60 protein-coding genes and 1 other RNA gene (2 of these 61 running past the window's edge) are annotated in these 57,671 nt (G+C 52.8%); 53 read left to right on the top strand and 8 right to left on the bottom strand.

Annotated elements, in window-relative coordinates; all coding sequences use genetic code 11:
- Positions 1-552, bottom strand: the beginning of a protein-coding gene (locus SK3146_RS31395) for an FAD-dependent oxidoreductase (RefSeq protein WP_249862484.1). It extends 1,404 nt beyond the left edge of the window; 552 of the gene's 1,956 nt are visible here — the first part of the coding sequence; its start codon is at positions 550-552; the stop codon falls past the left edge of the window.
- A 311-nt stretch (positions 553-863) separates the two neighbouring features.
- Between SK3146_RS31395 and efeO the strand changes: the two genes are divergently transcribed.
- The 27 genes from efeO (at position 864) to rnpB (ending at position 26,205) form a co-directional block, all read left to right on the top strand.
- A complete protein-coding gene (gene efeO / locus SK3146_RS31400) occupies positions 864-1,748 on the top strand; it encodes an iron uptake system protein EfeO (protein WP_249862485.1) in 885 nt (294 codons plus the stop codon).
- Between the two features lie 21 nt (positions 1,749-1,769).
- Positions 1,770-3,068, top strand: a complete 1,299-nt coding sequence (efeB, locus tag SK3146_RS31405) for an iron uptake transporter deferrochelatase/peroxidase subunit (protein ID WP_249866500.1) — start codon at positions 1,770-1,772, stop codon at positions 3,066-3,068.
- Positions 3,069-3,114: 46 nt separating this feature from the next.
- Positions 3,115-4,911 carry an FTR1 family iron permease gene (locus SK3146_RS31410; protein WP_249862486.1) on the top strand — a complete coding sequence of 599 codons (1,797 nt, stop codon included), beginning with the start codon at positions 3,115-3,117 and terminating at the stop codon, positions 4,909-4,911.
- A gap of 130 nt (positions 4,912-5,041) precedes the next feature.
- Entirely contained in the window at positions 5,042-5,386 is a 345-nt protein-coding gene (locus SK3146_RS31415; RefSeq protein ID WP_249862487.1) for a histidine triad nucleotide-binding protein, read from the top strand.
- A 108-nt stretch (positions 5,387-5,494) separates the two neighbouring features.
- A complete protein-coding gene (gene rpsU, locus SK3146_RS31420; RefSeq protein ID WP_010491812.1) occupies positions 5,495-5,668 on the top strand; it encodes a 30S ribosomal protein S21 in 174 nt (57 codons plus the stop codon).
- Between the two features lie 12 nt (positions 5,669-5,680).
- Positions 5,681-6,124, top strand: coding sequence for a GatB/YqeY domain-containing protein (locus SK3146_RS31425; RefSeq protein ID WP_249862488.1), 444 nt, complete (start codon positions 5,681-5,683; stop codon positions 6,122-6,124).
- A 155-nt stretch (positions 6,125-6,279) separates the two neighbouring features.
- Positions 6,280-7,662: an NfeD family protein gene (locus SK3146_RS31430; protein ID WP_249862489.1), complete on the top strand. Its 1,383-nt coding sequence runs from the start codon at positions 6,280-6,282 to the stop codon at positions 7,660-7,662.
- A gap of 104 nt (positions 7,663-7,766) precedes the next feature.
- Positions 7,767-8,756 carry a flotillin-like protein FloA gene (floA, locus tag SK3146_RS31435; RefSeq protein ID WP_249862490.1) on the top strand — a complete coding sequence of 330 codons (990 nt, stop codon included), beginning with the start codon at positions 7,767-7,769 and terminating at the stop codon, positions 8,754-8,756.
- A 33-nt stretch (positions 8,757-8,789) separates the two neighbouring features.
- Complete coding sequence (locus SK3146_RS31440; RefSeq protein ID WP_249862491.1) at positions 8,790-9,287, top strand: hypothetical protein; 498 nt, start codon at positions 8,790-8,792, stop codon at positions 9,285-9,287.
- Positions 9,288-9,689: 402 nt separating this feature from the next.
- Complete coding sequence (gene yqfC, locus SK3146_RS31445) at positions 9,690-9,968, top strand: sporulation protein YqfC (protein WP_249862492.1); 279 nt, start codon at positions 9,690-9,692, stop codon at positions 9,966-9,968.
- A 14-nt stretch (positions 9,969-9,982) separates the two neighbouring features.
- Complete coding sequence (gene yqfD, locus SK3146_RS31450; RefSeq protein WP_249862493.1) at positions 9,983-11,164, top strand: sporulation protein YqfD; 1,182 nt, start codon at positions 9,983-9,985, stop codon at positions 11,162-11,164.
- Between the two features lie 28 nt (positions 11,165-11,192).
- Positions 11,193-12,158: a PhoH family protein gene (locus SK3146_RS31455; RefSeq protein ID WP_249862494.1), complete on the top strand. Its 966-nt coding sequence runs from the start codon at positions 11,193-11,195 to the stop codon at positions 12,156-12,158.
- Positions 12,159-12,229: 71 nt separating this feature from the next.
- Complete coding sequence (locus SK3146_RS31460) at positions 12,230-14,491, top strand: HD family phosphohydrolase (protein ID WP_249862495.1); 2,262 nt, start codon at positions 12,230-12,232, stop codon at positions 14,489-14,491.
- Positions 14,488-15,054 (top strand): rRNA maturation RNase YbeY, encoded by a 567-nt coding sequence (gene ybeY, locus SK3146_RS31465; protein WP_249862496.1) that lies wholly within the window; start codon positions 14,488-14,490, stop codon positions 15,052-15,054. Before SK3146_RS31460 ends, ybeY begins: the two co-directional genes overlap by 4 nt.
- 8 nt (positions 15,055-15,062) lie before the next feature.
- Complete coding sequence (locus tag SK3146_RS31470) at positions 15,063-15,752, top strand: diacylglycerol kinase family protein (RefSeq protein ID WP_249862497.1); 690 nt, start codon at positions 15,063-15,065, stop codon at positions 15,750-15,752.
- Between the two features lie 41 nt (positions 15,753-15,793).
- Positions 15,794-16,216 (top strand): cytidine deaminase, encoded by a 423-nt coding sequence (gene cdd, locus SK3146_RS31475; protein WP_249862498.1) that lies wholly within the window; start codon positions 15,794-15,796, stop codon positions 16,214-16,216.
- Between the two features lie 61 nt (positions 16,217-16,277).
- A complete protein-coding gene (gene era, locus SK3146_RS31480) occupies positions 16,278-17,189 on the top strand; it encodes a GTPase Era (protein ID WP_249862499.1) in 912 nt (303 codons plus the stop codon).
- 151 nt (positions 17,190-17,340) lie between these two features.
- Positions 17,341-17,487, top strand: coding sequence for a YqzL family protein (locus tag SK3146_RS31485; protein ID WP_249862500.1), 147 nt, complete (start codon positions 17,341-17,343; stop codon positions 17,485-17,487).
- Between the two features lie 34 nt (positions 17,488-17,521).
- A complete protein-coding gene (gene recO / locus SK3146_RS31490; protein WP_249866501.1) occupies positions 17,522-18,268 on the top strand; it encodes a DNA repair protein RecO in 747 nt (248 codons plus the stop codon).
- A gap of 204 nt (positions 18,269-18,472) precedes the next feature.
- Positions 18,473-19,285, top strand: a complete 813-nt coding sequence (locus tag SK3146_RS31495; RefSeq protein WP_249862501.1) for a pyruvate, water dikinase regulatory protein — start codon at positions 18,473-18,475, stop codon at positions 19,283-19,285.
- Positions 19,286-19,380: 95 nt separating this feature from the next.
- Positions 19,381-19,842 carry a YaiI/YqxD family protein gene (locus tag SK3146_RS31500; protein WP_249862502.1) on the top strand — a complete coding sequence of 154 codons (462 nt, stop codon included), beginning with the start codon at positions 19,381-19,383 and terminating at the stop codon, positions 19,840-19,842.
- A gap of 40 nt (positions 19,843-19,882) precedes the next feature.
- A complete protein-coding gene (gene dnaG, locus SK3146_RS31505) occupies positions 19,883-21,715 on the top strand; it encodes a DNA primase (protein WP_249862503.1) in 1,833 nt (610 codons plus the stop codon).
- Positions 21,716-21,763: 48 nt separating this feature from the next.
- Positions 21,764-22,882 carry an RNA polymerase sigma factor RpoD gene (gene rpoD / locus SK3146_RS31510; protein ID WP_249862504.1) on the top strand — a complete coding sequence of 373 codons (1,119 nt, stop codon included), beginning with the start codon at positions 21,764-21,766 and terminating at the stop codon, positions 22,880-22,882.
- A gap of 128 nt (positions 22,883-23,010) precedes the next feature.
- Complete coding sequence (locus SK3146_RS31515; protein ID WP_249862505.1) at positions 23,011-23,841, top strand: hypothetical protein; 831 nt, start codon at positions 23,011-23,013, stop codon at positions 23,839-23,841.
- A gap of 1 nt (position 23,842) precedes the next feature.
- Positions 23,843-24,622, top strand: a complete 780-nt coding sequence (locus tag SK3146_RS31520) for a tRNA (adenine(22)-N(1))-methyltransferase (protein ID WP_249862506.1) — start codon at positions 23,843-23,845, stop codon at positions 24,620-24,622.
- A complete protein-coding gene (locus SK3146_RS31525; protein WP_249862507.1) occupies positions 24,589-25,704 on the top strand; it encodes a Nif3-like dinuclear metal center hexameric protein in 1,116 nt (371 codons plus the stop codon). The genes SK3146_RS31520 and SK3146_RS31525 overlap by 34 nt, the downstream gene beginning before the upstream one ends.
- 91 nt (positions 25,705-25,795) lie before the next feature.
- Positions 25,796-26,205, top strand: an RNA gene (gene rnpB / locus SK3146_RS31530) — RNase P RNA component class A.
- A 290-nt stretch (positions 26,206-26,495) separates the two neighbouring features.
- On the opposite strand, the gene SK3146_RS31535 is transcribed toward rnpB, so the two are convergent.
- Entirely contained in the window at positions 26,496-28,400 is a 1,905-nt protein-coding gene (locus SK3146_RS31535) for a S8 family peptidase (RefSeq protein ID WP_249862508.1), read from the bottom strand.
- A gap of 194 nt (positions 28,401-28,594) precedes the next feature.
- Here SK3146_RS31535 and SK3146_RS31540 point away from each other — a divergent pair, with 194 nt between their 5' ends.
- The 13 genes from SK3146_RS31540 to SK3146_RS31600 all read left to right on the top strand — a co-directional run bounded on the left by SK3146_RS31540 (position 28,595) and on the right by SK3146_RS31600 (position 38,923).
- The gene (locus SK3146_RS31540) at positions 28,595-29,095 is read left to right on the top strand and encodes a YpuI family protein (RefSeq protein WP_249862509.1); all 501 of its coding nucleotides are present in this window, start codon (positions 28,595-28,597) and stop codon (positions 29,093-29,095) included.
- Between the two features lie 74 nt (positions 29,096-29,169).
- The gene (locus SK3146_RS31545; RefSeq protein WP_249862510.1) at positions 29,170-30,300 is read left to right on the top strand and encodes a glycoside hydrolase family 15 protein; all 1,131 of its coding nucleotides are present in this window, start codon (positions 29,170-29,172) and stop codon (positions 30,298-30,300) included.
- A 48-nt stretch (positions 30,301-30,348) separates the two neighbouring features.
- A complete protein-coding gene (locus SK3146_RS31550; protein ID WP_249862511.1) occupies positions 30,349-30,552 on the top strand; it encodes a DUF1540 domain-containing protein in 204 nt (67 codons plus the stop codon).
- Positions 30,553-30,585: 33 nt separating this feature from the next.
- Complete coding sequence (locus tag SK3146_RS31555) at positions 30,586-31,005, top strand: hypothetical protein (protein ID WP_249862512.1); 420 nt, start codon at positions 30,586-30,588, stop codon at positions 31,003-31,005.
- Positions 31,006-31,144: 139 nt separating this feature from the next.
- Entirely contained in the window at positions 31,145-31,840 is a 696-nt protein-coding gene (locus SK3146_RS31560) for a lytic transglycosylase domain-containing protein (RefSeq protein ID WP_249862513.1), read from the top strand.
- Positions 31,841-31,928: 88 nt separating this feature from the next.
- Positions 31,929-33,101: a cysteine desulfurase family protein gene (locus tag SK3146_RS31565; RefSeq protein WP_249862514.1), complete on the top strand. Its 1,173-nt coding sequence runs from the start codon at positions 31,929-31,931 to the stop codon at positions 33,099-33,101.
- Positions 33,098-34,300 (top strand): tRNA uracil 4-sulfurtransferase ThiI, encoded by a 1,203-nt coding sequence (thiI, locus tag SK3146_RS31570; protein ID WP_249862515.1) that lies wholly within the window; start codon positions 33,098-33,100, stop codon positions 34,298-34,300. Before SK3146_RS31565 ends, thiI begins: the two co-directional genes overlap by 4 nt.
- 116 nt (positions 34,301-34,416) lie before the next feature.
- Positions 34,417-35,085 (top strand): TerC family protein, encoded by a 669-nt coding sequence (locus SK3146_RS31575; RefSeq protein ID WP_249862516.1) that lies wholly within the window; start codon positions 34,417-34,419, stop codon positions 35,083-35,085.
- A gap of 201 nt (positions 35,086-35,286) precedes the next feature.
- Complete coding sequence (typA, locus tag SK3146_RS31580) at positions 35,287-37,134, top strand: translational GTPase TypA (protein ID WP_249862517.1); 1,848 nt, start codon at positions 35,287-35,289, stop codon at positions 37,132-37,134.
- Between the two features lie 73 nt (positions 37,135-37,207).
- Complete coding sequence (locus SK3146_RS31585) at positions 37,208-37,480, top strand: YlaH-like family protein (RefSeq protein WP_249862518.1); 273 nt, start codon at positions 37,208-37,210, stop codon at positions 37,478-37,480.
- Positions 37,481-37,525: 45 nt separating this feature from the next.
- The gene (locus SK3146_RS31590; protein WP_249862519.1) at positions 37,526-37,963 is read left to right on the top strand and encodes a hypothetical protein; all 438 of its coding nucleotides are present in this window, start codon (positions 37,526-37,528) and stop codon (positions 37,961-37,963) included.
- 47 nt (positions 37,964-38,010) lie between these two features.
- Entirely contained in the window at positions 38,011-38,283 is a 273-nt protein-coding gene (locus SK3146_RS31595) for a hypothetical protein (protein WP_249862520.1), read from the top strand.
- Between the two features lie 187 nt (positions 38,284-38,470).
- Positions 38,471-38,923 carry a pyridoxamine 5'-phosphate oxidase family protein gene (locus SK3146_RS31600; RefSeq protein WP_249862521.1) on the top strand — a complete coding sequence of 151 codons (453 nt, stop codon included), beginning with the start codon at positions 38,471-38,473 and terminating at the stop codon, positions 38,921-38,923.
- A gap of 36 nt (positions 38,924-38,959) precedes the next feature.
- Here SK3146_RS31600 and SK3146_RS31605 read toward each other — a convergent pair whose 3' ends face one another.
- A complete protein-coding gene (locus SK3146_RS31605) occupies positions 38,960-39,505 on the bottom strand; it encodes a YhcN/YlaJ family sporulation lipoprotein (RefSeq protein WP_249862522.1) in 546 nt (181 codons plus the stop codon).
- Between the two features lie 104 nt (positions 39,506-39,609).
- On the opposite strand from SK3146_RS31605, the gene SK3146_RS31610 reads away from it, so the two are divergent.
- Positions 39,610-40,941, top strand: coding sequence for a PhoH family protein (locus SK3146_RS31610; protein WP_249862523.1), 1,332 nt, complete (start codon positions 39,610-39,612; stop codon positions 40,939-40,941).
- A gap of 77 nt (positions 40,942-41,018) precedes the next feature.
- Here the strand turns inward: SK3146_RS31610 and SK3146_RS31615 are convergent, their stop codons facing one another.
- The 3 genes from SK3146_RS31615 to SK3146_RS31625 form a co-directional block, all read right to left on the bottom strand.
- A complete protein-coding gene (locus SK3146_RS31615) occupies positions 41,019-41,525 on the bottom strand; it encodes a hypothetical protein (protein WP_249862524.1) in 507 nt (168 codons plus the stop codon).
- A gap of 26 nt (positions 41,526-41,551) precedes the next feature.
- Entirely contained in the window at positions 41,552-42,658 is a 1,107-nt protein-coding gene (locus tag SK3146_RS31620; protein WP_249862525.1) for a hypothetical protein, read from the bottom strand.
- 121 nt (positions 42,659-42,779) lie between these two features.
- Positions 42,780-43,745 (bottom strand): hypothetical protein, encoded by a 966-nt coding sequence (locus SK3146_RS31625; protein ID WP_249862526.1) that lies wholly within the window; start codon positions 43,743-43,745, stop codon positions 42,780-42,782.
- A gap of 151 nt (positions 43,746-43,896) precedes the next feature.
- Here SK3146_RS31625 and SK3146_RS31630 point away from each other — a divergent pair, with 151 nt between their 5' ends.
- On the top strand, positions 43,897-45,006 hold the full coding sequence (locus SK3146_RS31630) for a class I SAM-dependent methyltransferase (RefSeq protein WP_249862527.1): 1,110 nt from the start codon (positions 43,897-43,899) through the stop codon (positions 45,004-45,006).
- A 70-nt stretch (positions 45,007-45,076) separates the two neighbouring features.
- Here the strand turns inward: SK3146_RS31630 and SK3146_RS31635 are convergent, their stop codons facing one another.
- Positions 45,077-45,307 carry a DUF2626 domain-containing protein gene (locus SK3146_RS31635; protein WP_249862528.1) on the bottom strand — a complete coding sequence of 77 codons (231 nt, stop codon included), beginning with the start codon at positions 45,305-45,307 and terminating at the stop codon, positions 45,077-45,079.
- Between the two features lie 413 nt (positions 45,308-45,720).
- Here SK3146_RS31635 and SK3146_RS31640 point away from each other — a divergent pair, with 413 nt between their 5' ends.
- From SK3146_RS31640 to SK3146_RS31650, 3 genes are all read left to right on the top strand, one after another.
- Positions 45,721-46,368: an RsfA family transcriptional regulator gene (locus SK3146_RS31640; RefSeq protein ID WP_249862529.1), complete on the top strand. Its 648-nt coding sequence runs from the start codon at positions 45,721-45,723 to the stop codon at positions 46,366-46,368.
- A 115-nt stretch (positions 46,369-46,483) separates the two neighbouring features.
- Positions 46,484-47,458, top strand: a complete 975-nt coding sequence (locus SK3146_RS31645) for a ketopantoate reductase family protein (RefSeq protein ID WP_249862530.1) — start codon at positions 46,484-46,486, stop codon at positions 47,456-47,458.
- Between the two features lie 18 nt (positions 47,459-47,476).
- Positions 47,477-47,872, top strand: a complete 396-nt coding sequence (locus tag SK3146_RS31650) for a DUF3397 domain-containing protein (RefSeq protein WP_249862531.1) — start codon at positions 47,477-47,479, stop codon at positions 47,870-47,872.
- A gap of 112 nt (positions 47,873-47,984) precedes the next feature.
- On the opposite strand, the gene SK3146_RS31655 is transcribed toward SK3146_RS31650, so the two are convergent.
- A complete protein-coding gene (locus SK3146_RS31655; RefSeq protein WP_249862532.1) occupies positions 47,985-48,341 on the bottom strand; it encodes a helix-turn-helix domain-containing protein in 357 nt (118 codons plus the stop codon).
- Positions 48,342-48,505: 164 nt separating this feature from the next.
- Here SK3146_RS31655 and SK3146_RS31660 point away from each other — a divergent pair, with 164 nt between their 5' ends.
- The 8 genes from SK3146_RS31660 to SK3146_RS31695 form a co-directional block, all read left to right on the top strand.
- Entirely contained in the window at positions 48,506-49,492 is a 987-nt protein-coding gene (locus SK3146_RS31660; protein WP_249862533.1) for an asparaginase, read from the top strand.
- 368 nt (positions 49,493-49,860) lie between these two features.
- Positions 49,861-51,516 (top strand): peptide ABC transporter substrate-binding protein, encoded by a 1,656-nt coding sequence (locus tag SK3146_RS31665; RefSeq protein WP_249862534.1) that lies wholly within the window; start codon positions 49,861-49,863, stop codon positions 51,514-51,516.
- Positions 51,517-51,749: 233 nt separating this feature from the next.
- A complete protein-coding gene (locus SK3146_RS31670) occupies positions 51,750-52,685 on the top strand; it encodes an ABC transporter permease (protein WP_249862535.1) in 936 nt (311 codons plus the stop codon).
- Complete coding sequence (locus SK3146_RS31675) at positions 52,685-53,599, top strand: ABC transporter permease (RefSeq protein WP_283942795.1); 915 nt, start codon at positions 52,685-52,687, stop codon at positions 53,597-53,599. Before SK3146_RS31670 ends, SK3146_RS31675 begins: the two co-directional genes overlap by 1 nt.
- A 19-nt stretch (positions 53,600-53,618) precedes the next feature.
- Positions 53,619-54,644, top strand: coding sequence for an ABC transporter ATP-binding protein (locus SK3146_RS31680; protein ID WP_249862537.1), 1,026 nt, complete (start codon positions 53,619-53,621; stop codon positions 54,642-54,644).
- Entirely contained in the window at positions 54,641-55,597 is a 957-nt protein-coding gene (locus SK3146_RS31685) for an ABC transporter ATP-binding protein (protein WP_249862538.1), read from the top strand. Before SK3146_RS31680 ends, SK3146_RS31685 begins: the two co-directional genes overlap by 4 nt.
- 159 nt (positions 55,598-55,756) lie before the next feature.
- On the top strand, positions 55,757-57,400 hold the full coding sequence (gene bshC / locus SK3146_RS31690; RefSeq protein ID WP_249862539.1) for a bacillithiol biosynthesis cysteine-adding enzyme BshC: 1,644 nt from the start codon (positions 55,757-55,759) through the stop codon (positions 57,398-57,400).
- 222 nt (positions 57,401-57,622) lie between these two features.
- On the top strand, positions 57,623-57,671 hold the 5' end (the start) of the coding sequence (locus SK3146_RS31695; protein ID WP_249862540.1) for an adenosylhomocysteinase. The gene runs 1,214 nt beyond the window's last position; the window shows 49 of its 1,263 coding nt (coding positions 1-49); its start codon is at positions 57,623-57,625; the stop codon falls past the right edge of the window.

A 57,671-nucleotide genomic window follows, 5' to 3' on the forward strand; every position in this document is an offset into this window, starting at 1 on the left:
TTCCGAACGTAGACCTGACCAAACCCATGCCAGGTTGCTGCGCATCATTCCGTGCAAATCTGTCTGCTCTTGCGAGCACCACATCCATAGTGTTCCTCTATAAGCGGCGATGAGCAGATTGACCTTATTCGCATCGGGAAGCCAGCGAAGCAGCCGGTCGAACAATAGCCGGTATTGTTCTTCCTCAATGCTTTTCACCGCCTCGTTCTGCATGGAAAGAGCGATCAAACTGCGTACCAGCCGCGGGTATGACTCAATATTGGACGTCAGGTCTAAAAACAGCTTGTTGACATGTCCCTCCAAGGATTGAACCTGAGACGGGGTTCTGACCGCCCAATCGTTGATCGTGCCCATTTGCTTGCGGAAAATTTCCCGTAATATTTCGTCTTTTCCTGCGAAATAATGGTAAAAGGTACCTTTTGACGTATTCGTAGCGGCGATGATGTCGTCAACGGACACTTGTTCATATCCGCGCTCAATAAACAACCGCAGAGCGACCTCGATCATGAACTCCCGTTTTTTTCTCGTTGCGGCCCGCATTAATCGGCTCATCCCGACTCACCTCACAACTCGTTTCGGCTCCTATTATACATAATATTAGACTGACAGTCTAGAAGTGCAGTCGGTTTAAATTCGGCGCCGAAGCCGCATTGGAAAACCGTTTCTTTTTTCGGGCTTTACCGTTCTTGCTGCGATAAGCCTGAGATCGTTGCCCGTACTGCCGGATTATGTATTTTGCGCAGGAAAGCCTTTGCATTATGTGTGTGAAAAAAACGATTGAAAATAATTCTCAATTATGCTAATTTATCTTGAGAATAATTATCATTACTAGTTAAATATCCGAAGGAGATGCAAATGTATTTATGAAAACCCGCTATTTTGTTTCTGCGCTAGTGCTCGGCTCTTCCCTTATTTTTTCAGGCTGCGGCGATAACAAGGCCAACGTTCAATCGGCGACCGCCCCGTCGCCGTCGCCGGCCGTGAAGGAAGATGCGGCGAAGCCGGCTGCAGCCGCTTCGGACGATTCGTTCAAAAAGGCGACGGAAGATTATCGTAAGTTCGTCATCGAGCAATGCGATTTATTCGTTAAGCAAACCGGCGATTTCGTCGCCGCGGTAAAGGCGGGAGATCTTAATAAAAGCCAGGAGCTGTACGCTCCGGCACGGATGTATTACGAACGGATCGAACCGATTGCCGAAGCGCTGGGCGATCTCGACCCGGATATCGACGGGCGCGAAGACGATATCGATCCGAAGGATTTGAAAGGCTTCCACCGGCTCGAGAAATCGCTCTGGCAGGATAAGACGACGAAGGGGCAGGAAGCGATCGCCGACGAGCTGCTGGCCAACAGCAAGCTGCTGCGCGCCAAAGTGGAGACGGTGGACATCGACGTCAATATGCTCGTTACCGGAGCGGTAGAACTGCTCAACGAGGTTTCCTCCTCCAAAGTCACCGGCGAGGAAGAGCGGTATTCGCATACCGATTTGTACGACTTTGCAGCTAACGTCGAAGGCGCCGCCAAAATCTTCGATATTTTGAAGCCGGAGCTTCAGAAGAAAGACCCCGCTTTGACGCAAACGATCGAAACCCGCTTCAAAGAACTGAATGACGGGCTGGCTCCATACAAAAAAGGCAGCGGCTACGTGCTCTATACGGAGCTTAAACCCGAACAAACGAAAAAATTAAGCCAACAAATCGATGCTTTGGCCGAACCTTTGTCCAATATGGGTAAATTGCTGGGGGCGTAAACGATGGCCGACGATATTCGAATGAAACAAGGCGGGAACGACGAGACGAATACGGGCGATTCCGGGGCCGGACGCGCCATTAGCAGACGAGATATACTCAAGCTTGCGGGAGCGGGAGGCCTAGGCCTTCTGCTCGGCTCCGCCGGAGTCGGAGGCATGCTGGCCGTAACCGGCAAAACCGCGAAGAGCGCCGCAGTTCCGGCCGATCTGAGCAATGTAAGCATCCCGTTCTACGGAACGAATCAGGCGGGCATATTGACGCCGCCGCAAAATTTTATCTGCTTCGCCGCTTTTGATCTAACGACGACACGCGTCGAGGAAGTATCGAAGCTTTTTCGCGTTTGGACCGAAGCATCCGCCAATATGGCCGAAGGCCGGATGGTCGGCCCGGACAACGACAAACCGAATCTTCCTCCGGAGGATACGGGGGAAGCGGCAGGGCTGAATCCGAACCAATTGACGATTACGTTCGGAGCGGGACCTACTTTATTCGACGAGCGATTCGGGCTGTCCGCTAAGCGGCCGGAAGCGTTCGTCGATTTCCCGCGGTTTGCGGGCGAGAAGCTGCGCCCGGAATGGTGCGGCGGAGATATCGGAGTGCAAGTATGCGCCGACGATATGCAGGTGGCCTTTCACGCTGTGCGCAATTTGGCTCGGATCGCCCGCGGCACGGCGGTGCTCAAATGGACGCAGGAAGGGTTCCAGCGGACGGCGACCGCCTCCAACAGCGGCGAGACGCCGCGCAACCTGCTCGGCTTCAAGGACGGCACCGGCAATCCGGATACGAATGACGCCAAGCTCATGAACGATCTTATCTGGGTGCAGCCGTCCGACGGGCCGGATTGGATGCGGAATGGAACTTATATGGCGGTCCGGCGCATTCGGATGCGTATTGAAGTATGGGACCGCTCGACGCTGAAGGATCAGGAATCGACCTTCGGGCGGTACAGAAAGAGCGGAGCGCCTTTGGGGGAACAGAACGAGTTCGACCCGATGAGGCTCGATGCGCAGGGACCCGACGGCAGCCCTCTTATTCCGGCCAACGCCCATATTCGTCTGGCGCACGGCGAAGGGCAGGAGAAAATATTGCGCCGCTCTTATTCTTATTCGAACGGCATCGATCTGCAAACCGGCCAGCTGGATGCAGGCTTGTTTTTTATTTGCTATAATCGCGATCCGCGCAAGCAGTTCATTCCTATTCAGCAGCGCTTAGCTAAAAACGACGCCTTGAACGAATATATTTTTCATATGGGAAGCGCGGCATTCGCCTGTTTTCCCGGAGTGCGGCAGGGCGGCTATCTGGGAGAAGGATTACTGTGAGATACTGTGAGAGAGAAAACTATGTGCGACAAAGGGTGGAAGCGCCATGATAAGTAAAACACAACGGCCGCGCTTCGTCGCGGCGGTCGGCGTCATACTGCTGCTTCTTGCCCTGCTCGCTCCGTCAGTCCGGGCCGCGGCCGAAAATTCCGAGCTGGAGAAGCTGCTGCCAATCGTGGGAGGGGCTTTGGTGGAAGCCGGCGACCGTCATTGGGACGAAGCGTCCAAAGAGCTGGAGCAATTCGAAGCCCAATGGAGCCTGCTGAAGGCTCCATCGTCGGCGCTTGCCGATCAGGTGAGCGCGGCGGCCGCCGAAGCGAAGAAGGCGCTCGGCAATGCGCAGCAGCAGCCGGATGAAGCCTACCAGGCGGTCTCCAGGCTGGCTAAGGCGGCGGGCAGTTATGTGTCGGAGCAGGAACAGGGTGCGGAGAAGGAGGACGGCAAGCAGGCCGCCCGGTCGCTGCTGCCTGTTCTTCAGCAATGTCTGGATGCGATCCGGCAGAACAATTGGAGCAAGGCGCAAACCGCGTTCAAGCAGTTTGTCAAGGAATGGGGAAGGAAAGAAAACGCGATCCGTGCGGATAATACGCAAGTCTACGGACAGATCGAGACGCTCTCGGCGATGGCCCGAGTCTCCGTGCAGGCCGATCCGCCGAAAGCCGATTCGGCGGCCGACGGCGTTACGACGCTGATCAAGACGATAGAGGATTATGCGAACGGAACCTTGCAGGAGCAGGCTTCCGCTGCCGGCGGGCAGACGATCGGAGACGCGCTGGCGCTTCTGCGCCAAGCGGACGGCAGCTTAAGCTCGGGCCATACGGCCGAAGCGGTTCAGCAGCTGCAGAGCTTCATCGCCTTGTGGCCGTCCGTCGAAGGAGCGGTCAGTACCCGCGCTCCGGACGTGTATACGAACGTAGAGAACGAAATGACGGAGGCCTTGAGCCGGCTGCTCTCGACCCCGCCTCGTACGGAGGAAGCGGCCGCAATCGTCAATTCGATGCAGACGGAGCTTGAGCCTTTCGCTTCGCAAACGAGCTATACCGCCTGGGACGCCGGGCTGATTTTGCTGCGGGAAGGCATGGAAGCACTGCTCGTGCTTGCCGCTCTCGTCGCTTTCTTGCATCGCACGGGCAACGCCGCCAAGCAGGGCTGGGTCTGGTTCGGCGCGCTTACGGGACTTCTGCTTAGCGGCGCTCTCGCGCTTCTGCTCAACTATATGATCGCCAACGTAGCCGCGGGCAGCACACGCGAAATGCTGGAAGGCGTAACGGGGCTTGTCTCCGTCGTGCTGATGCTGACGGTGGGCGCCTGGCTGCACAAAAAATCGCAGATCAGCGCATGGAACAAATATATCGAGAAGCAGGTCGGCGTCGCGCTGATGACCGGCAATTTATGGTCGCTGTTTGTCGTGGCCTGCCTGGCCATTTTGCGGGAAGGGGCGGAGACGACGATCTTTTATATCGGCATGGCTCCTGCCATCGAAGGCGGGCAGCTGGCTGCGGGGATCGGCGCCGCGCTGCTCTTGCTGGCGGTGATCGGGTTTGTCATCGTCAAAGGCAGCATCCGGCTGCCGATCCGGGTGTTCTTCCTCGGAGCTACGGCGCTGATCTATTATCTGGTGATCAAGTTTCTCGGCGAAAGCGTCCATTCGCTCCAGGTTGCGGGCAAGCTCTCCTCGCATGTTCCGGGATTCATTCCGTCCTGGGGCTGGCTCGGCGTGTACCCGACTTGGGAGACGTTCGTTCCGCAGCTTGTCGTCGCGGCGTTTATTATTTTCCAAGTGCTGCGTTATGAGCGCAGAAAAAAGTCGGATACGGATCGCTTGAAGTCGAATCTTGTCTGAATTCAAAACGAGAAAAGAAACTTCGTATTTTTCTTTCGCGCGGAGTTTCTTTTTTTCTCAAAATTAGGTATAGTATTATAAGTAAAAAAGAAGCCGTCAAAGTTTAGGTAGCTGGGAGGACAAACCCGTCATGGATTGTATTTTTTGTAAAATTGTTGAGGGATCGATTCCTTCCAAAAAGGTGTATGAAAATGAGCACGTACTGGCGTTTCACGATATTCAGCCGGCCGCTCCCGTACATATTTTGATCATTCCGAAGAAACACATAGCAACCATGAACGACGTTGAGCCCGGCGACTGGGGCTTGATCGGTGAAATTCATCGCGCCGCCCAACATATTGCCAGACAGGAAGGTGTAGCGGATAGCGGATATCGGCTCATCAACAACTGCGGCAAGGACGGGGGACAAGTAGTTTATCATATTCATTATCACCTGCTTGCGGGTGAAAAACTGGGTTCGCTCGTTGGGAAGTAAAGAATCTTTTTCCCTAGGTTGACACCTAGTTTGTGTATACCCTATAATGAGGTTTGATGAACTGCTTTTTTTCGTCTTGGACGGTCTGTTCGGAGGGAGGGAAAACTGGTGTCAGAAACTCGAGTTCGCAAAAATGAAACTATAGATGCTGCACTTCGTCGCTTTAAGCGCTCCATCGCAAAAGATGGCGTACTAGCGGAGGTTAAAAAACGCAAGCATTATGAGAAGCCAAGCGTAAAACGTAAGAAGAAGTCAGAGGCTGCTCGTAAGAGAAAGTTCTAGGAGGCTTAATCGATGAGCTTAAGCGAGAAACTAAACGAAGATATGAAGCTTGCGATGAAGAGCCAGGACAAGTTTAAACTCACCGTAATCCGTATGGTTCGTGCAGCTATCAAGAATATTGAGATAGATCAGCGTAAAACCTTAGATGACCAGGAAGTACTTGATGTTCTGAGTCGCGAGATCAAACAGCGCAAAGATTCCCTCCAAGAATTTGAAAAGGCCGGACGTGATGACTTGGCCAAAACCGTTAAGGCAGAGATTGAAATTCTGATGGAGTACTTGCCGCAACAGTTATCTGAGGAAGAAGTAAAAGCCATTGTACAGCAGACCATCCAAGAAGTGGGTGCTTCTTCCAAAGCGGATATGGGAAAAGTCATGGGTGCGTTAATGCCTAAGGTGAAAGGACGGGCTGATGGCAAACTTGTCAATCAAGCCGTTCAACAACTATTATCATAGCTAGTAAGGTAAGGACACTCCCGTTTCGGGGGTGTCTTTTTCTATAGGCTTCGCAGCGTTCTCGGAGGAAATTTTTGCAAGAATGAATCGAATCCGTTATGCTTTACGTAAGTATGTTATGGATTTGGAAAATGGTTGAAGGAGGTCTCAGACGGATGTCCAAAGCCAAACCCGGAAAGCTGGCGCTAAGGTCTTGCTTTCTGCTGCTGTTAGGTCTGCTTATGCTGCTCCCGTATGCAACGGCTTTCGCAGACAATCAAGCTCCGCCGGCCCCTCCCGTTTCCGCTCCGGTAGCCGTCATTCCCGTCCATCAGACGATCGAGACGGGGCTTCAGAAGTTTCTGGAGCGGGCGATACGCGAAGCCGAGGATTCGAGCGCGGTATGCATCATACTCGATATCGACACGCTCGGAGGCAGAGTCGACTCGGCGGAGGAAATCGGCGAGCTGATTAAAGGGAGCAAGGTGCCCACGGTCGCTTATGATCACGGGCGAGCGGTCTCGGCCGGAAGCTACATTGCGCTGAACGCCAATCAGATTGTGATGGAGCCGGGCAGCACGATCGGGGCGGCGGCCGTTGTGGATGCAGGCGGCAATGAAGTGGAGAGCGTCAAAGTTATCGCTCATTGGGCAAGCCAGATGCGCTCCGCGGCGGAGCTTCGGGGGCGCGATCCGCAAATCGCCGAAGCGATGGTGGATAAAAACGTCGGTGTCGACATGAAGGCGATTAATCGGACCGTGCCGAAGGGCCAACTGGTGTCGCTGACCGCAGAGGAGGCGGTAAAGGTAGGGTACGCGGAAGCGACGGCATCGAATATGCAGGAGGTTATCGGTTTCATTAAAGCTGCCGATCATCCGGTGCTCAACATCGAACCGTCGCTTGCCGAGAAATTTTCGCGCTTTCTGACGCAGCCGTGGGTATCGATGCTGCTATTGTTTCTGGGCATTGCCGGCATCGCCATCGAACTGTTCGTTCCCGGCTTCGGTTTGCCCGGCATTATCGGTCTTCTTGGTTTCGGTTTGTATTTCTTCGGGCATTATATCGTCGGGTTCGCGGGGGTGGAGGACATAGCGCTCTTTATTATCGGCGTTGTGCTGCTGGTTATCGAAATTTTCGTTTCGAGCTTCGGGATTTTGGGGCTGATCGGCATTGCGTGTTTGTTCAGCAGCGTCGTCATGGCCGCTTACAATACGAAGCAGGCCGCGCTGCACTTGAGCGTCGCGTTCGTGCTCGCCGTCATCGTCGTGGGGATTTTTATCTGGATCTTCAAGGACCGCGGCGTTTGGAACCGATTTATTTTGAAGGAGGAGCTCAGGTCGGAAAAAGGTTATAATTCAGTGCCTATTCGCACCGATTTGGTAGGCAAGTCGGGAACGTCGATCACGCCGCTGCGTCCGGCCGGAACGATTTATATCGGCGACGAGCGAATCGACGTCGTCACCTCCGGCGAGTTTATCGCCGTGGGCAAGCAGGTGGTTATCGTCCAAGTGGACGGAGCGCGTATTGTCGTGCGCGAAGCCGGCGGAACGATGCATTAGCTCCGCGATGCTTACGAAGCCAGTTTTTTCTGGCGAAAAAACTCAAAGCGAATGCTTACGAAGCTAGTTTTTTCTAGCGAAAAAACTTTTAGGAGGTTCAACCCATGGATCCAATTGTGTATTTCCTTTTGCTGGCGGCGATCATTATTATCGCGCTGTCCGTATTTTTAAGCTTTGTGCCGATTATGCTGTGGATTTCGGCGCTCGCCTCGGGCGTCCGCATCGGTATTATTACGCTGGTGGCGATGCGGCTGCGGCGCGTTATTCCAAGCCGTATCGTCAATCCGATGATCAAGGCGACCAAGGCGGGGATCGACGTTACGATCAATCAGCTGGAGAGCCACTTTCTGGCGGGCGGTAATGTAGACCGCGTCGTCAACGCGCTGATCGCCGCGCATCGCGCGAACATTCATCTGGAATTCGAACGCGCGGCAGCCATCGATTTGGCGGGCCGGGACGTCCTGCTGGCCGTACAGATGAGCGTCAATCCGCGCGTTATCGAAACGCCTACGGTTTCGGCCGTCGCCAAAGACGGGATTGAGGTTAAAGTTATTGCTAGAGTAACGGTAAGAGCGAATATCGACCGCTTGGTCGGGGGCGCCGGGGAAGAGACGATTATCGCCCGCGTCGGCGAAGGGATCGTTACGACGGTAGGCTCCTCCGGTTCGCACAAAGACGTTTTGGAAAATCCGGACATGATTTCCCGTACGGTGCTCGGCAAAGGTTTGGACGCCGGGACCGCCTTCGAAATTTTATCGATCGATATTGCGGATGTCGACGTCGGCAAAAATATCGGGGCGCATCTGCAAACCGAGCAGGCGGAAGCGGATAAGCGCATCGCCCAGGCCAAGGCGGAGGAACGCCGCGCTATGGCCGTCGCCCAGGAGCAAGAGATGAAGGCCCGCGTCGTTGAGATGAAGGCCAAGGTGGTCGAATCCGAATCGCAAGTGCCTTTGGCGATGGCCGAAGCGCTCCGCGGCGGCAAGCTCGGCGTCATGGAATATATGAACCTGAAAAACATCGATGCCGATACGCAAATGCGCTCTTCTCTGGGCAAAATGAATGAGACCGGCAAACATGAAGATCAGGAGTAACGCTTCCTCCATGATCGCAAGGAGGGTGAGAGCATGAAGCTGATACAATTTCTGCTCAGCAACTGGTATATCGTGGTTATTCTGTACATCGTCCTCAGGACGATTGCCAGAACCGTGAAGCCGCCTGCCGGCGGCCCGCCTAAGGCGGGTCCTGGCGGAGCGTCGAAGCAAGGGATGCCTTCCTTCGGAGGCGGAGAGGGCGGCTGGGGACGCACGGTCAAGCAGACGGTAACCAAGACGATGCAGAAGTCTGCTGCGAACAACAGGCAGAACGACCAAGGCGCCGCCTTGTCGTCCCAATCCTCTCAGCAGCCTCAGAATGGCGCTGGGAGGGGTTACCAGCCTGCGGAAGGCCTAACTTCCAAAGCAAGCTCTTCCGCCGCTCCCAGGCGATTACAGAGCGTGCCCGCGGCTTCACAGGCGGAGCCGGCGCAACCGACTGTCGCTCCTTCGGCGAGCCAACTGGCGCAAGGCGTTATCTGGGCCGAAATATTGGGGCCTCCGAGAGCCAAAAAGCCTTACGGCAAGTAATGCCGCAAGCACCGACTTTCAACCTGAACAGGTTGGAGGCCGGTGCTTTTTTTTGTTGTTTAGGAAATGATGCGCAGCCATATCCTGCGGATATCCGGGGGCTCCCCCGAAAGTAGTGTCTAACCATAGAACGATCCCAGAGGAATGGTTAGACGCCGATCCAGCTTAGGCTGGATGCGGACGGAATAAGCTCTAGAGTATCACGTCACTTTTGGGGGATTTGTTCTTTTCTCAAGAGACGCCGCCGCTTTCGGGATATGAACAGGAATTGCTGTGCTCTTTCATAATTCGCCCGCTTCCAGCATATGGTGTAAATAGCCTGTGCTGCGTTAGCGGTGCTTTGAACGGCATGGCGAAAGCAAGTTAACTGATAAGCTTACACCAACTTTAAGGGGGAAATGTATGCGCAGTCTGACCCGCAAGTTCAATCAATTGACCGCTAAGCTGCTGGACCTTCCCCAGGACGTGGTGCTTGATTTGCCCCGAATGACGCTGATCGGCAACATGCAGCTGTATATCGAGAATCACCGCGGCGTGCTGCACTTTTCCGGCGAGCTGATGAAGCTGGCGCTTTCCAAAGGAAGCTTGGAAGTAAGGGGAAGAGAGCTGGTGATTCGAGCGATTTTACCGGAAGAGGTATTTATAGAAGGGGTTATAGAGGACGTTAAATTTATCCCGTAAAGAGGTGCATGTCATTGAAATCATCTTTTCTCTTATCGCTGCGAGGTTATGTGCTGGTGGAAGTTAGAGGGGGACGCATCGAGAAGCTGGTGAACGGCTTGACGGATAAACGGATGACGGCATGGGATATTCGCATAATGGACGAGTCGCATGCCCAAATGCATATACTGATCAAAGATTTTTTCCGGCTTCGTCCGCTGTTGAAGGAGACAGGCTGCCGGGTGCATGTGAAGCGGCGCCACGGCGTTCCTTTTTTGTTGGACAAACTGGAGAAGCGCAAGCTGTTTGCCGTAGGCATCGTCGGCTTTATCGTCGGGCTGTACTTGCTCTCTTCCGTCGTTTGGCAGGTGCGGGTCGAGGGCAACGAGACGATCAGCACGCAGCAGATTTTGCAGGCGGCCAAGGGCGAAGGCATTTACCAATGGCAGTGGAAAAACCGGCTGCAGGATGCGGACGTGCTGTCCAAGCTGCTGCAGAGCAAAATACCCGGCACGGCTTGGGTAGGCGTAGAGGTTCACGGTACGCATATCGTGATCAAGGTGGTGGAGGCGACGATTCCGAACAAGCCCCCGCTGCTGAGCCCGCGCCATTTGGTCGCATCCAAGAACGCGATGGTGACGTATATTTTGGCGGAAAAGGGGCGGCCGGCCGTCAGGCCGAATACGTATGTGAAAAAAGGGGACATCCTGATCTCGGGCATTCTGGGCGACGAAGTCAACCAGCAGACGGTGGTCGCCTCCGGCGTGGTGAAAGGGCTCGTATGGTATACGCCCAAGGTCGAGGTTCCTTTGGTGCAGCATTATAAAGTGTATACGGGGGAAACGAAGGATCGATCGTATCTGGTAATCGGCAGCAGGGCGCTGCAGCTGACAGGCTACGGCAAGCCCGGCTTCGAGCAGTCCGAAACGATCGCGGATCGGAAAACGCTGCAGTGGAAAAACTTCGTCCTGCCTTTGGGCTGGCTGAACGAGCGGGTTATGGAAGTGAACGTAAGAGAGAAGCAGATCACTCCAGAGGAAGCGAGACAACTGGGTGTAGAGCACGCGAAGCAGGCGATTATCGAGGCGGCGGGCAAGGACGCCAAGGTGGTCAATGAAAAAATTTTGCATGAAAAGACGGAGAATGGTAAAGTTTATATGGAAGTACATTTGGAAGTGGAAGAATCTATCACTGAGGAGCAACCTATCGTATCATAATGTGTTCGCTTGAAGGAGAAGAGGCCTGTTGATTGACAATGTACGGATTGTGAAAGTGGCTTTGAAAAACACGGCGGAAGGGCTCGCTTTATTCGGCCCGCAGGACAAGTTTCTGCATTTGATCGAGGAGCAGACCGACGCCAGAATTCAGTCCCGCGAGGAAGAAATCGTCATCCAGGGAAGAGCGGGAGAGACGGAATCGCTGCTGCAGCTCTTCGAGGTGCTGCTGGAGCTGGTGCGCAACAACTACATTTTGAACGAACGGGATATCCACTATGCGATTGAGCTGTCCAAACAGATGAAGGCGGACCAGCTGCTGGATTTGTTCAAAGGGGAGATCGCCACCACGCACAAAGGCAAGCCTATCCGCGTGAAGACGATCGGGCAGAAGCAGTACGTTTCCACGATCAAACAGAAGGATATCGTCTTCGGCATCGGTCCGGCCGGTACGGGGAAAACGTATATCGCAGTCGTGCTCGCCGTTGCGGCTTTGAAGCTGGGACAAGTCAAGCGGATCGTTCTGACGCGTCCGGCGGTGGAGGCGGGAGAGAGTCTCGGCTTTTTGCCCGGCGATTTGCAAGAAAAGGTTGACCCTTACTTACGTCCATTGTATGATGCTCTTAACGATGTATTAGGGCCCGAACAGGTCATCAAGTCGCTGGAAAGAGGGCTTATCGAGATCGCTCCGCTCGCCTATATGCGCGGCCGGACGCTGGACGATTCCTTTATCATTTTGGACGAAGCGCAGAACACGACCCCGGAGCAAATGAAAATGTTTTTGACCCGTCTCGGCTTCGGTTCGAAGATGGTCATTACAGGCGATGTGACGCAAATCGATTTGCCGCGCGGCAAGTCGTCCGGACTCGTGGAAGCGCACCGCATTTTGAAACGAATTGAAGAAATCGGATTCATCGAATTTGCCGAAGCGGATGTCGTCAGACACTCATTGGTTCAAAAAATTATCGTCGCCTACCATGAGGATAAAGAAAAATAGCTCGCCTCGGTCCTGTGCCTGCTTAGGTTCCGGCGCCCACGGAAGAGCTGTGAAAGGGATGACCTTTCGAGATGAAAAACCAGGTTTCGATCCAAGGCAAGCTTCAATACCGGCTTGCAGGCTGGAAATACAGCGCCCTCGTGCGCTTTCTTCTGTTTTTAGTGCTAACCCTCCTTTTTTATACGGCGCTGATGGGCAGGCTGATTCCGCAGACGTACGACATCACGCTCGGCTCGGTCGCGGAGAAGGATATTTTGGCCCCTCGGGCCATCGAGAACGCCATCGCCACCGAAAAGGCCAAAGAGGATGCCGCTCAGCGCGTACAGCCTGTCTACCGGATCGTCTCGCTGAAGAACGAGCTGATCATCGAAGCGATGTTCGAGAAGCTGCAGCAAATCAATGCCGATACGGAAGTGACGCTTGGCGACAAGGTCAATATTTTCAAAACGGTCATTCCGAATCTGATTGACGACCATGTGAACAGACAGATCAAGCTGTACACGGACAGCGGACAATATAACGATACGCTGCTGCAGGAAATGCGGCAAAAAATTACCGAACAGCAGTACCGCATACCGGAAGAGACGTATTACAAGATGCCTCGCGTATCCAAGGAAGACTTGACCGCGATGGAGCCGGTAGCCAAGGAGATCGTCACCCGCCTGATGAACGACCAGATTATGGACGCTCAGACGGCCAGGGCCAAGGTCGCCGAACTTGTGAATACGTCGACGCTGACCAAAAGCACGGCCCGCGAAATGGTGCAGGAGCTGGTGCGGGAAGCGATTACGCCGAACAAATTTTTCGATCAAAAAGGCACCGACGAAGCGAAGGGGCATGCCCGCGACAACGTGAAGCCGGTGTATATCAATAAAAACGATGTGCTGGTCAAAAAGGGCGACATCATTTCCGAGGAAATATATCAGCGTCTTAGCGGGCTGGAAATGTTGAAGGATGAAACAAGCTATGCGCCGAAGCTCGGACTGGCCTTGCTTGTGGTCATGTTTACGTTCGTTATCTTCATGTTCGTGAAGCAGAGCGCGCTGTCGATCAGCCACAGCAACGTGCAGCTGTTGATGCTTGTCCTTATTATGTTTTTGAATATTCTCGGGATGAAGCTGTTCTCGCTCGTGCAAAACCTCGATTATCCGTATATCGGTTTCCTGGCGCCGACCGCCATGGGAGCGATGCTGATTACGATTTTGCTCGACGCCAATTTGGCGTTTATCGCGGCGGTGTTGTTCAGCGTCATTGCGAGCGTCATCTTCAATACGGATCATTTGCAGGCCTTCGATTTCCGTTACGGACTGCTTACCCTTGTGACCTCGTTCGCGGCGATTTTTTCGATTCAGCGCGCGAGCCAGCGTTCTTCCATATTGAAGGCAGGGGTTATCGTGGCGCTGCTCGGCATGGCTCTCGTAGGGTCGCTGATGCTGATCGAGGATCACGAGACGAAAAAGAGCGTGCTGTTCGCCTTCTCCTTCATTGTGGGAGGAGGGCTGTTGACCGCGGTGTTCGTCATCGGCTTGCTGCCGTTTTTCGAAGCGGCGTTCGGCATTTTGTCCCCGCTGAAGCTGGTGGAGCTGTCGAATCCGAATCATCCGCTGCTGCGCAAGCTGCTCACGGAGACGCCGGGCACTTACCATCACAGCGTTATGGTGGGCAATTTGGCGGAGGCGGCGGCCGAGTCGATCGGCGCCAACGGACTGCTGTGCCGGGTCGGGGCTTATTATCACGATATCGGCAAGACGAAGCGGCCGAACTATTTTATCGAAAATCAGTCGAACATCGAAAATCCGCATGACAAGATGGACCCTGCGCTCAGCAAATCCATCATCGTCGCCCATGCCAGGGACGGAGTGGAAATGCTCAGCGAGCATCACATTCCGAAGCCGATTCGGGACATTGCGGAGCAGCATCACGGAACGACGCTTCTCCAATTTTTCTATCATAAGGCGAAGAAAATCGCCGAAGCGGAGAACGACCCGAAGCCTGTGGAGGAAGCGGATTTCCGCTATCCGGGTCCGAAGGCGCAGTCCAAGGAGGCCGCGATCGTCGGCATCGCCGATTGCGTGGAAGCGGCCGTGCGGTCGCTGCGCAGCCCGACGCTGGAGCAGATCGATTCGATGGTGCGCAAAATTATAAAAAGCCGGCTGGATGACGGTCAGTTCAACGAATGCGATCTTACGATCAAAGAGCTGGATCAAATTGCCAAAATTTTGAATGAAACGCTGCTTGGCATTTTTCACTCCAGAATCGAATATCCGAACGATCTGCAGGCGCAAAATCAGAACGACGCGTCCAAGCAGGTGAAAAGGAGTCAGAACGAATGAGTTTGCGCTTGGAATGGAATAACGAACAAAATGAATATGCGATTTCGGATGAGCTGGCCGCCAAGCTGCATCAATTGCTGCGCTTGGCCGGCGAAGCGGAGAACGTTACGGACGGCGAAGTTGCGCTAACATTCGTCGACGACGCGGAAATCCATCGCTTGAACAAAGAATACCGCGGCATCGACAAGCCGACGGATGTGCTTTCGTTCGCGATGCAGGAGATGGGCGAAGACGAGATCGAGATCGTGTTCGACGAAGACGATTTCGTGTCCGAGGACGAGCTGGAGCAGGTTCGGGCTCTTGACGGCGAGCCGGCCCAGACTGGTGAAGACGAAGAAGATGAAGAGTCTTACGAGGAGCCGCTCGGGGATATTATCATTTCCGTTCCGAGGGCCATCGCGCAAAGCGAGGACTACGGCCATTCCGTGGAGCGCGAGCTCGGATTTTTGTTCGTGCACGGCTTCCTGCATCTGATCGGTTACGATCATCAGGATGAGGAAGAGGAGAAAGTGATGTTTGCGAAGCAGGAGCAAATATTGCAAAAGGCGGGATTGATTCGTTGAGACCTAAGGTGAAGTGGCATCGAAGCTTTCGGTTCGCGTATGAGGGAGTGAAGTACGCTTTATCCACGCAGCGCAATATGAAGTTTCATTTTTTCGCCGCTTTCGTCGTGCTGCTGATGGCCTTGTATTTCCATCTGCATAAGCTGGAGATTTTATTTATTCTGCTCGCCGTGACGCTGATGATCGTCACCGAGCTGATCAATACCGCAGTGGAAAAAGCCGTGGATCTTGCCATGCCCGACCGTCATCCGCTGGCTAAAATAGCCAAGGATGTGGCCGCAGCCTCCGTACTGGTGTCTGCGGCTTTTGCCGCTATCGTGGGCATGATCGTGTTCTATGAGCCGATCGACGCGCTGTTCCGCGAGGCGAAGGGAATCGAGGGACACAGCTTTTCCGCTGCTATGGTCTGGATTTTGCTAATTCTTGTCATATTGACGGTTACCGTTGTGGAGACGCGATTTTCAAGCAAAGGAAACCGTGTGCAGCCGAGCTTGCTTTCGGCCATAGCATTTGCCGTCGCAACTTTTATCACTTGTTACGTTACGGTTGCCTTTGTAGCGCTTCTGGCGTATTTGCTGGCTTTTTTGGTTATGATGGTTTTATACGATAAAAGAAGCCGGGCTTTCCCGTCGCTGGCGCTGGGAGCCGTGATCGGCAGCTTTGTGTCGGTACTCGTCTATTATTTGGTTCATATGTAGAGCTGCAGCAAGCACATCAAACGAAAACGGGGTTGGTTGAGATGAAGCGAGATGCGTTGGTCGCCATGGCCAAAGAGGCTATGAAGAAAGCTTATGTGCCGTATTCCAAGTTTCAGGTAGGCAGCGCTCTGCTGGACAGCAAAGGGAACGTGCATCTGGGCTGCAACGTGGAGAATGCCGCCTACGGCCCTACGAATTGCGCCGAGCGAACCGCGCTGTTTCGGGCGATTGCCGACGGAGAAGCGCCGCGCTCCTTCCGCGCCATCGCGGTTATCGGCGATACCGCGCAGCCGATCACCCCTTGCGGCGTATGCCGTCAGGTGCTGATCGAGCTGTGTCCGCCGGATATGCCTGTGTATATGGCTAACGTCCGCGGAGACATTACCGAGACGACGGTAGCCGCGCTGCTGCCGGGAGCTTTTACCCAGGATGACCTTGGCTCGGACGGGAAACGCTCGAACTGAACGGGGAGCCGAAGAAAGATCATCATTGCAATTGATTGACAAATGGAGGAACTGTACTGAAATGACATCGACCGCTAATAAAAAAGCATTCAAATCCGGGTTCGTCGCCATTATCGGCCGGCCTAACGTGGGCAAATCGACTTTGATGAACCACGTCATCGGGCAAAAGATCGCGATTATGTCCGACAAGCCGCAGACGACGCGGAACAAAATTCACGGGGTATATACGACAAACGATTCGCAAATCGTTTTCCTCGATACGCCCGGCATTCATAAGCCTCAGTCCAAGCTCGGCAACTACATGATGAAGGTGGCGGAGGGAACGCTCGGCGAGGTCGATGCGATCTTGTTTCTGATCGACGTCGTCGAAGGGCTCGGCGGTGGAGACCGCTTTATTATCGAAAACCTGAAAAAAGTAAAAACGCCGGTCATTCTCGTCATGAACAAAATCGATCAGGTTCAGCCGGAAGAGCTTCTGCCCGTCATTACCGCTTATAAAGATCTGTATCCGTTCGCGGAAATCGTGCCGATCTCGGCTATTCAAGGCAATAACGTCAATACGCTGCTGGAGCAGGTCGTCAAATATTTGCCGGAAGGACCGCAGTACTACCCGGCGGATCAAGTGACGGACCATCCGGAGCAATTCGTCTGCGCCGAGCTTATCCGCGAGAAATTATTGCACTTGACCCGCGAGGAAGTGCCTCATTCGATCGCCGTCGCCATCGAGGATATGAAGGTCGAAGAGAACGGCGTCGTCCATATTTCGGCGGTTATTTATGTGGAGCGCGACTCGCAGAAAGGGATTATTATCGGCAAGAAGGGCGCTTTGCTGAAAGAAGTCGGCCAGAAGGCGCGGCGCGATATCGAAACGCTGCTCGGCTCGAAAACGTTCCTGGAGCTGTGGGTTAAAGTGAAAAAAGATTGGCGAAATCAGGAGCGGGTGCTCCGCGATCTCGGATTCCGCAACGACTAAAGGCAGAACGGCGTTCAATCCAGTTATTACTTGGCATACTTCCGTCTTCTTCGTATCATCCTATATCTTGTCGACAGGTTTGTTCATCTAAAAGCCTTTGTTTACAAGCAGCTTTCCTACAGCACGCACTTAGGAGAGGAGATGGATACACATGAGAGATTTTTCGTGGAAGTATTTTTCAATGACAGGCGATGTGGACGCCTACCTGCTTTACAAAGAAGTATCTAACGATGAACATCATTCCGAGCCCGATTCGGAAGAAGATCCCCTACTTGAGACAACGGAAGGGATACAATAGCCTGCACTTGCTTGGCATGGGAGAAGAGAGGACGATGCAGTACAGAGTTCAAGGAATTGTGATCCGCAGTATGGATTACGGGGAAGGCAACAAGATCGTAACTTTATTTACCCGGGAGCTGGGCAAGGCAGCCGTCATTATCAGAGGCGCCAAAAAAGTAAAGAGCCGCTATGCCTCCGTAGCCCAGCTGTTCACCTGCGGAGATTATTTGTATTTCAAATCGGGCCAGCTCGGAACGCTGAATCATGCGGAAATTGTGGAGTCCCATCACCGCATCCGCGAGGATTTGCATAAGGCGGCCTATGCCTCCTATATGGCGGAGCTGACCGATCGGATGCTTCCCGATCAAGAAGCTAACGCTTTTTTATTTGAGCAGCTGAAGGCGGGACTGCAAGGAATCGATGAAGACAAAGATATGCAGATCATTTCGTTTATGTACGAAATGAAAATATGGATGCAAGCCGGCTATCAGCCGGAGCTGGACGCTTGCGTATCGTGCCGGTCGGCCGAAGGAGCGATGCGCTTCAGCAGCAGTCTCGGCGGAATATTATGCGAGCGCTGCCGGGCCAAGGACCCGGGGGCCGTGCCGCTGTCGCCGGGCGGCTGGAAGCTCTTGCGTCTGTTCGCCCATACCGACATCCGGCGGTTAGGGCAAATCGACGTCAAGCCGGAGACGAAAGAAACGTTAAAGAAGCTGATGCGCACTTATTTTGATACTCATATCGGACTTCAATTAAAATCGCGTCATTTTCTCGATCAAATGGAGAAATACGGCGTATAATGCTTTGACATTTTTATTGCGGTTTGATAATATAATATATTAACATTAAAGGCGACTTCTCGTCCGGCTTAAGGTCATCCAAGGCTAAAAGCGGCGGGAATTTTTTGTTTGAAGAGACACTATCGTCTTCTGCAAAAGATTTTCGCAACAAACGGCTAGTACATACGTATTATTAGTAGCTTGTCAAAAGAAAGTAGGTGCAGCATGACGGGAATAGCGAATCCCATTATTTATGTAGCATCCGATTCGGCCGGAGAAACGGGGGAAGCGGTCGTTCGCGCGGCCATGGTGCAGTTCTATCCGCAAATAATGGATATGCGCATCGTTCCGTTTCTGGAGGACCGGGCAGGCATCGACAAATTGATCCAAACTGCCAAACAGAGGGACGGCATTATCGTATTCACTCTCGTTATCCCGGAGCTTCGAGATTATCTGGTGGAGCAGGCGCTCCGCCATCAACTGCCCTATATCGATCTGCTAGGCCCGATTATCGGATCGCTGGAGAAAAAGCTGCAGCAGGAGTCGCGTCATCAGCCGGGGATGATCCATCCGCTGGACGAAGATTACTTCAAGAAGGTAGAGGCGGTCGAATTTGCCGTGAAATATGACGACGGCCGCGATTTTAACGGCGTTCTGCAAGCGGATATCGTGCTTGTAGGCGTCTCCAGAACGTCCAAGACTCCGCTGTCGATGTATTTGGCCCATAAAAAATATAAAGTAGCCAACGTACCGCTCGTACCGGAAATTCAGCCGCCGGAGCAGCTGTTCACCGTATCGAACAAAAAAATTATCGGGCTTCGCATCAATCCGGAGAAGCTGAACATGATCCGCTCCGAACGGCTCAAAATGCTCGGCCTGCCGCAGAATGCCACGTACGCCAATGTCGAAAGAATCAACATGGAGCTTGAATATGCCGACCGCATCATGAAGCGGCTCGGATGCCGTATCATTGACGTATCGAATAAAGCTGTCGAAGAAACGGCGAGCATGATCTTAGAACTGCTTCAAGGAAGATAGCTCTTTTTTCCCGTCATGCAAGCAGGATTTTTTATTTCTTCATCGTATATAATATTACGGTGGTACTTTAGAACGAATTCGGTGGGACAAAGACTATGTCTTTCAAAATTATTGTGGATGCCGATGCTTGTCCGGTTAAGTCGGAAATCGTCAAAGCCGCTGCGCAATTTCATGTCGATGTGATGATGGTCGCTTCCTTCGATCACCGTCTCGCTCCTATGGAAGGCGTGCAGATCGTTCAGGTCGACCGTTCCGATCAATCGGTAGACTTGTACATAGCGAACCGGATCGCCCCCGGAGATATTCTGGTGACGCAGGATTTCGGCCTGGCGGCGCTGGCGCTGGGGAAAAAGGCTATCGCTTTATCCAATCGCGGACAGCATTTCAACGACCGGACGATTGACTTTTTACTGGACCGCAGGCACGAGCAGGCGAAGCAAAGGCGCGGCGGCAAGCATTCCAAAGGGCCGAAACCGTTTACCGACGAGGATCGACATTTTTTTCAACATTCTTTGACAAAACTTTTGCGAAGCTTGCAGGAGATTTCACAGAGATAGCGAATATTATTACGTGTTAATTTGATTGAAGGTGGATAGGATGAGTAACGGACGCATCCCGCAAGAAGTCATTGAGGCCGTTTTGAAGCATCATGATATTGTGGATGTAGTCGGCCGGTACGTGCATTTGAGCAAACAAGGCCACTATATGAAGGGACTGTGTCCTTTTCATTCGGAGAAATCGCCGTCGTTCACCGTCACACCTGAAAAGCAAATTTATCACTGCTTCGGCTGCGGCGCAGGCGGCGGCGTCATTCAGTTTTTGATGGCGATCGAAGGCTATACGTTTACGGAAGCGATCAGCGGCTTGGCCAAAGAAGCCAATCTGGATATCGGCACTTACGCGCAAGCGGACGGCCATGTTCAGCAAAATCCGGAGAAGACGAAGCTGCTCGAAGCCTACGAGCTTGCCGGTAAGCTGTATCAGTATATTTTGAAAAATACCGAGCAAGGCAAGCAGGCGATGCAGTATTTGCGGTCGCGGGGCTTGAACGACAAGGTGATAGAAACGTTCGGCATCGGCTATGCTCCCCCCCAGTGGGATACGCTGGCTCAACTGCTTGAAAGACGTCAATTTCCGCTGCCTCTGATGGAAAAGGGCGGTTTGATCTCGTCAAGACAGGACGGTCAAGGCTACTTCGATAAATTTCGCGACCGGATTCTGTTTCCGATCCATGATTGGAAAGGACAGCTCATCGCTTTTGGCGGAAGGGCGATGGGGGACGTGCAGCCCAAATATTTGAACAGTCCCGAGTCGATATTGTTTCACAAAAGCCGGAGCCTTTATAATATGCATCTGGCAAGGCCGGCCATTCGAAAGCTGCGTAAGCTGGTGTTGTTCGAAGGCTATGTCGATGTGATTAAAGCTTGGGAAAGCGGCATTACGAACGGGGTCGCTACGATGGGAACCGCGCTCACCGATGAACATGCGGATGTCATACGCAAACAGGCCGATCAGGTCGTCGTTGCTTATGACGGGGATTCCGCTGGGCAGAATGCGGCATACAAAAGCATTCCGATTCTCGAAAAAGCGGGCGTTCAGGTTCAAATAGCGATGATCCCCGGCGGGAAAGATCCCGACGAATATATTACAAGTCAAGGTTCTGAACGATTTGTACGGGAAGTGATTGAAGCTGCCGTACCGTCGATCAAATATAAACTTCTTTATTTTCGCAAAAATTATAAACTGCAGGAGGATGGCGAGAAGCTTCGTTACATTCAACAAGCGCTCAAAATCATTGCCGATATTCCTTCGCCTATTGAAAGAGAGCATTACGTTAGAGATCTTGTAACCGAATTTCCTTATTCTTACGAATCGGCGCTGCAAACCTTGAACGAAATTAGACTCCAAGCGGAAAAAAACAACAAGTTCGGGGATAATAAAGACAAAGCGTGGAATAATGTTATGAATGACGGAACACCTCGGGAACGGAGTCCTTCCTTATATCGTGCTTATCATAATGCGGAGCGTCAGCTCTTGGCCATCATGATGTATGACCGTGAAGTGGCGCATTACGTAGAGCGGGAGCTGGGGGATCAGTTTAACGTTGATGCTCATGCGGCATTGGCTGCTTATTTGTATGCTTATTACGCACAAGGATTCGAACCGAATCCGAGCAGCTTTATGGCTATGCTTCAAGAAGCGGACCTGGAAAGTTTGGCAAGTTCCTTAGCGATGATGGGCAATTCACACGGGGTCAACGATCAGGTCATTGACGATTACATCCGGGAGATAAAAAAATACCCGCAGCAGCAGCTAATCGAGCGAAAAAGAGAAGAAATGATTCGCGCAGAACGTTCAGGGGATATTACACGGGCCGCACAAATAGGCATTGAGATTATTTCCCTAGAAAAGCAGTTGAAATCATCTTGAAGCTTCCAGCAAGCAGGAAGATGACTCTAGGGAGGAGGGAGTTGGATTATGGCGAACGATCAACGCACGGAGATAGAGACAGAGTTGACGTTAGAGCAAGTCAAGGAGCAGCTAATTGAGCAGGGCAAGAAGCGTTCCTCTTTAACCTACAAAGATATTATGGAGAAACTGGCTCCTTTCGACCAGGATCCTGAGCAAATCGACGAGTTTTTCGAACAGCTCTCCGAGCTTGGAATCGATGTAGGCAACGAATCGGACGAAGAGCATGAACTCGGCCGGATGGATCAGGAGCATGACGATTTTCATTTTGACGACGATTTGTCGCTGCCTCCGGGCATTAAAATCAACGATCCGGTACGCATGTATTTGAAAGAAATCGGTCGAGTCCCGCTGTTATCCGCTGAGGATGAGGTGGATTTGGCGAAACGGATCGAGCTTGGCGACGAGGAAGCGAAGCGCCGGCTTGCGGAAGCAAACCTGCGGCTTGTCGTAAGTATCGCCAAGCGTTATGTAGGCCGCGGCATGCTCTTCCTTGATTTGATTCAGGAAGGCAATATGGGTCTGATCAAAGCGGTCGAAAAATTCGACCATACGAAAGGTTATAAATTCAGTACGTACGCGACCTGGTGGATTCGTCAAGCCATTACCCGGGCGATTGCGGACCAAGCAAGAACGATCCGGATTCCGGTACATATGGTGGAAACGATTAATAAGCTGATTCGCGTCTCAAGACAGCTTCTTCAAGAGCTCGGCCGCGAGCCGATGCCGGAAGAAATCGCCAAGGAAATGGATCTTAGCACGGATAAAGTTCGTGAAATTATGAAAATCGCGCAGGAGCCCGTATCATTGGAAACTCCGATCGGAGAAGAAGACGATTCGCATCTGGGTGATTTCATCGAGGATCAGGAAGCTCTTGCTCCTGCGGACGCAGCGGCTTACGAACTGCTCAAGGAACAGCTGGAAGACGTTCTCGACACGCTGACCGAGCGGGAGGAAAACGTACTTCGCCTGCGCTTCGGATTGGATGACGGGCGTACCCGCACCTTGGAGGAAGTAGGCAAGGTGTTCGGCGTCACGCGTGAACGGATTCGTCAGATCGAAGCCAAAGCACTGCGTAAACTGAGACATCCGAGCCGCAGCAAACGATTAAAGGATTTTCTTGAATAAAGCTTTGCCCTTATCGACCTTTCTGCACCCGCTGCAGTCAGGTCTAATTTTTTGTTTCACCTCAACCGATAAATAAAAACAGGTAAGACGAATAGGATATCGATTCAGTAAGAGGTGAACAAGAACAAATGGATGATAGACGTAAGATCATTATCCGGGAAATCGAGCAGTGGCGTAAAAGCAAGCTGCTGCCGGAACATTATTGCGATTTTTTGCTAAACTTATATTTGGAGGAAGGTTCCGGGAAACCGTCCGGAGGATTTCTTGGCATTTCGACCGATACGATCAGAAACAGTAATTGGAAGATATGGGTACTGTTCGTCGGGATTTTGGCCGCTATTTCTTTAGCTGCTCTTAATTTTACCGCTTTTGATTTACCAATGCAAATCGCCGTTTCTTTATTGTTCTTATTTCTTTGTTATGCGATCGGCAGCTTGCAAAGATCCAAGGAGCCTGTAAGGGCGCAAATATTGTTCGGAATGGCCTCGCTGTTTTTGCTGTTTATAGGCGTGTTTATGCTCGAGCTGCATCAAATTCACGCACCTGTGATCGTCGTCAGCTATGTCGTTCTATGCAGTCTCGTATGGCTGCTCACGGGGCTTATGGCAAGGTTCATGCTGTTTCAATTAAGCGGCTGGGTCGTACTCGTATTTTGCTACGGCTGGCTTCTGCATTATCAGCTCGACTCGCTGAATTGGGCGACGCTGGAGCTGAGCTGGGTGCCTCTTAGCATATTGTTTGGCTGGCTCGGCTGGATGCTTCACGAAAGGAGCAAGCAGATCGGCACCGTATTCTTGATGCTGAGCTGTATCGTTTGGTTTATGCCGGAATTGTATGGTATGCTGTATGCCGAACTATATGGAGAACAAATCGTTCAATTGGCGCTCGTAGGTAAAATCTTTTTTGAAGCGGGCATTTTATTTGGTTTCAGAAAAAAATGGATAGAGTGGGTTGCTTAACATGTTGAAATTGTCGAAACGGCTTGAGTGGATAGCCGAGCAAGTTCCGGCGGGAAGCAGACTTGCCGATATCGGTTCGGATCATGCACTGCTCCCGGCCTATTTGGCGCAGCAGGGGCGAATCGTCAAGGGCATTGCGGGGGAAGTCAATCGCGGGCCGTTCCAGGCGGCGTCGAAGCAGATCCGCGAAGCCGGATTGGAGCGCACGGTCGACGTGCGTCTGGGAGACGGGCTGGCCGTTATCGCGCCGGGAGAAGCGGACGTCATTACGATCGCCGGGATGGGAGGCGCCTTGATCTCCGCCATTTTGGAGGCGGGACAGGCAAAGCTGGCGGGCGTAAAGCTGCTGGTGCTTCAACCAAATGTCGGAGAAGAGAACGTGCGCAGCTGGCTGCTCGCGCATGAATGGACGCTGCTGAAGGAACTGATATTGGAGGAAGACGGGAAAATTTACGAAATCTTGGTCGCGGCATCGGCACAGCCGGCAGAAGCTTCCAATGATCGTTTATATGCGCCGCGGCTCCTAAACGGGCCGAACGGCGGGCTTGAAATCGGCCGCGAGCTTTTGCTCAAAATGGGGCCTTACTTGCTGCAAGCTCAAGACGAAGTATGGTTCCGCAAATGGGAGCTGGAAATAGCGAAGCTGGAGATGATTGAACGGCAGCTTGCGCTGTCGTCCCAGCCGGAAGCTCGTCTTAAGGAGCGGGAGCTTGAGCTGGAGAAGAAACGGATTAAGGAGGTACTCACATGTTTGCAAAAGGACAAAACGTCATCCAACTGATGGAGGAGCTTGCTCCAAAGCATTATGCCGTACCTGACGATAAAATCGGTCTTCAGCTCGGCACGCTGAATAAGGAAATTACCGGCGTGCTGATCGCTTTGGACGTTACGGATGAAGTCGTCGAGGAAGCGATTCGTCTGCAGGCGAATTTGATCATCGCGCACCATGCGATTATTTTCCGGCCCCTTGCCCATCTGCAGACGGATTCTCCCGCAGGCCGCTTGTACGAGAAATTAATCAAGAACGATATTGCGGTGTATATCGCCCATACGAATCTCGACGTGGCCGAAGGCGGCGTCAACGATCTGATGGCCGAAGCGCTGGGGCTGACCGGGCTGTCGCCTCTTGAGGATATTCATACCGACAAGCTAAAGAAGCTCGTCGTTTTTATTCCCGAAGATCATCTGGAGCGGGTGCGCCAGGCGTTATTTCAGGCGGGAGCGGGCTGGATCGGCCAATACAGCCATTGCAGCTTCAATATCGAAGGGACCGGCACTTTCGTGCCGGAGGAAGGCAGCGAGCCGTTCATCGGCAAGCAGGGGAAGCTGGAGCAGGTCAAGGAAGTGCGACTTGAGACCATCATTCCGCAGAGCATCGAGCGAAAAGCGATCCAGGCGATGCTGAAGGCCCATCCGTACGAGGAAGTAGCCTATGACCTGTATCAGCTCGATCTGAAGGGCCGCACCTTCGGCCTGGGCCGCGTCGGCAAGCTGGAGACGGCCGTTACGCTGCGCCAGCTGTGCGAGCAGGTCAAACAGGCTTATGACGTGCCAGCATTGAGGTTGGTAGGCTCCCCGGACAAGGAAGTGCGCAAAATCGCGGTGCTCGGCGGCTCGGGCAGCCGTTACGTGCGTCACGCACAGTTTGCCGGGGCCGACGTGCTGATTACCGGCGATATCGATTATCATACCGCTCACGATGCGCTCGCGGCAGGGATGGCATTGATCGATCCCGGGCATAATGTCGAGAAAATTATGAAGCAGGGCGTAGCCGGTTACTTGCAGCGCAGACTGCAGGAGAAAAAATCGGATACGGCGGTATTCGCCTCGCAGATCGATACGGAGCCGTTTCAGTTCGTGTAAATGGCAAAGGTTCGAAAAATGGCTTCATTGGAAATAACGAAACGGTTGTTTTTTACGGCGATTCGCTGTATACTAGCAAATGCACATCAGGAAAGCTTGACAGACAATCGCTGGTGAGAAATCACGAGAGGAAAGTCCGGGCTCCGTAGGGCAGGATGCTGGATAACGTCCAGTCAGCGCGAGCTGAAGGCTAGTGCCACAGAAATGGACCGCCGATGGCGAGGACTTCGGTCCTTCGCACAGGTAAGGGTGGAACCGTGGTGTAAGAGACCACGAGGAGATATGGTGACATATGTCCTGGTAAACCCCATTTGGAGCAAGACCTAGTGGAACGCAAATCTCTTCGGGAGATGAGTCCTAGCCCGGGACGCGTTCGGGTTGGTCGCTTGAGCCGGGCAGCAATGTCCGGCCTAGATAGATGATTGTCGCTTCAACGGTGGGAGGGTGGTACCCGTTACGACCACTGGAAGTACAGAACCCGGCTTACGGCAAGCTTTCCTGGAACCGAGAAAAACCGCCTGCGAAGGCGGTTTTTGTGCTGTTAGGAAATGATGCGCAGCAAATTTCCTGTGGATATCCAAAGGGGCTCCCCCCAAAGTAATGTCTACCCCTAGAACGATCCCAGAGGAATGGTTAGACGCCGATCCAGCCTAGGCTGGATGCGGACGGAATAAGCCTCAGAGCATCACGTCACTACCCTGGAAATTACTCTTGGTACCCCATTTCCATTGTCTGTGGTGCCGCGTCGGCGGCATGGATGGCTTTTGGGGGATTTGTTCTGTTAGGAGGGATTATCTTCCCCACAGACGATCAAGCAAGCGCTGCGTCCATTCCGGCAGCGTAGATACGGGTTCGGGCTGCTGCGGACTTTGCATCGATTGCGGGTTTTTGGTCGCTTCGGCCCTTTTTAAAGCCGCTACGACGTCGATCAAGCCGTGTCCGTAATACTTATCTTTTCCTTTCGGTCCGATATCTTGTGCCGTCTCTCGCATAATTTGCATCACTTCCGTATTTTTCAAGTCCGGATTGACCGAGCGGATCAGCGCCGCAAGCGCCGTAACATGCGGGCTCGCCATTGAGGTGCCGGACAGCGCCGCGTATTGATTATGCGGATACGTACTGGCAATGCTTACGCCGGGAGCGGCTGCATCGACATAGTCTCCGTAATTGGAGAAGGAAGCTTTGTTCTTGTTGGAATCGGTGGCCGCCACGGCGAACACCTCCGGATAAGCGGCCGGATATCCCGGCGTCTCGGTATTGTCGTTGCCGCTGGCCGCGATCAGGACGACGTCGTGGTCATAGGCGTACTTGATGGCGTCGTGCAGGAAATTGGCGTCGGCATAGTTGCCCAGACTCATATTGATGACCTTGGCGCCGTGATCGGTGGCCCATATGATGCCTTGCGCGACGGAATAGGTGCTGCCTGCGCCGCTTTGATCAAGCACTTTGACCGGCATAATCCGGTTGTACCAGCTCATGCCGGCGACTCCGATATTGTTGTTGACTACGGCTCCAATGACTCCGGCGACATGCGTGCCGTGGCCGACGTCGTCCAGCGGCGCCGCGTCCGTATTGACGACATTGTACCCGCTGATCAGCTGGTCTTTGAGATCGGGATGATTGATATCGACGCCGGTATCGACGATGGCGACCTTGATTTGATCGGAGCCTTTGGAAATCGTCCAGCCTTGCTCCGTTTCGATATTCGGCAAATTCCACTGGTAACGCTGGTACAGCGTATCGTTAGGCTTGAGCTCGTCCGATATTTGCGCTTCCTTCCGCGCGGTATCGGCGTTCACGGCGGAATCGACCGCTTCGCTATTGGTTAAATACAGAAAATGCGGCTCCGCATAAGCGACGTTCCATTTCTTGAAGTAATTCATCAATTGTTTGGCTTCCATCTGCTTCGATTCGAATATATAGGTGTAGCCGATTTTCCGATAATGGGAAGTGCCGATTTCGGAATCGATTTTGGCTAAATCGGCCTGTGTCGGCTCCTGGTTGAATCTGACGACGACCTGATTGACGTGATAATGGCTGGTACCTTCGTTTTCTTCGGGATGACGGACTTTCACATCGCGCAGCGTACGGGAATCGACGGACTCGATTTTATAATGATTGTCAGCCGGATACGTCACGATGCGCAGGTTTTTCAGCTGATGATTTTCCACATGTTTGAGAATGCTTTGTTTGACAACGCCCAGCAGCGCGGTTTCCGAGCTGTTTGACGGCACCCCTAACACGAAATACGTATCTCCGTCAAATTGGAAGGGAAGGGATTGATAGCTCTCGCCCCGGTCCGTTTTTTGCTTTGCTTCCCGGAGCTTCGGTTCCGTCATAGTACGCAGGGCATCGGGGAGGCTTCCGGCTTGGATGCCTTTATCGACAGTTTGGGAACGCTGGGTCCAAATAAGCTGCTCCATGTGCGGATGCTGCTGCTGCAAAGCAACGAGCTCCTGTTGTTTTTTCTCTAACGGCGCTCCTTCGCTTACGTTAAGCACTCTCCGCAGCTCCAGGCTGCACTGCGTGCGGCATAAGTCGTCGGTCAGCTTCATATCCTGCGACAAGGTAGCCTGCTTGACCTTCAGCTCCTCCTGGGGGGAAAGGCTGGCGATGCGCGGCGCGCCTTCATTGCGGGGAAAAAGAAGCGCGCCGAAAGCAATGAGCAGAGCGAAAGATAATGCATATTTCCACATCGGACTGACTCCTTTTTTATAGGTTTATCGTTAGAGTCTCCGCGGGGTATTGTTCTTACAACCGGAAATCTTCCCCTTAGCTCATGTTAAGTCATTTTCCATATTACTTTTAACTACAATTTGTGGTAGGATGGAGAAAGAAAGTCGTTTATTCAACCAAATGTTTTGTTTTAAATACAGGAGGTCTTGTGATTATGGCGAATTTTAATGTTAAAAATGTATGCGAAACTACGAAATCCAAACTAAGCGATGCGATCGCTAAAATGGAAACGTTCTTGAACGAACATTCCCTGCAGCAGCTGAATTCTGAGATGGATTCCACGATGGAGGAATTTTATAAAGGCTATTTGTCCGACATAAGACATTTGTTGGTATTCAGCGAAGTCGCATACGAGAAGCTGGGCGTGAGCTTGCGCCGTCCGACCTTTAACGTGGAATATGCGGAGAAGGTGCTTTACGAAGTGTATCACAGCTGCGTCAATAACTTCTTCTATCCGAAGAATGAATGTTATTCCGAGGACGGACGCTATGCTTATACGGGACAAGATGCGATCCGCTTCCGCAAAAAACCGACCCGCGCGGTGCGCGATTTGACGATCGAGCTTTCGAAAATATTCGAAACGCTGCGCGAAGATTTGGCTTACTACGAGACCGACTACATTACGCAAAAGCGGATGCAGGGCGAACGGGTATAAAACAAGCAAATTGGAAAATACTTACTAGAGATGCTGCAAACGCATCTCTTTTTGTTTAGAGGGGAGTCGGTTCCATGACCAATAAGCTAACGATCCATGAGCTCGCCGAAATCAGCAAGCAGATTATTCGGTATAATCAGCATTCTTCAGGCGGTTATATCGCTTGCCCGTTATTCGTTCATTACGGCTTCAGCTGGCTTCGCGACGGCAGCTTTATCGCAAACGCCATGGATACGGCTGGTGAGACCGCAAGCTCGGAGCTGTTCCACGGATGGGTAAACCGCGTCGTCGCGCGGCAGAAAGACCACATCGAGCAGCTGCTGCAGCGTCATGCCCGCGGAGAAGCGATAGGGGAGCATGAATTTCTGCATACCCGCTATCATTTGGACGGCCGCGATGACAAGAATTCGGAATGGGGGCATTTCCAGCTCGACGGTTACGGAACGTGGCTGTGGGGGCTTGCCGAGCATTTACGGGCTGCGGGGGCGTCGGCCCTTCCCGACACCTACAAGGTCAGCGCAGAGCTGACGGTCCGGTACTTAGGCGCTTTTTGGAAGCTGCCGAATTTCGACTGCTGGGAAGAGCGCAACGATCAGGTGCATCCTTCGACGCTGGCTTGCATTTACGGCGGTTTGAGCGCTATCGAGCCTTATCTGGAGATTCCCGGAATTACTGAGACGATACATAATATTCGCCAGTTTCTATTGGAACGCTGCGTACATCCCGAAAGCGGCCATATTGTGAAAAGTTTGCGCCCCGTACCCGGCGAAGATAGGTATGAATTCGTTCATGACGGAGTGGATGCGAGCTTGATGTGGCTGTGCCGTCCATTTGGCGTATTTGCCGCGGATGATCCGGTGATGGCGGCGACGATCCAAAAAATCAGGACGGATCTGCGCACGCCTCAGGGCGGTGTCCGGCGTTTTCCAGGCGACGAGTATTACGGAGGCGGGGAATGGATTCTGCTGACGGCGTGGTTAGGGTGGATTGAGACCGAGCTTAACCGCCGCGACGAAGCGGAAGCCGCACTGGCGTGGATCGCCCGGCAAGCGGATGAACTCGGAAGGCTTCCGGAGCAGGTGCCGAATGCGCTTCTTTCCATGGACACATACGAGGGATGGGTGAACCGATGGGGACCGCCTGCCAGTCCGCTGCTTTGGTCGCACGCCATGTACCTTGTGCTATATTCCCAGCTGTACCGTTAGTATAGCATCCCCCCTCTGCCGGGCACTCCTAAGTAAGGGGTGATAAACATGCCAGATGTCAAATGCAGTGTATCCAACTGTACGTTTTGGGCGGAAGGAAACAACTGTGCGGCCAACTCGATTATGATCGAGGTCGACGAGCATGCCCATGCCGATTTCAGCTCCGAGTTCGCTGAAGATTTCCAAGGCCATCAGGACAAGGCGGCAGATGTGCGCAGCACCTGTTGTCACACGTTCAAGCCGAAGAAATAAGCGGCTATCAGCTGCATGAGGGAGGTATGCCGTATGGCAGGTCATAACAGCAGAAGCAGGGACAAGAAAAACCGTTCCGCCCGTCCTCAGAGCTCCATGAAAGTTGTGCACAAGCAGGCCGCCGCAAAACATTCGGAGGAATATGCCGCCGAGCTTACGGCTCCGTTCGGAGCCCCTGTACAGGCGCCTGTTGAGCTTGTCGAGGTCGGAAGCCGCCGCGATGCTGCCCGAGAGAAGGAAGAGTCGCAAGAACAAAGCCGATGGCTCGGATATTCCGCCTTAACATTAGGCGTGCTTTCCTTGTTCATGTTCCCGGCGCTGTTCGGCGGGGCCGCCGCGGTACTCGGATTCTTCTCGTATAATCAGGGGCGGAAAGCTATGGGGGTATGGTCGATCGCTCTTGGACTTGTTTCTATGGCAAGCTATTTTTTACTGGCCCCGGCGTATTCATAACGATTTTCCGTACAGCGGAAGCAGGCTCTCTGGGCCTGTCTTCCTTTTTTTTCGGCAGGAAAAGACAAAAAGAACTGGATGACGAGCCCAAAACAGTGTACAATAAGTTTTGAAACTTTGATCAGGGAGTCATCTTTCTATGAACATTGATCCAAGAACTTTAAAAGATCTTCTCCAATTGCAGTTGCTGGGCAAAATGAGTCTGCTGTCTTCAGGCGATTCGGCTGCGGAAAGCGACGATAATTCCGATTTCGCCGATTTGCTTAATTCCTTGCTTACTTCCCAAGGATTGGACACGCAGACGGCAGAGCCGGGCTTTGCGGCGGGAGCAAGCGCAAGAACTTCCCTTAAGCCGGCAAGCTTCAATCCATCGTTCGCGTACGCTGCTGCGGCTCCGCAGATGAAGGCGGCGCAATCGGCTGGAGAGCTGGAACCGATTATCGAAGCGGCAAGCCGCAATCACGGCGTTCAGCCGAGCTTGGTCAAGGCGGTCATCGATGCGGAATCTTCGTTTAACTCACAAGCGGTTTCACGCGCCGGAGCCAAAGGATTAATGCAGCTGATGGATGGAACGAGCCAAGGACTGGGCGTTAGCAATCCGTTCGATCCCGAACAAAACATTCAAGGCGGCACCCGCTATTTATCCGATTTGCTGCGCAAGTATAACGGGAACAGCGGCGTAGCGTTGGCGGCTTATAATGCAGGCCCGGGACGAATCGACCGTTTAGGGATAACGAGCGATCAAGAGTTGATGTCGAAGATGCATCTGCTGCCCGGCGAGACGCAAGGTTACGTGAGCAAGGTGCTTAGATTGCAGCGTAATTACGAAGCTTAACGCAGCATAACAAAGACCTACCTTAAGCGTCCTTTGAAACGGGGCGCAAGCTAGGTCTTATTTTTATGAACATTGGGAGGTTATCAGCATGCTGTATTTGGATTATGCGGCTACGACGCCTCCTTATGACGAGGTAGCGGATACGATGGCCGAAGTGATGAAGAAGCATTTCGGCAACCCGTCTTCCCTGCATCGTATCGGAATTCAGGCCGAACAATTGCTTCGGCAAGCACGGACGGTCATTGCGGGCTGTCTGAACGTGCGCCCGGACGAAATACGGTTCACTTCGGGAGGGACGGAAAGCAACAATTTGGCGATCGTAGGAGCGGCTGAACAATTCCGCCACAGAGGCAGCCATTTGATTACGACCGCGATCGAACATGCTTCCGTATACGAAACGTTCAGACAATTGGAACGCAGGGGCTTCCGGGTTACGTATTTGCCCGTGGACGAGACCGGCTGCGTAAAGCTGGAGGAGCTTGAGAAGGCGCTGTCGGACGATACCGTTCTAGTGAGCGTCATGGCCGTTAATAACGAGATGGGGCGGCTGCAGCCGATCGGCGAGATCGGGGCGATGCTGAAGCGGCATCCCAAAGTGCTGTTTCATGTCGATGCGGTGCAAGCCGTCGGGAAGCTTCCCATCGATCCCGCCGCGCAGCGGATCGACTTGTTCTCCTGCTCCGCTCACAAGCTCCGCGGGCCGAAGGGAATCGGCTTTCTATACTGCCGCCACGGCTTGGAGCTGCAGCCGCAAATTGTCGGCGGCGGCCAGGAGAGCGGCTTGCGCTCGGGAACCGAGAACGTGCCGGCAATCGTCGGCATGGCGAAGGCGGTGCGGATCGCTTGCGAACGCCGCGCTGATTTTGCCAGGCATACCGCCCTGCTGCGCGAGCGCATCGTCAGCTGCATACGGGCTATCCCGGAGCTGTCGCTGACCGGATCGGAGCGGGCGGAGGATATGGCCCCGCACATCGTTCACTTCACGTTCCCCGGTATGAAGTCCGAAGTTATTGTTCATGCTTTAGAACAGCATGATATTTATGTATCGACCCGGTCGGCCTGCTCTTCGGGAGCGAGTTTGCCGAGCCGAGTGCTTCTCGGGATGGGGTATGACGGTCAAACGGCCGCTAACGGAATCCGCATCAGCTACTCGCTGGATCAGACGATGGATGATGCGAAGCGGCTGTGCTCGGCGCTCGGAAAAGTTGTAGAGCAATTGAAGCCGGCTATGAAGACGCAGCAAAGACGGAGGTCATTATGAAACCGGATGTCATTGTTCTCCGGCTCGGAGAGCTTACATTAAAAGGAAAAAATCGGCACCGATTCGAGAAGGCTGTATACGAGCAAATCAGGCGGGCCATGCGGCCTTATGAGAAGCTGACCTTTGTCAGAGACTTCGGCAGAGTGTATGTGGAACTGAACGGCGAGTCTTACGCGGACATCGAGCAGCGGCTCCGCAATATTCTCGGCCTGGCTTCATTCAGCCCGGTTTATTCCGCGCCGCTGGAGCTTGAAGCGATTGAAGCTGCCGCTTTGGCGGCGATGGGCAGTCTGGACGAGGCTCCGGCGACGTTTAAAGTGACGGTGCGGCGGGTCAATAAACGTTTTCCGTACGATTCGCAGGAGATGAACAAGCGGATCGGGGGAGCGGTACTGAGAGCGATGCCGGAGCTGAAGGTCGATGTGAACGCGCCGGCGGCGGAACTGAAGATCGAACTCCGCGAGCAGCGCGCGCTTATCTATTCCCGGGTTATCCAGGGTGTCGGCGGATTCCCGCTCGGCACCAACGGCAAGGCGATGCTGATGCTAAGCGGCGGCATCGACAGCCCTGTAGCGGGCTATTTGGCCTTGAGGCAGGGATTAAAGCTTGAAGCGGTGCATTTTCACAGCTATCCGTTTACCAGCGAAAAGTCGCAGCAGAAGGTCAAGGAGCTGGTCAGCAAGCTCGCCGAATATGCCGGCGACATCAAGCTGCATCTCGTGCCTTTCACGAATCTGCAAACCCGTGTCCATCAGGCATATAAGCAGAATTTGCTGATTACTATATTAAGACGGGCTATGTTCCGGATTACGGAAAAGCTGGCCGAGGAGCAGAAAGCTTCGGCGATCGTTACGGGAGAAAGTCTCGGCCAAGTGGCGAGCCAAACGCTCGGCAGCATGAACGTCATCGGGCGCGCGGTAGGTCTGCCCGTTCTCCAGCCGCTGATTTGCATGGAGAAACAGGAGATTATCCGCGTAGCGGAAATGATTGATACGTTTACGATCTCGATTCAGCCCCACGAGGATTGCTGCACCTTGTTTCTGCCGCCCTCTCCGAGCACGAATCCGAACCTGCGCGTCGTCGAGAGCATTGAAGGTCATATGGACTGGCTTCAGGAGGAAATCGACAAGGCGGTCGCCGAGACGCAGACGGTGTGGATCGGAGCAGGGAAGCAGGCGGCATTCTCCGACTATTTCTAATCGAAGCAAGCGGTCGGCGGAAATTTATACGTTGATTTTGAAACATATCGAGGCCGGCTCCGTATGAACTAATAAACGGATTGCGGGTTGACAGCGAACTTGGAGGGTTGGAAGACATGTTAGAATGGTTTTTACTTTTTTTGCAGATTATGTTGATTAACATCGTGCTGAGCGGAGACAACGCGGTCGTCATTGCGCTGGCCAGCAAAAATTTGCCTATAAGCCAACGGAAGCAGGCAATATGGTGGGGAGCCTTCGGCGCCATTGCGCTCCGCCTCGTATTGACCGTCATCGCCGTGTACATATTGACGGTGCCGTATATTCAGGCCGCCGGTTCGCTGCTGTTGACCTGGATCGCGATCAAGCTGCTGATTGACGATGACAGCCATACTAACATCAAAGAAGCTTCCACGCTCGGTAAGGCCGTTTGGACGATTATCGTCGCCGATTTCGTCATGAGTCTTGACAATGTGCTGGCCATCGCCGCCAAAGCGAATAACGATCTTACGGTCATTATTCTCGGGGTCGGCCTCAGCGTGCCGATCATCATATGGGGCAGCACGCTCGTTATGAATTTGCTGAACAAGTTTCCGATCCTGGTGTTTCTGGGCGCGGGGATTCTCGGGTACACGGCTGGAGAGATGTTCGTCAAGGACGAAACCGTATCCCATCTGCTGCTGTCCGGCGTTCCGCATTGGATCGTCCCGATCGCGGCGACGGTCATCGTGATCGGCGCTGGGGTGATTAAAAAAATCATCGGAAAGCCGAAGCCGCATCATTCCTGATCGATCCAAAAGTAAAAAGGTTGTAAATGGCATTACAAACTTATCGTTTTACCTTGCCTTTTGCGCCGATTAGCCGTATAATAAACGTAAATGTCAAGCGTCGGCGCTTATGTCCGACGCTTGTTTTGTGAACGGACCTCGGCCCGCAGCGGTTTTAATGCGAATGCGGCAGGGTCAAATTAAGGAGAGGTAAGGGAAAACATGCATTCAAGAGATAAAATACGCAACATTGCGATTATTGCACACGTCGATCACGGCAAAACGACTTTGGTAGACAAGCTGCTTCAACAATCAGGCACGTTCCGCGAGCATGAAGCGGTTCAGGAGCGCGCGATGGACTCCAACGATCTGGAACGGGAACGCGGCATTACCATTTTGGCCAAAAACACGGCAATTCGATATAAGGATTATTTGATCAATATCGTGGATACCCCGGGACATGCGGACTTCGGCGGCGAAGTCGAACGGATTATGAAAATGGTAGACGGCGTTCTGCTCGTCGTCGATGCTTTCGAAGGCACAATGCCGCAGACGAAATTCGTTTTGCGCAAAGCGTTGGAACAAAACCTGACACCTATTGTTATCGTCAATAAAATCGACCGTCCGAACGCCCGTCCGGCTGAAGTTGTCGATGAGGTGCTTGACCTGTTTATCGAGCTGGGAGCCAACGACGATCAACTGGACTTCCCGGTCGTGTACGCTTCGGCGTTGATGGGCACCTCCAGTCTGGAATCCGATCCGGCGAAACAGGATGACAACATGCAGGCTATTTACGACACGGTCGTCAATCATATTCCGTCTCCTACCGAAAGTGTAGAGGAGCCGCTGCAATTCCTCGTCACCTTGATGGACTATAACGAATACTTGGGCCGCATCGCTATCGGCCGCGTGAATCGCGGCGTCGTGAAGCAAGGGCAGCCGATCGCCGTTATCAACCGCGATGGCGTCACCAAGCAAGCTCGGATCGAGAAGCTGTTCGGCTTCCAGGGCTTGAAGCGAATCGAAGTGGAGCAAGCCGGCGCGGGCGACATCGTTGCCATTGCCGGCATCAAGGATATCAACATCGGCGAAACGATCGCCGATCCGGCTAATCCGGAAGCATTGCCGGTGCTCAAAATCGACGAGCCGACGCTGCAAATGACATTCCTTGTCAATAACAGCCCGTTCGCAGGCCGCGAAGGCAAGTGGGTCACTTCCCGCAAGCTGCGCGAGCGTCTGTTCAAGGAATTGGAAACCGACGTCAGCTTGCGCGTCGACGAAACCGACAGCCCCGATGCGTTTATCGTCTCCGGCCGCGGAGAGCTGCATCTCGGCATCTTGATCGAGAATATGCGTCGCGAAGGCTTCGAATTGCAAGTATCCAAGCCTGAAGTGATCATCAAAGTCATCGACGGCCAAAAGATGGAGCCGCTTGAGCGACTGATCATCGATATTCCCGAAGAGAGCATGGGTGCCGTAATGGAGAGCCTCGGAACGCGCAAAGCGGAGATGGTCAATATGGTCAACAACGGTTCCGGCAACGTCCGCCTGGAGTTCCTGATTCCGGCGCGCGGCTTGATCGGCTACCGTACGTACTTCCTGACGCTGACGCGCGGTTACGGCATCATGAACCATGCGTTCGACAGCTACGGCCCTTATTACGGTGCGGGCGTCGGCGGACGGCACGAAGGCGTGCTCGTTTCGAGCGAAACCGGAACGTCGACGATGTACGGCATGCTGTCCGTGGAAGATCGCGGCATTCTGTTCTTGGAGCCGGGCACGGAAGTTTACGAAGGCATGATCGTCGGGGAGCATACCCGCGATACCGACATCATCGTTAACATTTGCAAAGAAAAGCAGTTGACCAACATTCGTTCCGCTGGTAAAGACGATACGGTCAAAATGAAAACTCCTCGCTTGTATTCGTTGGAACAGGCGCTTGAATACTTGAACGACGACGAATATTGCGAAATTACGCCGAAATCGATTCGTTTGCGCAAAAAGATTTTGAACAAAAGCGAGCGCGAGCGCGCCGAGAAGCACCGCAAAATGGCTGAAGCTAACGCATAATGATATAACTCGCAAAGAAAGCTCTGAGCAATCAGGGCTTTCTTTGTAGAATTTTAGAAGGAGGTCGTCTCTCGTGACAGAATGGTTTAGAGCGCATCCGTTCATTACCTACATTATCATTTTTGTGTTGATTTCCTATGTGTATAATAAGGTATTCAAAGCGCGCAGACTCCCGATATTGAAAGAAGCCGTCATTTACATCATGCTCGCTTTGGGCGCCGGTCTGCTGCTGTTATTCCAATTGGGAGCGCTGCCGATTATTCCGAGTCTGACGGTAGCCGTCGCTTTAATGCTTCTGGTGAGAGTCCGTTACTTTATTCAAGATCGCGAGAAAAAGCAGGAATAGCGAAAAAAAGCAGAGCCTGTGTATAGCGGGGAAAGCGAGGGGCGTATGAAAAGCTATTGGTTAACGCCGGTCGAGTTTTGCGCAGACCGTACGATCATGCCGGGAGAGCGGATCGAGCTGGGTCCGGAGCAGGACCGGGAACGTTTCCTCGCGCTTGTCAAAGCGGTGCATTCGCGGATGCTCGTGCCGTTCAAAGCGAATCTGCTGCTGAGCGAGGAAGCGGAGCTGGCATGCGGCGTGGATGAGCTGCCGTTCGATCTTTCGTCGTCAGAGGAGATCGCTTTTGATGAGCGGCTTGCGCTGTCGCATTGCGCCTTGGCTTACATCGACAGGCTTCCTTCCGCCTCCGAGATGTCCGGCTGGCTGCAAACGGCCGCAAAGCGCGCCGCAGGGGAGACAGGAGCTGAACGTATCGCCGGGTGGCTGCATATGATGAACAAATGGAATGAGCAGGGGCTGCCCGTCATGCTGCTGGTGCAGTAGACCGTGTTTCTCGCCCTATTTCTTGAGCCTTAGGAGGAAAAACGAACTTGAAACTTGAGGATGCGTTCTTTAATTGGCTGCAGATGAAAATAGTCGAAGAAGCTCGGCCCGACGATCGAGCGGCCAAGGATACGCGGATGTTTTTCGAGGAGATTTTGCGCGAAGATCACGCTATCGCTTGGTTTGAGACATCGGAAGACGAAACCAGAATACATATTGACTACGAAGCGCAAGGAACGAGCAAGAAGCTGTTCTTTGACAAGGAACACGCCGAGCAGTTGCTGCATGATATTAATTCCAATCCTAAGTACAATCAGTGACATATATGACGGACACTTTCGATAAACTAAAATAAATCGTCCGAAAGGAGTGTCCGACCATCGCTGAAGCGCCGAACCGCATCTCGCTCACTAGCAGCAACTGCCTGTGGTTGCCAAGCAATTCCTGTGATATAATGGTGTCACCCAAACGGCATAAATTCTAAGAATAGACGCAGGAGGGGTAATCATGGCAGAAACGATCACAGTACTGCCGGAGCCATTGGCAGCAGCTTTGCAGAAGGAAGCCTTTGCATTGCTTAGCACCGTGGATTTCGAATCCGGCTCGCCCAGCATGAACGCTGTTTCCTGGATTTACGCCAAAGACTCGGGAACGATCCGTTTTGCTGTGGATCGTCGCTCCCGTATCGTAAGCAATATTAATAACCATGCGCTCGTTAATGTGACATACATTGGCGAAGGCTCCGTTCATGCCATTTACGGCAAAGCGCGCTTGGTAGCGGAGACGCTGGCCGATGTGCCGCTTAAGCTGGCATGCTTTGACGTGGACATTACCGCGGTGCGTGACGCGATGTTCTACGGCTCGCGTATTTCGGTTGTGCCCGAATATGAGAAAACCTATGACAAACGCGCCGCCGAGAAGCTGGACGCGCAAGTTTTTGATGCTATGCAAAAAGCCTAGAATGCTGTCGATTCTAGGCTTTTTCAACATATCCCGCTACAAATTGGCATTCGGCATCTGCGGTTCCGTACTTTCGGGAGCCGGGGCAGGCTCTACGTCCCGGGGAATTTGCGGCATAATCCGGCCGATAATCTCCGCCATTTCCGTTGCGAATCCGCTGATCGGCTTGCCGTTCATCACATGATCTCTGATCCTTTGGATCCGATGCGACAAATCCATATCCGCCGTAACGATGGCATCGACTCCGTAAGGATCTTTTTTCAAAGCTTCCGCGACCGAAAGCTTGATAGTTCCAACCTTGGAACGGTCCATTTCCGGAGGCAAATTGATCCCTACAACCGCCGTGTTTCCGAAAACGACGCAATTGGCGCTTTCAACCTGCGGGATGCTGGTGGCGATTTGCTCCAAACGTTCGGAGACGGCCCGGGAATCGATGATTTCCTTTTTCTGAGGCGCCGTTTGCTTCACTTGAATTTGTCGATTCGTATCATTCGTCGGAGAGGGGGAAGCTCCATTCTTTGGTGATTGGTTACAACCTACCAATACGGACAACAGCACAATACAATAGACAAACACTCTCATTATCGATCGTCCTTTCTATCCCTTAATTGCTTTGGTTAGTTTGTCCTTACTAGTTGCTTCCTATGTATAACGGCAACCAAACACCAGATCTGGGAGGGACTCAAATGGAAAAAATTTTTGTATTGGATACCAACGTGCTGTTGCAGGATCCTAACGCAATATTTGCTTTTGAGGATAACGAGGTGGTCATTCCGGCGATCGTATTGGAGGAGATCGATACGAAGAAGCGGAACGCGGATGAGCTGGGGCGCAACGCCAGGCAAATTTCGCGCATGCTGGATGGGCTCCGTTCTCAGGGACGGCTGTATGAAGGCATCAGCCTTCCCAGCGGCGGCAGCTTGAAGGTAGAACTCAATCATCGGAGCTTTGCCAAGCTTCAGGAAGTATTCGCCGAAGTGACCAGCGATAACCGCATTTTGGCGGTCGCTTTAAACTATCATTTGGAAGAGCAGGAGAAACCGCATCCGCGGCCCGTCATCATCGTCAGCAAAGATACGCTCGTCCGGATCAAGGCGGATGTGCTGGGGCTGACCGCGCAGGATTATTTGACCGACCGGATCGTCAATATGCCCGATATGTATACGGGGTATTTGACCATTCATGCGCATCCTTCCATCATCGACGAGTTTTACACGTATCGTTACTTGAGCGTGAGCTCTCTCAATCTGGCATACCCGCTGCACCCGCATGAGTTCGTCATCCTAAGAGACGAGATGGGAACGTCCAAGTCGGCGCTGCTTAAAGTCAATGCCGAAGGGAAGAAGCTGGAGCCGCTGTTTTTGAGCAATGATCCGGTTTGGGGGATCGGCGCGCGCAATGCGCAGCAGCGGATGGCGCTGGAGCTGCTCCTGAACGACGATATTCCGATCGTTACGCTGACGGGCAAGGCGGGAACGGGCAAAACGCTGCTGACGCTGGCCGCCGGCCTGATGAAGGTCGAAGACGAGCATAAGTATAAAAAGCTGCTGATTGCCAGACCGGTCGTGCCGATGGGCAAAGATATCGGGTATTTGCCGGGCGAGAAGGAAGAGAAGCTGCGTCCGTGGATGCAGCCGATTTACGACAATCTGGAGTTTTTGTTCGATACGAAGAAGTCGGGGGATATCGATAAAATATTGGCCGGACTCGGCAGCATTCAAGTCGAAGCGTTGACGTATATTCGCGGCCGTTCGATTCCAGGCCAGTTCATTATTATAGATGAAGCGCAGAACTTATCCAAACATGAGATCAAGACGATCGTCTCCAGGGTCGGAGAAGGCAGTAAAATCGTTCTGCTGGGCGATCCGGAGCAAATAGACCATCCATACCTGGATGCCTCCAGCAACGGCCTCACGTACGTTGTAGAGCGTTTCAAGGGCCAAAATATTAGCGGGCACATTACGCTGGAGCGCGGGGAGCGTTCCCATCTGGCTCAGCTCGCGGCGGATTTACTGTAATCGAGCTAAGAAGAAGACGCAAGGAGCGGCAGCCGAATATTCCGGCCGTTCTCCTTGCGTCTTTTTTCGGAAGAAGGTTAGTTTTCCGCCGACAGAGGCGAAATTTCACAGCCGTAGGCGCGGGCGATACGCTCCATCAGCTCGTCCGATTGAATGTCCGCCGCGCAGCACATTTCGCCGTTTTGCTCAAACGAGGCTAACAGATGCTCTTCCATCTGCAGCAGCGCTTGAGAAGGCTCGGCCTGCGGCCCTCCAGAGCGGAGCGTGTACAGGAAGACGGCATCGGCATAGGCGTATATGCGCCTTCCCTGGCTGCTTGTAAACCCATAATCCGTGAACGAAGGCCTAAGCTCGGCTCCGTCCGGAAAGAGCAGCAAGTCGAAATTCTCGCAAGCAACCCCATGCCGTTCCATAACGGCGCGGGCTTCTTCTTGCTGACGGCGGCTGCCGAAAATAAGCAGTTCCTTGTCTCTGTCGATGGGCGGGGAGCTTTCGGCGAGCTCTGCGACGATTTGCGTATCGATGCCCGGCCGCCTCCCTTCGGGTAAATCCATGTCCAGACCGAATGTGCGAATAGGTTCCACCGGCGTATTCCTCGCTTATCGATAAGTTATAAAGCCAGCTTGAGCAGAATGCTCAGCTTTCCTTCCTCCTGGCGAACCTCGGTCACTTGTAAAAAAGAAGCGAAGGCTTGCGGATAAATGCCGAAGTCGAAGTCTTTCATCATGGCGTCGATCGTCGATTGCGGCAGATCGAAGCCGTTGAACTGCAGTTGTTGTATAGTAAAGCGGATAAACTTGGTTTTGCCGTCGTTCTTGACGGCCAAATCGTAGGAGCCTTTTATAGTTACTTCCATATCGTCCTGACGGCCGGTAGCGATAATGTCGCTGCGGGTAAAACGAAAGCTCATGTTTTGGAAGATCGGGTTTTTGGCGCGCAAAAAGGTGTTAAGCTCTTCATCGGTGATCTGAAACGTGTACTGAAAGCCGTTCATGATCAGATGCGTATTTTTCCCGCCGCCGCTGTCGCTTGCGCTTACCAGCTCGGGCAGCTGCTTCATAGCTTGGGCGAGCGCGAGAAAATAAGTTTTAAACAGCGGAGCTCCCTTTTGCTGCCACTGCAAGGTCAGGTTCGTCATCTCCTGCAAAAGCGTAGGCGCGGCATCGGGTTGCTTGGCCAAGTCGGCGTCGATTTGCTGCTGGAGCGCCGTCAACCGTTCCTTTTGTGCCATATAATTATCCTTAGCTTGCTGGAGCTCGGCTTGTGAGGTTTGCAGCTCGCTTGTCAGTTCTTTGAGCTTCTTCTGATTGTCCAAATGCTTCTGCAGAGCGTCGCGGTCGCTCGTCATGATCATCTGCAAATATTCGAGCGTAATCAAGGCGTCCTTGAAGGAGCCGGCGGAGAACAGCAGCATCCACAGTGAATCCCGGTCTCCCATATAATAAGCGCGCAGAACGCGTCCGGCATGCTGCTTGGTCTCGCCGGACAACGCTTGCTGCTGCTCCAACTGCCGCTGCGTCGACGTTTGCTGCGCATTCAAATTTTGCTGCTGCTGCTCGATTCGTGCAAGCTCCTGATCGATTTCATAGACGGTCAGTCCCTTTTGAAGCAGCTGCTTCGACTCTTCCGAAGTGACCGCGGCATGAACGAAAGGCGGAGAGGACAGGCATAGACCAAGACAGATCAAGATGCAGGCTGCTCGTTGAAAGGGCCTCATCGGATTATTCCTTTCCGGATAAGTACTGAATCATGCTGAATCGTGCAAATTCAGATTACCACAACTCTATGTGCGATAGGTTAAAAAAATACTTCTTCCGAAGAAGAAGTAGAACGGCCGTTTATTTTTGCGCCGCGCCGGCCGGCTTCAGAAACCGGAGGAGCTCCTCAAGCGATTTTTGCTTGGCGGGAACTTCTCGTGCGAAGGCCGGATTCCGGTTTATATCGGATAAGTCATGCGTCCAGATCAGATGATGTTCATTGGCGCTGCCGCCGCTTGTAAATACCAAATCCCATTTTTGCTCGCGAATAAACCCGTCGCTATCGATTCGCATCTCAATGGAGCTTGGGGCACGCAGTCTGATCGCTCCTAAGGCCGAGCTCCAGGCGTCTGAGGCAAGCCCGTTCGTCTTCAGCTGGGCGGACAACGAGGGCAGCACGCTCTGATTGAGGTAATCGGCGACGGCCTGTTCGTTCTTGGGCGTCACGCTTAAGGCGATTTGTTTGCCGGGGCTTCCGTCCTGCAGCGTCACGGCTTCTTTCGTCGTCTGGAGCCAATCGGGGTCTGCGCCGCTGAGCAGCTGTTTGGTTATTTCGGCCGTCAGCCTGCCGGTATTCTTCAACGCGCCGGATGCGTCGCTCCCGGACGCCTGGTCCTTCGGAGGCGCGATGGGAAGCGTCATGTATTCATCCTGCTTATTTAATGGTGGCATATGGAAATACAATTTGCTATCTTTAATGAGAACCGGAATATCGATGGCGGTTCCGCCTGCAGGGGTAACCGACAGGTCGGCCTCCATACGGGGAGGCTCCAGCGCGGCGACGCCTTTATAATCTATTTGGCTATCCTTCAGCAGAGCGAACAGCGTCGCCGTCATCGGGCTGGTCTGTCCGAACAGCGCGGCGTCCGCTTTCAGCTCGACGGACCCTTGGAAGCGGTAGTTTACGATTTCCTGCTGTTTGGCCGCGGCCTGCAGAAGGTCCTGCTTCAACTGCTTATTGTCCGTGCAGCCGGTCAGGAACAGGGCAATGCCCGTCATCGCAACCAAGGCGATATAAATGGAAAACTTGCGGTAAAAAGACAACATAAAAGCCCCTTCCGGATGATTTCTGAACCAACCTCTATTATACCGACTCTGGTCTTATTTGTCTTTAGTCTAGAAGTGCGATGTAAGAGCGGCCGAAGCGGCCGAAACAGTCTAAGTGATTCATGCGGAATGCGGGGGAAGGGGGAGTCGGGTGTACGGCAGCGAACAACTAGTAAAAGCGATTCGGGAACGAATCGGACGAAGCGCAGACCAGGCGATACGATTTCGCGATTATATGCAGATGTGTCTTTATGAGCCGGAATGCGGCTATTATTCGAGCGATCGGGTCAAAATCGGCCGATCCGGCGATTTTTACACCAGCGCTTCCATCGGAGGCTTGATAGGCGAGACGCTAGCCGATTATATCGCCTCCCAGACGGCCGTAAGGGACGCCGGAGGGGCGGCAACGATAACGGAATGGGGCGGAGGAAACGGACGGCTTGCAAGGCAGCTGCTGGACAGGCTGGAGGCCGCATATCCTGACTTTTATGCCGGGATTACGTACATTTCCATCGAGAAAAGTCCCGTACATCTTGCCATGCAGCAGGAGGAGCTTAGCGGGCATCGGGATCGCGTGCGCTGGATGACGGAGCAAGAGTGGCTGAATGGGGCGCCTTGGAACGGCGCTTTCATTATTTCGAATGAGCTTGTCGACGCAATGCCGGTTCACCGCATTCAGGCGCTGCAAGGGCGGCTAATGGAGCTGTATGTAGAATGGGATGAGGGACGAGACCGGTTTGCCGAGAAGCCGCTGCGCGAGGCGGAGAAGCCTGTCGCCGATTATTTGGCGGCCCAGGGAGCAGTGCTGCGGGAAGGGCAGCTGGCGGAAGTGAACCTGGACGGTTCGCGCTGGATCGCCGAAGCGGGATCTGCGCTCGGAAGCGGTCAGATCATTACGATCGATTACGGCGACGCGGCCGAGGAGCTTTATGCCCCGCACCGGATGAAGGGCACCTTCCTCTGCTACCGGCGTCATGCTGCCTCGGACGATCCTTACGCTGCGCCCGGAGAGACGGACATGACGGCGCATGTGAACTTCACGGCGCTGATCGAAGCCGGAGAACGATCGGGCTTGCGGCTGAAGGAGTACAAGACGCAGAAGCAGTTTCTGGTGGATAACGGAATTTTGCACAAGCTGCAAAATACGCTGAACCCCGATCCTTTCAGCCCTGAGGCCAAGAGAAACCGGGCGATCCGTCAATTGCTGCTGAGCGATCAGATGAGCGAGCTGTTCAAGGTGCTCGTCCAAGAAAAAAGGTGATCCTGCTTCTCGAAGCGGATCACCTTTTTTTCCGGTTTTCTCCGGAATGCTGTTACTACGGGGACGATCGTTAAATGGACATTTTGAAAAATGACCAATACGTGAAGCCTGTGAACGACAAAATCATGTAGCCCCAAAACAGCAGTATGTAGGTACGCTCGGATAACTTCATGTATCCCAGCAAAACGAAGAGAACCGTCTGGGCGAAAAAGATCATAGCCATCGGAACCATATCGCCGGCGAGCGCCATCAAACCGATAACCAATGTCCAGAAGCCAAGCACGCGAAACATGCGATCCATTCTGCATCCCCCTTAAAAATTTGCGTAAGAAACCGGCTCCGCGAGTCTGCGAAAATTACGGAAGCGTTTAACAAACCAACCTTAAAACGCGGTTGTTCATCTTCGAGTGACATCGACGGACGGTTTTCTCATTGGCGTTATTTACTAATAGACATTATAACGGTTGCTTTCCATAGTGTAAACGTCCAATACGTGACGATTTTAAAACATTTTCTCCCGTTTCGGTTTCAGTTTGCCCAGGCCGGCATGAAAAGATGTATGAGTCCATTGAAAAATGGCAATACAAAATAGTAGAAAACGATTCTATGAACTCTACTATGGGCATAGAGATTAAGTAAAGCAACATTCCATGTCTTACTTTCGATAGATGAATGGATGATTGATTCCCCAGGGGTTAGGAGGACTGCTCTTGTATGACAGCCATTAGACAAGATGCTTGGAGCGATGAAGATGATTTAATCTTGGCGGAGGTGACCTTGCGTCATATTCGCGAAGGCAGTACGCAGTTGACCGCTTTCGAGGAAGTCGGTGAAAAAATCGGCAGAACTGCGGCCGCCTGCGGCTTCCGCTGGAATAGTTTCGTAAGGAAAAAATACGAGGCCGCTATACAAATAGCGAAAGCCCAGCGCCAAAAAAGAAACCAGCAGAAAAAGCATACCGCTTTTGCGGCGGTTTCGAGCAGTTCTGCGGTACTGGAGCACGCGGAGCATGCGAAATCCGGCGACAGCTTCTCGGAAGAATCTATTTCTATTGATGCGGTCATCCGCTTTTTGCGTCAATGGAAAGGCACTTATCAAGAAATGTCGCGCCATATTCGCCATTTGGAGAAAGAGCTTAGCGAAAAGCAGGATGAGCTCGACCGTTTGCGCAGCGAGAACGATGAGCTGAACAAACAGGTCAACGAGGTGGAAACGGATTATCGGGTGGTTAACGACGATTATAAAGCGCTCATACAAATTATGGACCGCGCCCGCAAGCTGGCGTTTCTTGTTGAAGAGGAAGACGAGAACAAAGCCAGATTCAAGATGGACGCGAACGGTAATCTCGAAAGAATAGAATAAGATTATCCCAAGGCCCTGCAGGGAGCATCTGCGGGGCTTTGGTTTGTCTGCGGCAAGAAAAATCTGGTATGATGAAGCTAACGTAAATCTAAGAAAGAGCAGGGGGATACAGGGAATGATGAGAGTCAGAGTGGTAGGAGCGGGAGCGCTCGGCATGCTGCTCGCCGCTTCGCTCTCCGTCCGCGGAACGAATGTCGAGCTTGTCGCCCGCAGCGGCGAGCAGGCCGCACGGCTGGAAAGCGAAGGGCTGCTGCTCACGGACCGGGACGATGCGGGCGAGCCGCTGTCCGTTACGGCCCGGCCGCGCATCTTCGCGGCGGACGAGCTGGCGTCCGGCGGCGCCGCCAAGCATGGGCCGCCGGACGTTGTGCTGCTTACGGTGAAGCAGACGGCGGTCACCGATGACTTGGCGCGGGAGCTGGCCGACCAGTTGAAGCCGGATAGCCGGCTCGTTTGCTTTCAGAACGGAATCGGTCATACGGATGTCCTGAGCCGCCATATTTCTGCGGGACAAATCCTGATTGCCGTAACTACGGAAGGGGCGCTGCGGCATTCCCAGAGACATGTGGAGCATACGGGGCGGGGATCGACCTGGCTCGGCAGCCTTGAAGAAGGGGAGGCGACAGGCAGCGCCGCAATGCAAAAAAAACTGCAAAATCTGTTTCAGGATGCAGGATTCGCAGTATCTCTGTCGAACCAAATCAATAGCAAAGTTTGGAATAAGCTGATGATCAACGCCGTGATCAATCCGCTGACCGCCATCCTGCAAATTCCTAACGGGATGCTTCTGAAGCTGCCCGCGGCGATGCCGCTCATGCGCGGACTGTACGAGGAAGGCGCCGGGCTGGCGAAGCAGCTCGGGATCGGACTGGCGGACGATCTGTGGGATCAACTGCTCGACGTATGCCGGCTTACGGCGGCCAATTCGTCGTCCATGCTGCAGGATATTCGGGCTCGCCGGCGTACCGAATTGGATGCTATTACCGGAGGGCTGCTGGCCCAAGCGCGCCGGATCGGAATGGAACTGCCGACGCACGCGGCGGTGTATCAGCTCGTTCGGGCGATCGAGCAGCAGTGGGCTATATTATAGTATAACAGGAGGTCTGCCGTGAGCGGATTCATAGCATGGCTGCAAACCGTTTATACGTTTTTGGCGCTTGTCCCGTTCGTATGCTTTTTCGCGGCTTGGGGGATCGTTTACGGCTTGACGAAGGAGAAGAAGAAAGCGACATATATGGCGGTCGACATTACGACTTTATTTTTGATCGGTTCCGTAACGGTAATGACGCGCAATATCTTCCAATCCGGATTCGGCCTATGGGCCGTGATTTTGCTGTTTCTGGTCGTCGGAGGCCTGCTCGGCAGCATGCAAAGCAGACTAAGAGGCAAGATCGATCCTTTAAAAATCGTAAGATCGCTGCTTCGTATCGGATTTGTCGTGCTATCGGCGAGCTATGTCCTGCTGCTGTTTATCGGCATCGGCAAATATATCGCAGCAAGCTGAACCTCTCGGCAGGCGCGATAGAAATCAGGCTGAATCTCCGGCCGTCCCCGAATGAAATCCGGAGGAAGCCGGCCCCTTTTTTCGTTGAGAACTTAATGAATTGCCCCGTTGTCTAGCTTCCTTCCATTTCCCGCAAAGTTCTTACGAAAGCGATGAAATGCTTCAACTCTCCCCGGGAAAGCGGTTTACCGTCTACCGCGAAACGGGATGATTCCAATCCTACCAGCTCGATAGGCTCGCAAATGTTTTTGTTCGGATCAGAAGGGGGTTGAACGGACTCCCTGCCTAGTAAAAAATCGACAGAGGTTCCAAACAGATCCGCAAGAAGCTTGATCGCTTCCAAAGACGGCTCGCGGTAGCCCGACTCGTAGCCGGCGTATGTGCTTTTGGCGATGCCCAGCCGGTCCGCCGTATACTGCAATGACCAGCGCTTACATTTTCTAAGCTCAATTAATCGATCCAGAACCATCAGATTTCCCCCTTATATCAAATCTCATTATAACACCGCCTTTCGGATACTCAAGATAGTTGTTCGCGAATCGCGTAAATTTCGCTTGATTTATTCATTTTGCCTGCATATAATAAGCTAGGAAAGTCGCAATTTGCGTACGATAGATTATTAGAGGTGTATTCATGAAGAAATTGCTATTGTTGGCCACTGGTGGAACCATAGCATCGGTTCAAGGCGAGGACGGATTGGCTCCCGGAATGGATGCCAAGGATATCATCAGTTTTTTGCAGGACAAACATCCGGACTACCAAATGGACAGCATGCTGCTTATGAACATCGATAGCTCCAACATGCAGCCCGAATCATGGGTGAAGATTGCCGAAGCGATTCACAGCAACTTCGAGCAGTACGACGGTTTTGTGATTACCCATGGAACCGACACGATGGCATATACCTCGGCGGCTCTTTCTTATATGCTTCACAATGTCAATAAGCCTGTCGTAATTACCGGATCTCAAGTGCCCATTAACTATAAAAAAACCGACGCCAAGCGCAACATTATCGATGCGATCCGCTTTGCCTGCGAGGATGTGAGCGGCGTATTTCTCGTCTTTGACGGAAGAGTCATCAGGGGAACAAGGGCCGTGAAGATCAGAACGAAAAGCTACGACGCATTTGAAAGCATCAACCATCCTTACATCGCTCATATCCATGATACGGCGATTAAATATGTCGGCGCGAAGCCCAAGACGAATAAGAAGCTGAAGCTCGATACTTCGCTTTGCCCCGATGTGTTTCTGCTCAAGCTGGTACCCGGCACCAAGCCGGAATTGTTTGACTTGATCAAGCATTTGTACAAAGGCGTCATTATCGAAAGCTTCGGCAATGGAGGGATTCCCTTCCAAGGCAGAGACCTGCTTCCCAAGATCAGAGAACTCATCGCTTCCGGGGTTGCCGTCGTTATTACGACCCAATGCTTGGAGGAAGGCGAGGATTTGAGCTTGTACGAGGTCGGACGCAAAGTCGCACAAAATTTGATCATTATTTCCGGCGATATGAATACCGAAGCGATCGTTCCGAAAATGATGTGGGCTCTCGGCAAAACGGGCGACTTGTTTGAAGTGAAGAAGCTCATGGAGACGCCCTATAATTACGATTTGACGCCTTGATCTTCTTGCTTTCTGCCTATCCTCGAAAAAAAGTGTGCGGGGCCTTGGTCTGCCCGGTTTGCGGTCAGTTTGTCCCGTCCATTGCATAATGACAGCAATTCAGGAAATAATAATCCCGATTATTCCCCGGAGCCTGCGTCCTGGCTTATTTTGGCGCGTGCCTTTGCACGTTTTTAATTGACCGAGGGATAAAATTATTTTAGTATTAATTGACCTAGGGTTGTATAATTACTCTTTGGCAACGGTTTCATCGTTTTCCATAGTCTGATTATTTTCATAATTGAAATAAGGGTGTAAACTCTGAGTCATGCTGAAAAAATGACAAACAGAGATGCCATATAATTACATATATTATGAGGAGGATGTCTATGAAGTTGAAAAAACTTCTAGTCTTGGCGACTGTAACGGCGATGTTCGTTACGGCTGCGGCAGGTTGTTCGAGCAATAACCAAAATCAAGCCGGGGGGGCGGGTACACAAGCGCCGGCACAAGAACTGAGAATTAACCTTTCCGCCGAGCCGCCTGCGCTGGATAGTTCGATCGCGACCACGAATCCAGCCTTCACGATCATCAATGCGTTGAACGAAGGGCTCTATCGTTTGGATGCGGATGGCAAACCGCAGCCGGCGCTCGCCAAGGAACTGCCGAAAATTTCCGCCGACGGTTTGGTTTACACGATTACTTTGCGCGACGGCTTGACTTGGGCGGACGGTACGCCTCTGAAAGCCAGCGATTTCGAATATGCTTACAAGCGTACGCTGGACCCGGCTACTAAGGCGAAATATGCGTCCATGCTGTCGTGGATTAAAGGCGGAGCTGCGTTGAATACGGCGAAGCCCGAAGAAGTGGAAGCGAAGAAAGCGGCAGTCGGCGTGAAAGCCACAGACGACAAAACGCTTGAAATTACGCTGGAGAAACCGATCGCGTTCTTCACCGACCAGTTGTCGATGCCGATCTTTTTCCCGCAAAAGCCTGATTTCGTAAAAGCGCAAGGCGATAAATACGGCGCTGACGCAGATAAGGTGATCGGAGCCGGTCCGTTCAAGCTGGAGAAATGGGATCATGAGCAGCAGCTCGTATTGGTGAAAAACGACAAGTATTGGGATGCGGCGAACGTAAAATTGAACAAGGTTACCGTTAACGTGGTGAAAGAAGCGAGCACTTCCCTGAACATGTACGAAACGAACCAGGTCGATTTGACGGAGCTGAAAGGCGATCAATACGCGATGTACCAAGGCAAGCCTGATCTGGCTCTGAAGAAAGAATTCGTATCGTCTTACGTGATGTTCCAGGTAAATAAAGTGCCTGCATTCGCCAACGCGAAAATTCGTCAGGCGCTCGGCATGGCAATTGATCGTAAAGCGTTGAACGAAGTCGTTCTCGGAGGAGCTTCGATTCCTTCTACAGGTCTTGTGCCGGGAACCGTTTTGGATGGCAACAAGCAGGAGTTCCGCAAAGTTGCCGGAGATACCGAGCCTCCGTTCGATGCGGCTAAAGCCAAAACGCTGCTGGCTGAAGGCTTGAAGGAATTGAATATGACATCCCTGCCTCCGTTTAAGCTGACTTCCGACGACACGGATTCGTCGAAGAAAACAATCGAGTTTATCCAAGCCCAATGGAAGCAAAATCTGGGCGTAGACGTTACCGGCGAACCGCTGCCGTTCGCGCTTCGCGTCAAAAACATGCAAGAAGGCAACTTCGACGCGCTGATCGCGCTTTGGGGAGCCGACTACAACGATCCGATGACGTTCCTGGATATGTGGGTAACCGGCAACAAATCGTTTAACTACATGCAGTACAGCAATCCGGCCTACGATGATCTGATCAAAGGCGCGGACAAGGAAGTGGATTTGGCGAAGCGTTCCAAAATGCTGGTTGACGCCGAGAAGCTTCTAATGAACGATATGCCTCTTGCTCCGCTTTATTTCCGGACAAGACCTTATGCGAAGAGAACGAATGTCGACGGATTGATTCTTCCGGCGATGTCCAAAGAATGGGAACTGAAATGGGTTTCCATTAAATAATAAAGCAATGAAGTAGTGGCTGATTTCGCCCGGGGATGGGGCCGTTCTGATAGCCGTTTAGAACGGTCCCGTTTCATTTTTGTTTTGAAGAGAAAAAGGAACAAGCGGAACTGCTTCGCAAACATAGTCCTGATCATATTCGGGCCGTCTATGCTTGCGAAGCAGTTTGGCTCCTTAAGACAGCGGGTCCGACTGTTTAACGCAGGTATTCAATTAAGTGCAGGAGGTGTATTATGCTTCGCTATACATTGCGCCGTTTGGTCTATATGGTGATTACCTTGTGGATGATCGTCACGTTCACCTTCGTGCTGATGAAAAATTTGCCGGGTGATCCTTTCGGTGAAGAAACGCTCAAACTTACAGCAGAGCAGAAGCAGCTATTATACGCTCAATATGGATTGGACAAACCGATCTGGGAGCAATATTTGAAATATCTTAATAACGTCATCCACGGTGATTTGGGCGTGTCCTACGCGTTTCCTACCCGTAAAGTGACGGAGATTATCGCGCAAGGCTTTCCCGCTTCCCTGGAGCTTGGGTTGTGGGCGCTGCTTATCGCCATTATTGTCGGTCTTACTCTTGGTATTGTCGCTTCGCTGAATCATAACAAAGGCTGGGATATCGGAGCTATGTTTACCGCCGTCGTCGGCATTTCCGTCCCATCCTTCGTGCTTGCGCCCTTATTGTCTTATTTCGTAGGGGTCAAATTAGGGTGGCTGCCCGCCGGAATGTGGACCGGCCCGTCCAGCCGGATACTGCCTGCGATTTCGCTGTCTTTCGGTACGATTGCCATTATGGCGCGTCTGATGCGAACCTCAATGCTTGACGTGCTCAGCCTCGATTATATTAAAACGGCGAAGGCCAAGGGCTTGTCGCAGCGAGCCATCGTCGTACGCCATACGCTGCGCAACGCGATTCTTCCCGTTGTCACCGTACTTGGTCCCGTGTTCGTTAACCTGATTACAGGGACGCTGATCGTGGAACAAATCTTTGTCGTGCCGGGGCTCGGCAAACATTTCGTACAGTCGATCTATTCGAACGATTATACGATGATAACCGGACTTACGATTTTTTATGCATTCCTGTTAGTCGTCGTTTTGTTCCTGACCGATATTTTGTACGGTTTGGTTGACCCGCGTATACGTCTGACCAAGGGAGGTTCCAAGTGATGCAAATATCGAAGGATATGTTTCAGCCGGTAGCGAAAGGGACTGACCGTGGCGAAGTGATCGTGCGGCCGTCCATGACGTATTGGCAGGATGCCTGGAGAAGATTGAAGAAAAACAAACTGGCCATGTTCGGCTTGGTTGCGCTGATCGTTCTGGCAGTTTTGTCCATATTCGGTCCGATTTTTTCTCATTACGATTATGCAACGCAAAATTACGATATTAAAAATTTATCTCCGTCTTCCGAGCATTGGTTCGGTACGGACGACTTCGGTCGGGACTTGTGGGTCCGCGTCTGGTGGGGAACGCGCATCTCGTTGGCCATCGGGATTGTAGCCGCACTGCTCGATCTTATATTCGGCGTATTGTACGGCGGGATTTCCGCTTATTACGGCGGTCGCGTAGACGATGTGATGCAGCGGATCATCGAGATTATTTATTCCATTCCGTTTCTGCTGATCTCCATCCTGCTTATTGTCGTCATCGGTCCAGGATTTAAAACCATCGTTATCGCTTATGCGATTACGGGATGGGTTCCGATGGCTCGTCTGGTGCGCGGTCAAGTGCTGACGCTGAAGGAACAGGAATACGTGCTGGCCGCCCGGACACTCGGAGCGAGCGGAGCCCGCATTATTCTGAAGCATTTGGTGCCGAATGCGCTCGGTCTGATCATCGTACAAATTACGTTTATCGTTCCGTCGGCGATTTTTACGGAAGCCTTCTTAAGCTTTATCGGCTTGGGCATTCGCGTTCCGCTTGCTTCCTTGGGCGCGCTGTTGTCCGACGGCGCAAGCGCGATTCGGTTGTACCCTCACCGTATTATTTTTCCGACGATTGTCTTCAGTTTAATTTTGATGAGCTTCAACCTGCTCGGCGACGGTCTGCGCGATGCGCTGGATCCGAAGATGAGAAAATAATCCGCAGGAGGTGCCAATCATGAGTGAAAATATATTAGAGGTCAAAGACCTCAAGGTATCCTTCCGCACTTATGCCGGCGAAGTCCAGGCGGTACGCGGCGTTTCCTTTCATCTGAAAAAAGGAGAAGTGCTTGCGATCGTAGGCGAATCCGGCTGCGGAAAGTCCGTTACCGCTCAAACGATAATGAGGCTGATCCCGTCCCCTCCGAGCGTCATCAAGGGAGGCTCCATCCGATTCGATGGCAGGACGGAAATCACTCAATGCTCCAATAAACAAATGGAAAAAATTCGCGGGTCCGAGATGGGCATGATTTTCCAGGACCCGATGACCTCGCTCAATCCGACGATGACCATCGGTAAGCAAATTACCGAAGGATTGATGAAGCATCAAAAAATAAACAGCGCCGATGCCAATAAACGCGCGATTGAAATTTTGAAAATGGTAGGTATTTCCAATCCGGAAGGACGCATTCATCAATATCCTCATGAATTTTCCGGCGGGATGCGCCAGCGCGTTATGATTGCGATCGCACTCGCCTGCAGTCCGAAGCTGCTGATCGCCGACGAGCCGACGACCGCTCTCGATGTAACGATTCAAGCGCAAATCATCGATTTGATGAAATCATTATCGGAAAAGACGGAGGCGTCGATTATCGTCATTACGCATGATCTCGGCGTCGTGGCGGAGATGGCGCAGCGCGTTATCGTAATGTATGCCGGAAAAGTAGTGGAGCAGGGAACGGTCGACGAGCTGTTCTACAACCCTCAGCATCCGTATACATGGGGGCTGCTGAAATCCGTGCCTCGTCTCGACCAGGATACCGACAGCGATCTTGTGCCGATTCCGGGAACGCCTCCGGATTTGTTCGCTCCGCCGAAAGGCTGTGCTTTCGCGGCACGCTGTCCTTATGCCATGAAAGCTTGTCTCGAAATCGATCCCGAGCATACGGTGCTTACGGATACGCATTCGGCCGCCTGTTGGCTGCTTCATCCCGATGCGCCGAAAGTGGAACGGCCGCAAGAAGTGGGAGGTGGATCGCGATGAGCGAACAACCTATTTTGGAAGTACGCAATTTGCAAAAGCATTTTAACGTCGCCAACGGCGGTGTGTTAAAAGCTGTCGATAATTTGAATTTTTCTGTCGGACGGGGCGAAACGTTCGGTCTGGTAGGCGAATCGGGCTGCGGCAAGTCGACCGCAGGGCGTACGATCATCCGGCTGTACGAAGCGACCGGCGGAGAAGTATTATTCAATGGTGAAAATATTCACCAACTAGGCGGCCGCAAGCTGCGCGATTTCCGCCGCCAAATGCAGATGGTATTCCAGGACCCTTATGCATCGCTGAATCCGCGGATGACGGTCGGCAACATCATTGCCGAGGGCGTCGACATCCATGGGCTGTACAGCGGGGCGAAGCGCAAGGAACGCGTGTTCGAGCTGCTTGATGCCGTCGGACTCAACTCCGAGCATGCCAGCCGTTTCCCGCATGAATTTTCCGGCGGTCAGCGGCAGCGTATCGGCATCGCCCGGGCGCTTGCGATCGAACCGCAGTTTATTATTGCCGACGAGCCGATCTCCGCTCTGGACGTATCGGTGCAAGCACAGGTTGTCAATTTGTTCAAAAAGCTGCAAAAAGAGCACGGTCTGACGTATTTGTTCATCGCTCACGATCTGGCCATGGTCAAGCATATTTCCGACCGGATCGGCGTTATGTACCTCGGTAAGCTGGTCGAGGTGACGACTTCGGAAGAGCTGTATGCGAAGCCGCTGCATCCTTATACGCAATCGCTGCTCTCGGCGATCCCGATTCCGGACCCCGAGATCGAGCGCACGCGCGAAAGAATTATTCTCGAAGGCGAAATTCCGAGCCCGTTGAACCCGCCGAGCGGCTGCCCGTTCAGGACGCGCTGCCCCAAGGCGATGCCGGAATGCGCGGCCGCGATGCCGGAATTCAAAGAAGTGGAGCCTAATCATTACGTCGCATGTCACTTGTACTAATCGTTATTTATATAGGAAGCCGGACCGCCCGCAAACGCTGCCGTTTGCCGGGAGGACCGGCTTTCCGTTTGCAATCGGGCGTTTTCCGTTTTGACGATTGTGCCGAACATGTGTACAATCAAGAGGTACATATTATTAGTGTAAAGCGAGGCGGCTGCCGTGTTGAAAGTTGAATCTATTCATTGGAAATCCAGCCAGCCTATCACAGAGGATTACGTTCATGATTACGGCAAGGTGAGCGCCTTGTTCGATTATAATCCATGGACCGGCTCGTCATGGGCGGAGAGGGCGGATTGGCTGGATAACGGCCGGGCCTTTGCGGCCGACCGGAACCGGATCGCCGATGTGTTATCGGTCTTTAACCGGCGTCTTAACAACGCTCCGGAAGCGCTCGACGCAATCGAGATGCTGCGTTCGAACGACGCCCTGTGCATCGTCGGCGGCCAGCAGGCCGGGCTGTTTACAGGTCAGGCTTTGGTCATTTATAAGGCGGTTACGATCATTCGCGCGGCAAGAGAAGCTTCGCAAAGATTGGGACGCCCCGTCATCCCGGTATTTTGGATTGCCGGAGAGGATCATGATTTTGACGAGGTCAATCATATGTATTCCTTGTCGCAGGATCTGCAGGTGAACAAAATCAAAATCGATCATCCGAGCGGCAAGCGCAGCTCCGTAAGCCGGCTGGAAATCGCCGCCGAGCAGTGGGAGGAAGCGCTTCGGCAGCTCGACTCCTCGCTGATCCCGACGGAGTTTAAGGACGGCTGGATGGACGCCGTAAGGGCGATCGTCGCATCCTCCTCCACGCTTGTGGACGTCTTCGGGCAATTGCTGGCGAAGCTTTTCGGTTCCTACGGCTTAGTGCTGCTGGATTCGGACGATCCGGCGCTGCGCCGGGCGGAGGCGCCGATGTTCCGGAGCATCCTGGAAAATAACGCGCCGCTCGGCGAGGCTTACCGCCAAGGGAAAGAACAAGTGAGAGCGCTCGGCTACGAAGCGCAGGTGGAGATGAACGAACGGGGCGCCAACCTGTTCATTTTCGATCAGGACGAGCGGGTTTTGCTGTATGCCGCAGAAGGGAAAGACGGCTGCTTCACCGATAGGAAAGCGGAGCGGAGCTATTCGCTCGGACAGCTGCTCGATTGGACGGAAACGTCGCCGGAGCGCTTCAGCAACAACGTGCTGACGCGGCCGCTCATGCAGGACTACGTGCTTCCCGTGCTCGGGACCGTGCTCGGCCCGGGGGAGATCGCTTATTGGGCGCTGACGAAGCAGGCGTTCCATCAGGCGGGCATGAAGATGCCGATTGTCGTTCCGCGCATGGAGTTCACGCTGCTGGAAGGCATCGTACAGAAAAATATGCAGAAATACGGGCTTACGCTTGAGGATGTGCTGTACCGTCTGGAAGAGAAGCAGCAGCAGTGGCTGCGCGAGCAGGATCAGTTGAAGCTCGAAGAGCGGTTCGAGCAGGTCAGAACGCAGTTCAAGAGCAGCTACGGGCCGCTCGTCGAGCTGATTGCCGGCGTGAACGGCGGACTCGGCAAGCTCGGCGAAACCAATATGAACAAAATTATCGAGCAGATCGATTTCCTCGAACATAAGGCCGCCGACGCCGTGAAATCCCAGCACGAGGCTTCTTTGCGCCAATATCAGCGCATCGCCTTGTCCGTGCTCCCTCTCGGGAAGCCGCAGGAGCGGGTTTATAACATTATCGCTTACTTGAATAAGTACGGCAGCGATTGGCTGCGCGAGCTGATCGAAGGCGAGCTGGAGCTCGACGGGCTGCACAAGGTTTGTTACTTGTAAGCGAGATTTTGGAAGCATGGTGAAAAAGAGCGGAGGGGCCATTTGAATCTGGAAAAGCGATAGCGTTCGCCTTTGAAATCGGATTTTCTTCATAATAATAAAAGGAAACAACCATCCAAAAATCCGATTTCAACAGCAATTGGAAGATCGAATGGGCACCGAAGCGGACTTGTTCACCTTACATTTAAAAGCATGGTGTAACTTAGATTAGGAGGATGAAGAATGAATACGAAGGAACGCAGCATTATTAGAGACTTGTCTTTGGCGCCGG

This window comes from Paenibacillus konkukensis, from assembly GCF_023523925.1.
Taxonomy (GTDB): domain Bacteria; phylum Bacillota; class Bacilli; order Paenibacillales; family NBRC-103111; genus Paenibacillus_S; species Paenibacillus_S doosanensis.

Coding starts and splice junctions, on each gene's coding strand:
- efeO (WP_249862485.1), top strand. CDS start 864: ATGAAAACCCGCTATTTTGTTTCTGCGCTAGTGCTCGGCTCTTCCCTT.
- efeB (WP_249866500.1), top strand. CDS start 1,770: ATGAAACAAGGCGGGAACGACGAGACGAATACGGGCGATTCCGGGGCC.
- SK3146_RS31410 (WP_249862486.1), top strand. CDS start 3,115: ATGATAAGTAAAACACAACGGCCGCGCTTCGTCGCGGCGGTCGGCGTC.
- SK3146_RS31415 (WP_249862487.1), top strand. CDS start 5,042: ATGGATTGTATTTTTTGTAAAATTGTTGAGGGATCGATTCCTTCCAAA.
- SK3146_RS31425 (WP_249862488.1), top strand. CDS start 5,681: ATGAGCTTAAGCGAGAAACTAAACGAAGATATGAAGCTTGCGATGAAG.
- SK3146_RS31430 (WP_249862489.1), top strand. CDS start 6,280: ATGTCCAAAGCCAAACCCGGAAAGCTGGCGCTAAGGTCTTGCTTTCTG.
- floA (WP_249862490.1), top strand. CDS start 7,767: ATGGATCCAATTGTGTATTTCCTTTTGCTGGCGGCGATCATTATTATC.
- SK3146_RS31440 (WP_249862491.1), top strand. CDS start 8,790: ATGAAGCTGATACAATTTCTGCTCAGCAACTGGTATATCGTGGTTATT.
- yqfC (WP_249862492.1), top strand. CDS start 9,690: ATGCGCAGTCTGACCCGCAAGTTCAATCAATTGACCGCTAAGCTGCTG.
- SK3146_RS31460 (WP_249862495.1), top strand. CDS start 12,230: ATGAAAAACCAGGTTTCGATCCAAGGCAAGCTTCAATACCGGCTTGCA.
- ybeY (WP_249862496.1), top strand. CDS start 14,488: ATGAGTTTGCGCTTGGAATGGAATAACGAACAAAATGAATATGCGATT.
- cdd (WP_249862498.1), top strand. CDS start 15,794: ATGAAGCGAGATGCGTTGGTCGCCATGGCCAAAGAGGCTATGAAGAAA.
- era (WP_249862499.1), top strand. CDS start 16,278: ATGACATCGACCGCTAATAAAAAAGCATTCAAATCCGGGTTCGTCGCC.
- SK3146_RS31485 (WP_249862500.1), top strand. CDS start 17,341: ATGAGAGATTTTTCGTGGAAGTATTTTTCAATGACAGGCGATGTGGAC.
- recO (WP_249866501.1), top strand. CDS start 17,522: ATGCAGTACAGAGTTCAAGGAATTGTGATCCGCAGTATGGATTACGGG.
- SK3146_RS31495 (WP_249862501.1), top strand. CDS start 18,473: ATGACGGGAATAGCGAATCCCATTATTTATGTAGCATCCGATTCGGCC.
- SK3146_RS31500 (WP_249862502.1), top strand. CDS start 19,381: ATGTCTTTCAAAATTATTGTGGATGCCGATGCTTGTCCGGTTAAGTCG.
- dnaG (WP_249862503.1), top strand. CDS start 19,883: ATGAGTAACGGACGCATCCCGCAAGAAGTCATTGAGGCCGTTTTGAAG.
- rpoD (WP_249862504.1), top strand. CDS start 21,764: ATGGCGAACGATCAACGCACGGAGATAGAGACAGAGTTGACGTTAGAG.
- SK3146_RS31515 (WP_249862505.1), top strand. CDS start 23,011: ATGGATGATAGACGTAAGATCATTATCCGGGAAATCGAGCAGTGGCGT.
- SK3146_RS31520 (WP_249862506.1), top strand. CDS start 23,843: ATGTTGAAATTGTCGAAACGGCTTGAGTGGATAGCCGAGCAAGTTCCG.
- SK3146_RS31525 (WP_249862507.1), top strand. CDS start 24,589: ATGTTTGCAAAAGGACAAAACGTCATCCAACTGATGGAGGAGCTTGCT.
- SK3146_RS31535 (WP_249862508.1), bottom strand. CDS start 28,400: ATGTGGAAATATGCATTATCTTTCGCTCTGCTCATTGCTTTCGGCGCG.
- SK3146_RS31540 (WP_249862509.1), top strand. CDS start 28,595: ATGGCGAATTTTAATGTTAAAAATGTATGCGAAACTACGAAATCCAAA.
- SK3146_RS31545 (WP_249862510.1), top strand. CDS start 29,170: ATGACCAATAAGCTAACGATCCATGAGCTCGCCGAAATCAGCAAGCAG.
- SK3146_RS31550 (WP_249862511.1), top strand. CDS start 30,349: ATGCCAGATGTCAAATGCAGTGTATCCAACTGTACGTTTTGGGCGGAA.
- SK3146_RS31555 (WP_249862512.1), top strand. CDS start 30,586: ATGGCAGGTCATAACAGCAGAAGCAGGGACAAGAAAAACCGTTCCGCC.
- SK3146_RS31560 (WP_249862513.1), top strand. CDS start 31,145: ATGAACATTGATCCAAGAACTTTAAAAGATCTTCTCCAATTGCAGTTG.
- SK3146_RS31565 (WP_249862514.1), top strand. CDS start 31,929: ATGCTGTATTTGGATTATGCGGCTACGACGCCTCCTTATGACGAGGTA.
- thiI (WP_249862515.1), top strand. CDS start 33,098: ATGAAACCGGATGTCATTGTTCTCCGGCTCGGAGAGCTTACATTAAAA.
- SK3146_RS31575 (WP_249862516.1), top strand. CDS start 34,417: ATGTTAGAATGGTTTTTACTTTTTTTGCAGATTATGTTGATTAACATC.
- typA (WP_249862517.1), top strand. CDS start 35,287: ATGCATTCAAGAGATAAAATACGCAACATTGCGATTATTGCACACGTC.
- SK3146_RS31590 (WP_249862519.1), top strand. CDS start 37,526: ATGAAAAGCTATTGGTTAACGCCGGTCGAGTTTTGCGCAGACCGTACG.
- SK3146_RS31600 (WP_249862521.1), top strand. CDS start 38,471: ATGGCAGAAACGATCACAGTACTGCCGGAGCCATTGGCAGCAGCTTTG.
- SK3146_RS31605 (WP_249862522.1), bottom strand. CDS start 39,505: ATGAGAGTGTTTGTCTATTGTATTGTGCTGTTGTCCGTATTGGTAGGT.
- SK3146_RS31610 (WP_249862523.1), top strand. CDS start 39,610: ATGGAAAAAATTTTTGTATTGGATACCAACGTGCTGTTGCAGGATCCT.
- SK3146_RS31620 (WP_249862525.1), bottom strand. CDS start 42,658: ATGAGGCCCTTTCAACGAGCAGCCTGCATCTTGATCTGTCTTGGTCTA.
- SK3146_RS31625 (WP_249862526.1), bottom strand. CDS start 43,745: ATGTTGTCTTTTTACCGCAAGTTTTCCATTTATATCGCCTTGGTTGCG.
- SK3146_RS31635 (WP_249862528.1), bottom strand. CDS start 45,307: ATGGATCGCATGTTTCGCGTGCTTGGCTTCTGGACATTGGTTATCGGT.
- SK3146_RS31640 (WP_249862529.1), top strand. CDS start 45,721: ATGACAGCCATTAGACAAGATGCTTGGAGCGATGAAGATGATTTAATC.
- SK3146_RS31645 (WP_249862530.1), top strand. CDS start 46,484: ATGATGAGAGTCAGAGTGGTAGGAGCGGGAGCGCTCGGCATGCTGCTC.
- SK3146_RS31655 (WP_249862532.1), bottom strand. CDS start 48,341: ATGGTTCTGGATCGATTAATTGAGCTTAGAAAATGTAAGCGCTGGTCA.
- SK3146_RS31660 (WP_249862533.1), top strand. CDS start 48,506: ATGAAGAAATTGCTATTGTTGGCCACTGGTGGAACCATAGCATCGGTT.
- SK3146_RS31665 (WP_249862534.1), top strand. CDS start 49,861: ATGAAGTTGAAAAAACTTCTAGTCTTGGCGACTGTAACGGCGATGTTC.
- SK3146_RS31670 (WP_249862535.1), top strand. CDS start 51,750: ATGCTTCGCTATACATTGCGCCGTTTGGTCTATATGGTGATTACCTTG.
- SK3146_RS31675 (WP_283942795.1), top strand. CDS start 52,685: ATGCAAATATCGAAGGATATGTTTCAGCCGGTAGCGAAAGGGACTGAC.
- SK3146_RS31680 (WP_249862537.1), top strand. CDS start 53,619: ATGAGTGAAAATATATTAGAGGTCAAAGACCTCAAGGTATCCTTCCGC.
- SK3146_RS31685 (WP_249862538.1), top strand. CDS start 54,641: ATGAGCGAACAACCTATTTTGGAAGTACGCAATTTGCAAAAGCATTTT.